Below are 57,671 nucleotides of genomic sequence, written 5' to 3'. Positions count from 1 at the left end.
ATTGTTTACTCCTGCTTTATCAATGAATACGACACTTACGTTAGTTCCGGTATTAGCAAAGATATTGCTTGGCATAGAGACAACGCCTTTTAAGAATTTATTATCTACAAGATATTGCCTAATTTTTAAAGGAATTCCGGATTGAGCGGTTAAAAAACCTGTGGGAACGACAATAGCTCCGCGGCCAGCGTCTCTTATTGAAGCAATTACATGTTGGAAGAAGCACAAATAAATTTCCATAGATTCTTTTTTCTTATTCGGAATCTTAGGAACTCCAGCAAAAAATCTCTTAAACGGATCATTTGTTTTTAGCTGATTCTGATAATCAGAAAAATCAAGTTTAAATGGTGGATTTGAAACCACAAAGTCAAACTGCTTTAGCTTACCGTTTTCATCTTTATGAAAAGGATGAGTCATGGTATTGCCTTTGATGACATGTGTTAATGATTCTGCCATTCCATTTAAAATTAGATTTAACATCAGCATGGTGGATGACTTTTCACTGATATCCTGAGTATATACAGCGCATTTTCTCTCACCTATTGCATGAGCTAACGCAATCAATAATGTGCCGGTTCCTGCAGCCGGATCGTATATCTTCATGCTGCGGTAGTCTTTTCCGTCATCTACAAGTAACCTTGCCATGATGTTTGCAACAGAATGAGGAGTGTAGTACTCGGCATAAGTACCGCCGCCGTTTGAGTTATAGTCTTTTAGCAAATATTCAAAAATGGTTGAAAAGAAGTCATAACCGGCATCAAAAATTGTTTCAAAAGAAAAAGATGAAATGTCATCAATTAAAGACTTACAGAAAGCATTTTTCTTAGTGGCGCCGCCTGATATAAGATCTGAAATAGGATGAATGATAGGAACGCGCGAATCATCTTCATTTACAATGTAGAACACTTCCTGATTTAAGGATGCAATACCTTCCATTGTAGAATCCAGAATTTTTGCAAAGTTATCATCATTTCTTCTTTGAGATACGAAAGGGATCAGATGTTCACGATTTAAAATAACAGTATCTTCCATTAAATCGCAAAGCTCTTCATATTCATCATCAGACATTGCCGATAAAGAATCATAAATATCCTTGCCATCTTCAACAAGTTCAGGCATTTCTTTTTTCGCAGAGTATATGAACTTGTCATTTAAAAATTTGTAAAGGAATATCTGAACAATAACCACGTATTCATTACCGGAATTTCCAAGGCCATTAACACTGGTCGTGCTCTTTAAACGGTCAATCAGATCTTTTGTCTGCTGCTGAATTGATAAAGTTTCTTCCATTTTTATACTCTTTCGTAAACAGAATTTTTGTATTCTTTTTCAATTAAATTTGTTACGTAGCTTCTTAACTCAGAATCAGTGTTTATCTCTTCCTGTCTAAAACGTCTTGTAACATTACTTTTAATTTTTTTGGTAAAAATACCTTCAACAGTAATAATGTCATCATTATCAAGACAGAAGTCATCAACGTCTTCCTTAATATTTAAAAGGATTGTGTCTATTTTTTGCTGATTCTTTGTAAAAGCAAACCAAGACGCTTTTGAATCATGTGCTCTTTCAAGATTTTGAGCTTTTTCTTTCATTCTCTTTTCAATACGCACGTATTTTTTATCTCCTTTGTATTTGGCTGCAAGAATATTGTCTTCTTCATTTTTACGCCTGATTTTATTAAGGATATCGTTGATAACCTTAACTCTATCGTGCATATTGAGTTTATGCCTTGTTTCAGGATCATTTAAATTAGCCATACCATGCTTTGCAACTTCATCTAAAAAAGCCTGTCGCAATGATATGTATTCAGGATCTTGAGGATCCGCACTGGATAATAACTGAGAACGGGCATATTCTACGGACTGTTTATACTGTTCTGCAAGCTCAAGTAACTGAGGTTCACCATTTTTTTCAAAATTAAAGGTTAAATCCTCAAGTGCAATATTAAGCATTTCCCTTGCAGAGCCTGCCTCTTCACCATGCTTCATGTAATTAACACTGGCAATACGAAGTTTGGTGGCTTTTATAAAGCTCTTGATCTCAGCAAAATTACATTTTTCTTCAAATAAATTTCTGATCTCATCTACATCAGAGCCTTGGGTTAAAAGCATATTATGAACTGACAAGATAACATTCAGAGCATTGTTTAGCTTATTTAACAAGACAGTATCATCTATCATGTTTAGCTGTTTTGAATAGCTTGTTGCACTCTGTAAGTTATATGGTTCTAAAGCCTCTACCGCCTGCGCAATCTGTTCTTGCGCTTCATCTTCAGTTACAAACAGTTTATTGCTATTATCTAGAAATTCTTTACCATTCTGATCTTCAAGTTCATGTTGGTATTGACCATTTGTCTTTTCATATTCTTCTTCAATATCAGCAAAATCTACAACATAACCGTACTTTTGATCTTTGTACGGTCTGTTAACTCTTGTTAAGGTCTGCAATAGATTATGAGCACGCACATTTCTGTTTAGATACAGCTTTTTAAGTCTTGGAGCATCAAAACCGGTTTGCAGCATTTGGTATACAATTAAAAAATCAACAAGACCTTCTTTATAAAGTTCAATCCATGCTTTTCTAGTGTCTTTTCCATCAACATCACAAAGAATCAACGCAGCTCGATAACGACCTTTCTCCGGCAAACATTTCTTTGCCTCAATAACCTCAGGCCCTACGCTTTCGATAAATTTTTCACCATCTTCAAAGGTTGTTTCAACTTCATCGCGATCAGTATATTTTTCTAAAAAGATCTGATACATGGTCTTTGCCTGCTCTTTACTATTGCAAACAATCATTCCACCTAAAGACTGATCTTCTTGAGCTGCTCTGAATTTTTTTAAATCCTCTACAATATAATCAAGCAAAGGCTCTACATAGTTTTTATGTGCATAAATATCTTTTATCTTTACAAATCTAGGATTAATTTGAAAATCAGCGATGGTCTTCTTCATCACTCCGCTGAAGTTCGAATCAATTTTTTCTCGAAGCAATCTTAACGTATAACCGTCAGAAATAGATTCATTGTAATAGTAGGTATGAATGTAGTCTCCAAATATATCTTTTGTGTTGATGTCACGCTGAATGATAGGCGTTCCTGTAAGTGCAATCATTACAGCGTTTTCATCACTGGAAATAAGATTTTTAAGGAAAGAACCTTTAGGGTTATAGTTACGATGCGCTTCGTCAATAAAGTAAATTCTTTTTACTTGCAGATTGTAGGCAGATTTAGACAACACTCGTGAATCATCAGAAAATTTCTGAATATTGACCACTGTTATTTCAAGTTTCCCTTCTTGATTTTGTGTGGCAAACGGACTAGATATGATTTTCTTAAAATCATCCTTATCCTGCACTGGTACAACTTTAAGTCCTCGGGCTGTGAATTCCATTTGAGCTTGATCCATTAAATCAAGTCTATCTACAATAAAGAAAAACTGAGGAATAACTCCTTGCTTGTGGTAATAATCGGTAAGGTACTTTACATTGTAATAAGCAAGAGCTGTCTTGCCGCTTCCCTGAGTATGCCAAATAATTCCTTTCTGACCGCCTTTATCCAGCATTTTCTCAATTGCTTTGGTTGCAAACAACTGAGGATAACGCATGATATGTTTCTGATTTCCAAAACTGTAATCAGCATAGGCAATACCGTATTTTAAAAGAAAATGGAATCTGTCAAAAGAAAACAGACTTTTACACATTCTTTTTGTCGGTGTTTTAGCGTTTTTACAGTTTTCCTTATACTCAGAAAGATTGATGTACTGAGGAACATTGTTGTCCTTTAACATCAGCTCCTCAGATATTTTTAAAACTTCATGAGGATAAAGTTTTATTGGAAATGAATCCTGATTATCTTCTCTAAAGGTCGAGTATTTTGTATCACGTTTGCCGATAGTTGCGTAATAAGCTCCTTGCTCAGGCGGCCTGTTCTCTTCAGCGTACTCCATGTCATTGCTAAAGACCATAATTTGGGTAATATTTAAATATCTCCTGAATGCGCTGGTCTTAAAACGAACTTTCATTCTTTCTGTTTCAGCTTGAATGCCTTTAGAGTTATTTTCTTTTTTAACTTCAATAAAAGCTAAAGGTAAGCCATTTATAAAGAGTGTGATATCAGGTCTAAAATTATCTGAATCCTTATTTCCGCATGTTAGTTCTGTTGCAAGCTGAAACGTATTGTTAACTCTAAAATTTTCCGGACTTGATAGATCAATAACTCTTTCATCTGGATTTAACAGAATCTCGTTATAGAACTGTTTTCCTAGATCTTTATTATTTAAAGATGTCTGGATCTTGCTTAACAGACTGTCAAAGTCAGGTTCGCTTTTGGTTGGATTTAATTTGAGATAGGCTTTCTTTAATCGTTCAACAAGAATATTTGTTAACGGATCTATAAGGGTTTTCTCAAGAGTTGCGCCTTTATAAGATACGCCTTTAAATGAAATGTATTCATACCCCATTTCCATGAGATACTTGATAGTAGGAAACTTTACTCTGCTGTCTTCGTTGAAAACAACCATAAATATCTCCTGTAATTATGCTAATTAAATCTGTTTTTCTTGAGTTTGCCTCAAGGCAAGATCTTTAATATCTAAATTTTTTATAAAGAAATTTATACTAATATTTATCACTCTGCAAATGTAAGACTCTTATCACAGCATCGAGATTACACTGAGTGACGGCTCTTACAATACCTGCATATATACAACCTGTCAGAAAATCAGTTGTAGTAAATAAAATGGGATTAAAAATAAATCCGTTCTCTAATATAGAGTATCAGTAAATTTCATGATTGTGTTTTAGCATGGGAATAATCAGAAGCGCAAATTGATTATTATCAGCACAGATGTAAAGAAGTGAAAGATCTCTTTATGCAAAAGAAAATCCTGCCTGACAAATAGCTCTGATAAGAAGCAATCTTTTCTTTACGCCAATTTCCTTACAAATAAGACTGCAGAGATCCTATCCTTAATAACAACTAGCCTACTCCTTGATATCTTCGCTTATAACATTGTCATCAAAAAAGCAGACATCTGCCTTATTGTTTAGGACAACATCATATATGCCAATATTGCCTATCAGACTTATGATCATCGCAAGTACCTCAAGGATACTTTAGCCTTGCTTAAATCGCACGGTAGCGATCTGTTTAAAGAAATCTGAAGATGATTTTACCGAGACTGTAAATTTTAAAATCCGGAATTACAGAAAAGGAAGTGTTAATTTTGATAGTTCTCTGTGCTGGAGCTCAATCGCATTTTGGTGCTAAAAATCATTGTTATTTTTTAATGGTTTTTGTTAATAAATTTATTAACAAGTATAAAAATTATACTATGATTTATATCATAAAAGAAGTTAAGATTGATATTATGAATGAAAAATTTCAGTTTTTAATATATAACTCTGCTGATGAAAAATTTTCGATTAATTCAGTAATTAAAGATGAAAGTATCTGGTTAATGCAAAAATCAATGGCAGAGTTATTCGATGTGGATGTCCCTGCGATATCTAAACATTTATCTAACATATACTCTGAAGGTGAATTACAAAAAGATGCAACTATTTCCAAAATGGAAATAGTTCAGAACGTCAAGTAAAGAGAGAACAAAATTTCTATAATTTGGATGCAATTATTTCTGTAGGTTACCGTATTAATTCACGTAGAGCCACACAATTTCGAATCTGGGCAACCGGCATTTTGAAAGAATACATGATTAAAGGTTTTGCTATGGATGATGAGCGGCTCAAACAAGGTAAAACCGCTCTCGGTAAAGATTACTTCAGAGAGTTACTGGAACGGGTTCGCTCAATTCGTGCCAGTGAACGACATATCTGGCAACAGATTACCGACATTTATGCAGAATGCAGTATTGATTATGATAGAACTCACCTACCACGCGTGAGTTTTATGCCATGATACAAAATCGTTTTCATTACGCCATTACTGGACAAACAGCAGCTCAAATTATCTACACGAAAGCTGATCATAGTAAAGAAAACATGGGGCTGACAACATGGAAGAATGCTCCTGACGAACGTCATTTTAAAATCAGATGTACTAATAGCTAAGAACTATTTGAATGAAAAACAAATCAGACACTTAGAGCGAACTGTAACCGGGTATTTTGGATTTGATTGAACGTGAAAACACTTTTACGATGAAGGAATTTGCCGCCAGTATCAACGCGTTTCTTGAGTTTCGCAAGTATGATATTTTGCAAGATAAAGGAAAAAGCATTAGCTGAATATACAGAATTCAACAAAACTCAGAAGATCACCTCTGACTTTGATAAAGAGGTAAACCGCATGTTGAAAGCTAATAATTAGTTTTAAATTGCGGTTTTTATGTTATTACAAGACTACATCGCCTATCCTGCTATCTTTACACAAGATAAAAACGGGATTTATGACGTTATCATTAAATATAAAAACGGAGAATGGCATACTTGCGGCAAAAATTATGATGAAGCCTATAAAATGGCTCAAGATCTAATCACAGATATGGCTTTTTTCCAATATTCAGATGTTTTGGAAATGCCGCAAAGTGCCAATATTAATAAAAATGAAACACCGATATACATCGGCTTTGATAATGCCTTAAAAATTATGTTGCGTAATGCTATGGTGCAATCCAAAACCAAACAGATAGTATTGGCTAAACGCCTTAAAATTTCGCCTCCGGCTTTAGCTCAACATATGAAATTCGGAAAAGCTTCAAAACTTGAAATATTAGCAAAAGCTTTTGAAGAGTTAGGATGTCCATTACAAATTTCTTGTATTGCAAGATAGTTTATATAAGAAGACTCTAATCTCTGCAATAATTCTTGTCTGAAATATTTTTCTATATTAGGTGTTTTTGGCTATTGATATATTGTCGAACAATATATTTCGGAACAACCATGTATGGTAAAACGGAATAAGAACGCTGCTAGAAAACTTTAAATTTCAAGAAGATAACAACTTACATTGCAGATGGTGCTCCATGTTGAACTCGAATCAACGACCCCCACCGTGTGAAGATGGTGCTCTAACCAACTGAGCTAATGGAGCATTGAGGTGCAAATATTATTACACTAATTTTTTATTTTGCAATATAAAAAGGCAATTCTTTTTAGGAATAAGACGATGGCATCTGAATTGTAATTCATTATCGCATCAATATTACTTTAAAGCATATGAAAATATACTGTTTAGATATTTTACTCATGGCATTGATTCAATTATCATACAGAACATTGACAATGATTAAAAAGAAAACAAACAAAAATGAGTGTCCTTTATATTCAATCTTTTGTACTAATTGCTTATGCAATTTGCTCCCTGCTTATTCCGTTAAAAATTTCCTCTAAAGGCAAATTTTTCGTTCTGCTTGCTATTCTTGTATGCGGCTTGAAGTATGTTATATACGGATTGACCGGCGGAATTTTAGAACCAAAGTTGCCTCCCTATGCCGTTGTTGTTCTTGAATCACTGTTTGCATCTTTGCTGTTATGCGTGGTAATGCTGATTGCAAAAGACATTATTTCTTTAATTCTCTTTGTCTTACGTAAAGCCGATATCCTGTCATGGCGTATTCCTCAAAACAAAGTTGCTGTTGCAGTAAGTTTTATTGCTCTTTCCTTTGGTTTTTACGGAACATTTACTCAATTTGTTACCCCTAAAGAGCAAGCTGTTGAAGTAAAAATTAAAAACTTACCTCAGGAATTTGACGGATTTAGAATAGTACAGCTTACCGATATTCATGTCGGTCCCATCCTGAAAAAAGATTACGTACAGAGAATCGTTGAAAAAACCAATCATCTACATCCTGATCTTGTAGTTATAACCGGTGATTTCGTTGACGGCAGCGTAGCCAATTTGGCAGGTGAATTTGAACCGTTAACTGATTTACATGCAAATTACGGTATCTACGCTGTAACAGGAAATCATGAATATTATTCCGGTGCTGCCCAGTGGATTGCCGCTTTGTCACAGCTTAACATCAAATTTTTAAACAACGAAAATGATATCATAACAAAAGGCGAAGCAAAGCTTGCCATAGCAGGGATCCCTGATCCTCGTGCGGAAAATTTCGGCTTTGCAAAGCCCGATTATAAAAAAGCTCTATCCGGACTTCCGAATATCCCTGTAATTATGCTGGCTCATGAGCCTGCTGTTGCCAATGAACACCCTAAAGTCGATCTGCTTTTAAGCGGACATACCCACGGCGGTACCATGTTTTTCCTTAAACCGCTTATCGCCGAATTTAACGGCGGATTCGTAAGCGGAAAATATCAGCTGGGAGATCTGACTTTATATGTCAGCAACGGCAGCGGCATTTGGTCAGGATTTTCTTGCAGGGTTGGAGTTGATTCGGAAATAACCGTTTTTACGTTAAAAAAGTAAGTTGAAATAATTGTTTTAATTATTTTTGCCTTAAAAAGATCCATTTTTTTAACTGTATTTACAAATTAAAAAATTTTTCATATTGTATTTATAACGTTTTTACGGAGAATTTTATGTTAAAGCAAATATCACAGCGTTCTTCATGGTGGCTCCTCGCATAACTGCGGGGATGTGATATTTTTTAACAAAAAACCCGCAGATCTGGCGGGTTTATTCATTTTTAAAGCCCGCACATTTTGATATTTACGGAGCTTAAAAATGAAAGAAATTCTGCTTTACGGAAAATACAGCGATAAACCCCATCTTTTTTATCGCAACCATGTGTTAAACACCAATACTTTACTGCTTGAATCGGCAGAAATCGTTGATAAAAGCGGAACTAAAAGCATTATCGGTGCATCATGTGCTCTTAAAATCATATGTAACGATTTGAATGTCACGATTCAAGCGATAAATGACAACGGCAAAGCTCTAATCCTGCCGCTTGCTCAAAAACTTAATACCAAATCGTTTGATGAAACAAAAATAAATCTTTCTTATACGAGACCGCCTAAAAATATTGACGAAGAGACTCGCCTGAAATTCCCTTCTCCCCTTGACGCTCTGCGTGCGGTACAGAACACTTTAAAAGAATTTAAAGACATAACCTTTGCAGGAGTTATCGCTTTTGATTTTATCAATAACTTTGAAGATATAGCCGATGTTCCGCAAGGCCTAAATTCTTGTCCTAATCTGGTTTTTAACCTTTATGACATATCCGTAGTTTTTGATCATATCCATAAAAATGCTGTAGTTCACGGATACGCTTTTAGTGAAAAAAATAAAAACGAATGTCTGATTAAAGCTTATAAGTTAAAGGAAAATTTGGATGCTTTTAATGCAGAATTAAATTTAAAGCATCCTAAGGTCGATACATTAAACTGCAACGTCAATATAAGCGATAAAGAATTTAGTGACTTGGTTGTCAAAATTAAAAATCACATCATAAAGGGCGATGCATTCCAAGTCGTTCCGTCCAGAGTTTTTTCACTGCCGTGCCGTGATCCGTTTTTAAGCTACGCCTACTTAAAAGAAGATAATCCTTCACCTTATATGTACTTTATCCAAGATGATAAGTTCACTCTAATCGGGGCATCTCCTGAATTTTCCTTACGTTACGATAAAGACAGCAATGAAGTTTCAATATCACCGATCGCCGGTACAAGACCGCGAGGAATTGACGCAAACGATAAAATCGATCCTGACTTAGATGCAAGAATCGAGCTCGAACTTAGAATGGATAAAAAAGAGATTTCCGAACATGTCATGCTGGTTGATTTGGCACGCAACGATTTGGCACGCATAGCAAAACCTGGAACTCGTCGTGTTGAAAATCTACTTCATGTAGACAGATACCAAAGCGTCATGCATCTTGTAAGTGACGTAAAAGCCGAGCTTAAAGAAGATCTGGACGCCCTTCATGCCTATCAGGCATCAATGAACATGGGAACATTATCCGGAGCTCCCAAAATCATGGCACATAAAATCATTTATAAATACGAAGGCGTAAAACGAGGCTCATATGGCGGAGTGGTTGCCCGTCTTGAAACAGGAGGATCATTTGATTCCTGCATTGCAATTCGCAGTGCTTTTATAAAAGACGGTACTGCATATATCCAATCCGGATGCGGTGTTGTATTTGATTCCGATCCTGAAGCAGAAGCAATGGAAACGTTTAACAAAGCCCGTTCGGTTATAAGAGCCGTATCAAAAGCTAATAAGGAGATTTAATCATGCCGGCAAACATTAAAATCATTTTTATCGATAATTTTGATTCCTTTTCTTATAACCTTGTTGACGAGCTGAAAATTTTAGGTGCTGAGGTTATTGTTTATCGCAATGATGCTGATCCTGAATTTATATTAAAAAAAGCGGAGAAATTTAAACAAGATGGCCTTAACGTAATCGGTGTCCTTTCACCGGGACCGTCAAGTCCTAGAGACGCTAACAATTTAATGGCAATAATCGAAAAATTAAAAGGACAGATTCCGCTATTGGGAATTTGTCTGGGGCATCAAGCACTAGGGCTGTCTCTTGGCGGAAAAGTAACCCAAGCGTCATATATTGCTCACGGTAAAGCATCTAAGATCGTTCATGATGGAATGTACTGCTTTAAAGGTTTGCCCAACCCTTTAAGAGCTGCACGCTATCACTCTCTTATCGTTACCGATTTGCCTGAGAACGTAAAAATTATCGCCAGTTATGACAATATGGTAATGGCTCTCTATGAAGAAAAAATGCGTCTTTTAGGATTACAGTTTCATCCTGAATCTATTTTAACCACCTACGGACGCAAAATTTTGCTAAATGCAATAAACCTTTTATGTTAACTTGTGCTTTTGCCTTTAACAGATTGAGTTAAAGGCAATTGCCAATCCGCCAAGTGATGTTTCCTTATATTTTTGATTCATATCTTTGCCGGTTGCATACATGGTGCTTATCACTTGATCAAGGCTTACCCGAGGCTGGCTTAATCGCGACATTGATATACGAGCTGCCGATATTGCCTGCAAAGCACCAAAAGCATTACGCTCAATACAGGGGATCTGAACCAAACCGTCTACAGGATCACAAGTTAATCCCAGGTGATGTTCCATCGATACCTCTGCTGCCGAACAGGCTACCGAAGCTTCTGCTCCTAAGACAGTTGCCATAGCACCTGCTGCCATGGAGCTTGCCGCCCCTATTTCCGCCTGGCAACCGGCTTCAGCTCCGCTTATTGAGGCATTCTTTTTATAAAAAGATCCGATAAGCATCGCGCTTAACAGAAACTCAACGACTTTATCATCATTAAAACCGATTGCATGATTTTTCAGATAAAGCATAACAGCAGGCACCACAGCGCATGCTCCGTTTGTCGGAGCCGTTACAACTTTTGCTCCGGCTGCATTTTCTTCAGCAATGCAAAAAGCATACAAAGAAACGTAATCAATGATGCCTAAAGGATCGGCTGTAATCGTCAGTCTTTGATAGAGTTCTTTACCGCGGCGTTTTAAATGCAATGCTCCTGGTAAATAGTCGCTTTTACAATGTGATCCGTTATAGTAAACCTGCTGCATGGTTTCCCATATTTCAAGACAATAATCCTTTATATATTTTTCATCATGAAACTGTTTTTCAAACTCAAGGGATAATTTTGCCAAATTCCAACCATGCTCTTTACAAAGATTAAGTGCCTGCTCAGTATTGCTTATAGGCATAAAATCTTTTTTATCAATGATAAGCGGATCGGTGTCCTGTTCTTTTTTATAAAAATCAGCTTCTACTTTTATAAATCCGCCGCCTACCGAGTAATAAGTTTCTTCTGCTAAAACATCACCTTTTTCATCTAATGCTTTAATAGTCAGGGCATTTTCATGCAAAGGAAGAAATTCTGATGAGAAAACAAGATCTTCTTTGTAATTAAAATCTATATCCTTTATACCGCATAATTTAATTTTGCGTTCATTTATAACCCTGTCAATTATTTCTTCCTGTAATTTGGCATCAAGATCTTTTGGAGAAATTCCGCATAATCCCCAAATAACGGCCTTATCGGAAAGATGTCCGATTCCGGTTAATGATAAAGAGCCAAAAAGAGTTATCTTTATTTTTGCCGTTTTATCTAAAACATCATGTATTTTTTTACAAAACATATTGCCTGCAAAAAGCGGACCTAAGGTATGCGAAGAAGAAGGACCGATGCCGATTTTAAAAATAGAAAGATTGCTTTGCACGATTTTTTCCTTAATACCAAATTGGCAAAAAGTTTAGCAGAAAATACAAAATTAAGACTCAAATTTCTCTACATAACCGACAAAATCATATATTAATCAACAAAAAACTTGCCCTCGATCATGCCTTTATCATAAGACTTTGGCTTTATAAAAATATACTTGTAAAATTCTATTAGTTGCAAAAATCGCAGCTTTCCTTGGATTTTAATAAAAGGAGATTTTTTATGTTTGATTGGATTGATGAAGGTAAACTTTTTATTTCAAATCCTGATGCAGACGGAAATGAAACCTACTTTTACGTTAAGGAGCTGCGTTTTTATAATAAATCAATAATGATGATTGGAGCAGAGGCTCCAACTCTTGAAGAGCTTTGCGACAATCTTTATGAAGATTACTATGTAGGCGTTCCCTTGCATGAAAATGATGATGACGATTATTTTGAAATCATTGATGAGGACGGCTATATAAACCGCTTTGAAGCAGACAATGAATTGAAGCTTGAGTTTGAAGAAGGAAAAATCTACGGATGCCCCGATTCTGAACTTAGTGAAGAAATGTTCTGCAAAATTTTAAGTATTTCTCCGTTTAGAGGCAAATATGCGGTTATTTATGTAATCGGCCGCTCTTTATCCGAAATAAAATACGCAGAAGATCATCAAGATTATGAAAATGATGTTCTTGAAGATCTTTCCGTTTTGCCTTGGGAGTATCGTGATTACGACGGAGAGATGCTTTATGGAGACTTTCTCTCTTTCTGCCAATATGCACCTGAAGATATTGACTTTGATGATGATTACGAAGATGAAAATGAAGTCAATTACAGCGACTACTATGTAGATGAAAACGATCTTGAACCCCAAGAAGAAGGTCGTGACGCTGAAGACTCAAACAATAACTATGATGAAAAGGGAACTAAACAGGAGAATGAAAACAGAGAAGATCCGAATAGAATCCCTATTCGCTGATTAAAAAATTACCTTGCTCCCAAGCTGACAAAATATCGGCTCTATTAATTGTTGATAATTAACTATTTGTTTTAAGCGGACTATTTTATTTTCATAAAAGTCCGCTTGGTTTTATTTACTTAAACACAGACGTAAAACTTTTTAAACGATTATTAAAAAATATCAGCATTTTGCTCTTCACAAATTAAAGCTTGATGATAATAAATTTAGAAAAAGTGTTTATACAATACTGCTTGAAACCGGTTTCAGTGAGCTAAATACATGCAGACAAACAGTAAGAAGACTTTCATCTGCAGAACAATTAAAGAACATGTAACCGCAAGCAATAGTAGGAGCGGTAATCTGTAAATTCATTTCTATTATCATCCCCATCCATAGAGTTATAGGATTCAGCGGTACACTTAACGGATATTCAAACAAAATACTAAGAAAACAGAACTTTTAAGACATGAAAATGTCTGAATTTGTCTTGTAATTAACTTTAATGCCTGTTTACTTAACAAATTGCACCAAAAACGCCATAGTATTAACCTCTTTATAATCAAAAGGTTATCTGTTTTTTATTTATCCTATAAAAAAATTTATAAAAAATTCTTTCTTTTAATGTTTATTTGTATTACCTTTAAGAAAAACATTTTTGAGGAATTTTTAAATGAAGTTTTTAAATCGTTCAAACAAGTGGTGGCGCCTCGCAATATAGCGGGGTCTTTGTGTTTGAGCAAAAAACTTCATATAAGAACCCGCAGTAAGCGGGTTTTTTTATGGTCTGGAGCCCGCTTGAAACAAGAGGGCAAGACCTAAACCTCGAGCCCTCTTAATAAGATCAGAAATAAAAAAATTTTAAGAGGGATATAAAAATGTTAAATCAGTTTAATAAACTCTATCAAGGCAACTCATTAAGCGAAACTGAAAGTCGTGACGTTTTTGCGGAAATCTTCAAAGGCAGACTTAACGAAGCCCAATTAAGCTCACTTGTTACCGCTCTAAAAATTAAAGGTGAAAATCAAGACGAAATAGCCGGTGCTGCTCTTGCCATGCTTGATGCTGCTGAAAAATTTCCTCGTCCGCAAATTAAAATCGGTGAAATTGTCGGAACCGGCGGCGATTGCCTTAATACCATAAACATTTCAACGTTAAGTGCTATTATCGCTTCCTGCTTAGGGCTTTACATAGCAAAACACGGCAACCGTGCCGTTTCATCTAAAACCGGTGCCTCCGACTTGTTAAAAGCCTTAGGATATAACTTAAATTTATCCCCTGATTTAAGTGCTTCCCTTTTGTTAAAAGAAGGTTTTGCCTTTATGTTTGCGCAAACTTATCATAAAGCAATGAAATTTGCTGCGCCGGTACGTCAAAGCCTTCAAACCAGAACTATTTTCAATCTATTAGGACCGCTGACCAACCCAGCACATCCTGATTACGAACTTTTAGGTGTTTATGATAAAGAACTATTACCATTAATGGCCAAAACTTTATATAAAACCGGAATAAAAAGAGCTTTATGCGTAAACGGCAACGGAATGGATGAAATAGCTCCTTTCGGAATTACTCATTATGCCGAACTTAAAGAAGACGGTACAGTGATTACCGGTTTTATGACCAAAGAAACTTTCGGAATAACCGATGAATATACCCAAGAAGATCTAAAAGGCGGAAGTCCTGAAGATAATGCAACTATTGCATTAAACATTCTTCAAGGTAAAGGAACCGCCGCACAAAATGCAGCCATTGCCGTAAACACATCTGCACTGCTGTATCTTGCTAACCGTGTAAGTTCTTTTAAAGAGGGCTATGATATGGCACTTGCGGCAATTAAATCCGGAATCGGTATTAAGAAGCTTTACAGCTTACGCTCTTATAACGAGGAAAAATAAGATGTTGCAGGCACAAAAATTAAGCGCCGCTGCTCTTAAATACAGCGGTCTTAATATAGAAAGTCTTGATAATACCGTCTTAGCCACGATTATCAACAAAAAGGTAGAAAATATCACTGCAATTAAAGATTATAACCATTCTTTAACCAGTGAATCATTTATTGAGCGCAAACCGCACGAATTTAAGCGCGCCCTCCAAGGTAATAAGCGCCACTTTATTTTAGAGTGTAAAAAATCTTCACCAAGTCTTGGAGATTTTTGTCCCGATTTTAATCTTGAAAAAATCGTATCCTGCTATAACGATCGTGCTGATGAGATATCGGTTCTTACGGAAGAATTTTTCTTTAAAGGATCATTTGAATATTTAAAGCAAGTCCGTAAACTTACTGAAAAACCAATTTTATGCAAAGATTTTATTATTGCCAAAGAGCAGATAGAAATTGCAAAAAAGATCGGAGCCGATGCTGTTCTTTTAATGTTAAGCGTCCTGACCTTTGATAAGTTTTTAGAATTATATAATTTTGCCAAAGAATTAAATCTTGATGTCCTTACCGAAGTGGCTAACGAAGCCGAAGCGAAATTTGCCGTTGAACATCATATAGATATTATCGGAATCAATAACCGTAATTTGCACACTTTAACCATAGACTTAAATAACGCCAAAAAGCTTTACCCCTTATTTCCAAAAGATACTGTTGTAATCAGCGAATCCGGTATTAAAACCCATCGGGATATAGTCAACATGCTGCCTATTAAAAACTTTTTAATAGGATCTGCCCTATGCTCTGAAATAGATATAGAGCTTAAAGCAAATTCACTTCTATACGGCTTTAACAAACTTTGCGGTTTAACGGATAAAGCCGGAATTGAAACGGCAATAAACAATAAATTTTCTCTTGCCGGCTTAATTTTTGCTCCACAATCACCTCGCTGCATCAATTTGGATCGAGCTGCAAAATTGGCTTTAAATCCGATATATAAAAGTAAAATCAACTTTTGTGGAGTATTTAAGGATGCCGATCTCGACACTGTTGTCGAAATTGTTACTAAACTTTGCCTCAAATTTGTGCAATTGCACGGAAAAGAAAGTCCCGAGTATATAAAGACTTTGCACGAAAAATGTCCAAAGCTTACAATCATTAAAGCTTTAGGTATGAGTGAAAGCTTAAACAATGAGGATTATCTGCTGTTTAAGGAATACGTGGCAAAAGCTGATCTTCTTCTTTTAGACAGTAAAAATCCCGGAAGCGGTAAAGAATTTGATAAAAGTCTTATTCCTGATTTTATCAATAAAGATAAAACTATTATTTCAGGCGGAATCGGACCTTCAAATATAGCTTCAATACTTACTCTTAATTTTTGCGGAATCGACTGTAATTCCTGCTTGGAATCGGCACCGGGGAAAAAAGATCCTGAATTAACCCGCAAACTTTTTGACAGAATTAATGAAATCAAGGAGTAACAAATGTCTCGTCTAGATCCTTTTTTCGGTAAATTCGGTGGTATGTACGTACCTGAAGTGTTAATTCCTGCTTTAGATGAACTCGAAGAGGCTTTCGTTACGGCAAGAAAAGATCCTGAATTTATAAATGAGCTAAACAATCTTCTTAAAAATTATGCCGGCCGCCCTACTGCTCTTACTCTTTGTAAAAATTTAACGCGCGGAACTAAAACCAAGCTGTACCTTAAACGCGAAGATTTACTGCACGGCGGAGCTCATAAAACCAATCAGGTCCTAGGGCAGGCGCTTTTGGCCAAAAGAATGGGAAAAACTCGTATTATCGCCGAAACCGGAGCCGGTCAGCACGGTGTCGCAACGGCTTTAATTTGTGCCTTAATGGGCTTTAAGTGCACCATTTATATGGGTGTCGTTGATGCCAAGCGTCAAAAACCCAATGTTTTCAGAATGCGCCTTATGGGAGCTGAAGTAAAAGAAGTAAAATCAGGATCCGGTACTTTAAAAGATGCTTGTAATGAGGCCCTGCGCGATTATGCCGCAAATTTCGAGCATACTCATTACATGATAGGAACCGCTGCAGGTCCGCATCCTTTTCCGACAATAGTTAGAGAATTTCAAAAGATAATCGGCATTGAAACACGCAAGCAAATCCGCGAATTTGAGGGAAGAGATCCTGATGCTGTTTTTGCTTGTGTCGGCGGCGGATCAAATGCTATCGGCATGTTTACAGATTTTCTTGATACGGATGTTCCTCTTTATGGCGTAGAACCGGCCGGTAAAGGACTTGATACCGATTTCCACGGTGCAACTTTAGAAAAAGGATCCGAAGGCATATTTTTCGGAGCTTATTCATATAATCTGCAAAATGAGGACGGACAAATAAATGAATCATACACAGTTTCTGCAGGTCTTGATTTTCCGTCAGTCGGTCCGCAGCATGCTTATTTAAAAGATATCGGCCGCGTAAACTATGTTTCCGTTACGGATGAAGAGGCTCTTGAAGCTTTTTCTCTTTTAAGCCGCCACGAAGGAATTATTCCTGCTCTTGAATCATCTCATGCTTTAGCTTATGCCATTAAAATGATTCGAAAATACCCTGACAAAGAACAGCTTTTTGTCGTAAATCTCTCAGGACGCGGCGATAAAGACATTTTCAGCGTTAATGATATTCTTGAACAAAAAGGCTGTATCGATGAGCACGGCAATATCATCATCGAAAAAATCGCCGGCAACAAAGATTTATTATAAGGAGAGCAAAATGACCGATCGTTTTACAGAGTGCTTTAAACGTTTAAAACAAGCAGATGAAGGGGCTTTTGTTCCTTTTGTAACTTTATGTGATCCTAATTTTGATATCTCCTTTGATATTTTAAAAACCCTGGTTAATGCAGGAGCTGACGGACTGGAGCTGGGCATCCCTTTTTCTGATCCCTGCGCTGACGGCGTTACTATTCAACTTGCGGATAAACGCGCATTATCAAGCGGAGCCTCTCTTGATAAATGCTTTAAGCTTATATCAAAAATCAGAGCAGAGTATAGCAAGCTGCCGATCTCAATTTTATGTTATTCAAATATTGCTATTGTTCGCGGTCTGGAAAAATTCTACCGTGATGCTGCAAATGCAGGAGTTGATGCCGTTCTTCTTGCCGACATCCCGGTCGAAATGGTCAATAAACAGCATAACTTTTTAAAAGCCGCAAATGATGCCGATATTGATTTAATTTTAATAGCTCCGCCTAACGCTTCTGACGCTGTATTAAAGAAAATAGCAGAGCTATCCCAAGGATATACTTACGCATTATCACGCTACGGTATTACAGGAACAGATAATGCTTTAGGAAAACCTAAAGAGATGCTTAGAAAATTAAAAGAAGACAATGCAGCTCCTGCTCTTTTAGGTTTCGGCATTTCGACTCCGGATCATGTTAAGGAAGCTCTGGAGGCCGGAGCCGACGGAGCAATTGCAGGATCAGCAGTTGTCAAAATTATTGAAAATAATCTTCACGATAAAGGCAAAATGCTTTCAGAAATAGAAAGCTATGTCAAAGCAATGAAAGCTGCAACTAAAAAATAATTTTTTAAAAACCGTATTTTTACTTTATGCCTGATTTTTTCAGGCATTTTTTTATTAAATCATCAGATCTATTTTGGTAGATTTTCCAATAAAGAATAAGTTTTTGTAAAAAACAAAATATTTATCTTCTTTTTCTTTTATCTTCCATACAACGTATGTTTTTATCATAATCTTCCATTGATTTAATTATTTTTAAATGCAAACGTTTGCATAAAAATTAATTTATCAAAACGTGATAAACATCATGTTTTTAAATTTAAATATACTTAAAAATTACTAGCAACGAACAAATAGATCTGATGTCTTGAGACAAGGATTCTTTATGAAGATTGTATTTTATGGTGTTCACTCATACGATATTGAGTTTTTTACCAGAGCCAATAAGAATTTTGGATTTGAATGTGTTTTTCAACGTGCACACTTAAATATACACACCACTGCCCTTGCTCAAGGAGCTGAGATCGTATGTCTTTTCGTAAATGACTTTGCCGATAGAAAAGTTATTGAAGAATTTTCCCGTATCGGCGTTAAACTTATAGCTTTGCGCTGCGCCGGTTTTAATAATGTTGATTTAAATGCAGCAGCACAATACGGCATAAAGGTCGTACGCGTCCCGGCTTATTCACCTTATGCAGTAGCTGAACATGCATGTGCCCTTATCCTAACATTAAATCGTAAAATTCATCGCGCCTATCTTCGTACCAAAGACGGAAACTTTTCTTTGCACGGCTTGATGGGATTTGATATGCACGGCAAGACTGCCGGTATCATCGGTACCGGAAAAGTAGCTAAGAAATTAATTAAAATACTTCAGGGATTTGATATTGATGTCTTAGCTTATGACCTATATCCCGATCTGGAGTACGCTAAAAACAACCATTTTCGCTATACTGATTTGAATGAAATTTTTGAAAAATCAGATATTATTTCCTTGCATTGTCCTCTTACTGAAGATACCACCTATATCATCAATGAAAGTTCAATAGCTAAAATGAAACCGGGAGTAATGCTCATTAATACCGGTCGTGGAAAGCTTATTGACTCTGAGGCTCTTATTGAGGGATTAAAACAACATAAGATCGGAGCTGCCGGTCTTGATGTATACGAAGAAGAAGCCAACTACTTCTACGACGACAATTCCGACAATATAATCGATGATGATAAACTGGCAAGGTTATTGTCATTTAATAACGTCGTAATCACTTCACACCAGGCATTCTTTACGCATGAAGCGGTAAGCAATATTGCAGAGCGTACTTTAGAGAACGTTAAGGAATTCATTGAAGGAAAGCCGTTAAGCTGTGAGGTAAAAAATATTTAAGGTTTTTCATGTGCCCTCTGACATCGACATTTGCGATGTCTTCTTTTGACGTAGTCATAGTCATTGCTCCTTAAGTAATTAAGGAGCTTTTTTTTATAAAAATCTATAAAACTATACCGTTTTTATCATTAGAATTTTTGCAATATTTTGCTTTATTAATTCACTTTTTTAGTGCAAATGCGTTATTTTATGGCATAATCTCGCGACCTTAAATATTTTTCATGCACACTATGACCAAACTAAGCCTAAAAGACATAATTTTGCTCGGCATGACTAATTTTGCTTTATATGTCGGTGCCGGAAATATTATTTTCCCTCCTTTTATCGGTTTGCAGGCAGGAGATCATGTATTGCCGGCTGCAATAGGTTTCATCCTAACCGGTGTCGGTCTTCCTGTTATCGCCGCTATAGCATTAGCTCGCGTAGGCGGAGTTCTGCAGTATATTACAATTCCTATAGGTATAAAGCTCGGTCTTATCATGACGGTTTTATGTTACCTATGCATCGGTCCTCTCTATGCCATTCCTCGTACTGCTACTGTAGCCTATGAACTTGCAATAACTCCCTTTACTCATACACTCTCCTACCTTCCTATTTATTCGGTAATTTATTTCGCTATATCTTTTTTGTTCGCTTTATATCCTGCAAAAATTCTTGATACCGTCGGCAAAATTCTGTCTCCGATCAAGATCTCTGCCTTACTTATATTGTGTCTAACGGCTTGGTTCATTAAAGCAGGAGTAAGTGAAATACCTAATGGTCCATATGTAAATGAACCCTTCTCTCAAGGAGTCATAAACGGTTATTTAACACTTGACACTTTAGCCTCGCTTGCTTTTGGCATCGTGATTGTCGATGCAATCCGTTCAAGAGGTATAAACGATCGTAAAAAAATAACTCATTATGCAATTATCTCCGGCTCTATAGCCGGACTAGGCTTGCTTTTCATTTATATATGCTTGTTCAAGCTCGGTAATGAGTCTTTTAATATCGCGAACGGATCTACAAACGGAGCGGAAGTCCTTGCAGCTTACGTTAATATGACTTTCGGTATTGCCGGCAACATATTTTTGGGTGTTCTGATTATCGTTGCATGCCTTGTCACAGCTATCGGATTAACCTGTGCCTGTTCAAGCTATTTTTCAAAAATCACCAAAATAAAATATCGCACCTACGTTATCGCTATTTCACTTTTCGGGACACTTATTTCCAATCTTGGATTAACTCACCTAATTAAGGTATCAATACCTTTTTTAATTACTATTTATCCGATGTTTATTGTGCTTGTTCTTGCAAGTTTTTTTACAAGCTTCTTTAATAATGCCGCACGCGTTATTGCTCCTCCGGCTCTATTATCCTTGGCTTTCGGTCTGGTTGACGGCTGCAACAGTGCAGGTTTTCATATCATCCCGGAAGCGCTCATTAAAATTCTTCCTTTATACGATTCGAATTTAGCATGGCTTCTGCCTTCCTTTACCGTATTCGTAATCTGTTTTATTTTGGATAAATTTTCTGCAATTAATAAAAAATCTAAAACTTTATCAACAACAATTAAAAAATAATCTTCAACTACTGATATCTTCGGCAGCTTATATGCTGCCGAATTACAACATCATATATAAACAGCTCTTATTAGCATCCCTTTCCATAATTAAACAGGCCCTCTCTCTACAATAATCGCAAGCTTTATGCTGCCATTTACCAAGACCTGCACGACAACCTATATTATTAGCAAGACCTACAAGATGTTTCGGGCAACTTTTATATCGGCATTTGCCGCATATTTGTATTTTTCATGTTTTTTTAGTTGTCTTTACTTTATACAACTGCACTTAGTCCGGTTTGATTCATATGTTTACATTAGCAAATATTCCGCCCTACAGTTCAAGCTTATAAAAGAAAAAATTAACCGACAAGGCATGACAAAAAAACCGTACAGCAACACAAGATTTTAATAAATCATTTACAGTAAGCCCACAAAAAGATTTTGCGGGCTAAAAATACAGCTATCAAAGAATATTGATAAAAATAGTAAGAATCGTAGCGTTTACAAAGTCAATAAATAAAGCACCGACAATCGGGACAACGAAGAAAGCTTTAGGCGACGGACCGTTGGCTCCGGTAAAGGTCTCCATATTAGCCATAGCGTTCGGAGTGGCTCCCAAACCGAAACCGCAATGACCTGTTGCAATAACGGCAGCATCATAATCCTTACCCATAATTCTGAAAGTTACGAAGTAAGCAAAAAGAGCCATGACCAAAGTCTGAATCAACAAAATTGTAATCAAAGGAATAGCCAACGTGGCAAGCTCCCACAAATTCATAGTCATAAGAGCAATTGCCAAGAAAAACTGCAGAGAAATACCTCCGATAACATTGATAGAGTGCAGCGGCATTTCAAGATTCTTTTTATCCATCACATTGCGCACTAAAGCCGCAACCATCATCGGTCCCAAATATGCAGGCAAAACGATATTCAAATAGTTTAAGCCAAGAATGATGAAATAGCCGATACCCATACACACAATAATAAATGTGGTTGCGGAAAAGAGCAGATACTCGTTGATGTTTTTTTGCTCCTTAGTAAGCTTACCCTCCACCATCTCTGCATTATCGGTAGTTTTCTTGGTACGAAATGATTTTAAATCGTAATGAGCTAATAGTGCTTTTCCGACAGGACCGCCTATCATGCAGCCGGCTATCAATCCGAAAGTAGCGGCGGCAACAGAAACAGTCAGTCCTGCATCAAGCCCGGCTTTAATAAGTTCAGGACCGAAAGCTGCAGCCGTTCCGTGTCCGCCGGTCAAAGCAATAGAACCTGCGGCAAGGCCCATAAGCGGATTTAAATCGAACATGTAACTTAAAGAAATACCGACGCAGTTTTGAATCAAAATTAAAACGATGCAGGCACAAAGAAATATCATTACACTGATGCCGCCTTTAACCAGCATCCTGAATGACGCTGAAAAACCGATTGTAGTAAAGAAGGCAAGCATTAATAAATTTTTTAACTGACTGTCAAAGGTAAATTGAAATAATTCAAGCTCATGACCGAACAAAGTGAAAAAAGAAAAAACTATTCCGCCGATAACCGGAGCCGGAATAAAAAACCTTTTCAAAAGCGGTATCTGATTCTTTATCCATCTGCCAAGAAGCAGCAAAGCTACTGCTATTGCGAGGGTTTCCTGCATTCCGAACTCATAAGTAAACATAATAACCCCCAAATTTTCACTCAGCATTAATTAAAGAAAACTTTACACAAACAAAATAACCCTAAAACTATACAGCATTAAGGATAAAATTTAAAGGTATAGTGCTTATTCACGACGTGTTTTATATTTTTTCATTATTGCAATAATACGGCCTAATAGCTTAATTTATGAGCGCTAAACAAAACATCACTTTGCTGCACTGTTTTTCATTAAATCACGGATCTCAGTTAAAAGCTCAATCTGAGGATCAGGTTTAGCCGCTGCCGCAGCTTCATCCTTAGCTTTAGCTTCATCTTCTTGAGCAATAAACCGTTTTTGAATGTTAATAATAACTTTCATAGCAATGAAAATCGACAAAGCAATTAACAGGAAATCAAAAACGGTTTGAATAAAAGCCCCATAATTTAATATTACTGCTTCTTGAGTTTCAGTCTTATCCCGTAATGTAATAGCCAAATCTTTAAAGTCAACGGATCCGACGATTACACCTAATATCGGCATAATAACATCAGCGACTAAAGATGAAACAATTTTGGAAAAAGCCGTACCGACTACGACACCTATCGCCATATCGATAACGTTACCGCGCATTGCAAATTTCTTAAATTCCTGTAAAAAGGAAGTTCCTGCATTTTTTAAATCTTTCATTTTTTAACCTTGAAAACTTTGTGCAAAAAACTCAACTTAAACAAGACGATAACATCATGCTCAAACGTTCAATGTGTTGATGTTATAATGTTTTAAACTAAAAATTTCTTACAAAACAATAAAATATCATTTTAATCACATGTGCGTATCCTACCGTATTTTTACGATTTATATCGATTTTTTGCACTTAGTTTTAAAATTTGCGCTGCAGAAGCATCGTAGTATTGATTTAACATATCCATTTGTTTTTTAACTTCATCTTCGCTTTGAACATTTATATACCAACATTTACGGGCAGGATCAAAACGATAATTTAAAGCTTTAAGCTTATCTTTAATATCAAAAGGCGAACCTACGGCATAAATCTTGTATTCATGACGCAATGCGCTGTTAATAAGCATCTCAAAGGCTTCAGGCTCAATATGCATAAGCCATAAAAGCGCAAGACAGTCATCATAGGCACGGTGCGCATCGTAAAACCAACCGCGAACCTGGCACAAAAACTCAAGTTTTCGTCCGTTATCTCCTAAAGCATCCCAATTTACTCCGGACAAAGAGCAAGCCCAAGATAAATCACTTAATGTAGGAAATCTTCTATCAAAAAAAGGACGATCGAATTTAGCATTATGAGCAACAACTAAAGGACGACCGGCAAGAATTTGCGAAACCGAATCATTGTCAAAGCGATGTCCTGCTACCATTTCATCTGTAATATGAGTCAGCTGCTGAATTTCCAAAGGAATTTTTTTTCCGGGATCTTCAAACTCATCATAAATTCTATCAATGGACAGCATGAGTTTGCGATCAAATGAGTAAGTAACCCTAACCATGCCAAGTTCAATAATTTTTTCTTGGTTACAGTCCATACCGGTAGTTTCAGTATCTAAAAAGACTACATGATGGACGCGTTCACCTTCTTGAGGCTCATTAAGTTTAATCGGCAATTTAGTATTGATGCCGTCTACAGTTAGGGGAATTCTTTCAAGCAATCTGAAATCCTCAGGGTGCTTTTGAATTTCATCAAGACGCTCTAAAGGAAAAACAGAGTTTAAATTACTCATAAAATCGTCCGCCTTAATTAAATGTTTTTTATATGGTAAAGCTAAAAAACTCTTTACCAAAGTCATTATGACTAAATATTTAAAATTTTAGAGTAGAATACCGATATTTTAACTTCAAGGTAATAAAGTATATGAAACTATCAGCTTCTTCAATGCAGGATTTTTTAGGTATTTCTTTTACTAAAATTACCGAAAAAGAATTAATCGCAACAATGCCTGTCACAGAAAGGACAAGCCAAGTTCACGGATTCTTAAACGGCGGCGCTTCACTTGCTTTATGCGAAATATGTGCCGGAACCTTATCTTTACATATTTTAAAAAACACCGATAAAACCGCTTTGGGAGTACAAGTTTCAGCCAATCATTTAAGAACCGCCAATCTAGGAGAGACCGTTACTTGCAGAGTTTTGCCGGTAAAAATAGGCAACTCTCTTCATGTTTTTGATGCTTTGGTTTTAAATGCATGTGATGAAATTCTTTGTAAAGCAAGCGTGACAAACATGGTAGTAACGCTGAAAAAATAATACGGATACTTTATGCTTTTTCCATTAAACGACATTAACATTTTTACTCATTCGATACGAATTTTATTATCTTCAAATGAGGATTTTGTTATCTTCCGGAATATGCAAGATAACAAAATTCATTTTTTATCTATTCAAAAAAACAATAATTCTAAAGAAACTTTTGTTATCGCCCCGTTTAATCCTGACGACAAACCTTTATATCTTAATGTTTGTATGCATACCCAAGGAGATATTAAACACATTTGCAACTTCATTCATAAAAATTACTCTCACTTAAATTTTGAAAAAACATTAAATGAACAAACAAACAACAAAGAACCCTTGTCACAAGAAAAAATCAATTCTTTTTGTAAAACAGCAAATGAAAAAGCTTATAAAGATTACTGCAGTGCATTTTCAAAATTCAAACAAGAATTAGTTAAAGAAAACTTTGCCAAATTAGTTTTATCAAGACCCTATTTTTGCCCTTTAAAAAAAGATTTAAGTCATAGTTTTCTAGATCTGTGCAAAACTTATCCAAATGCGTTTTGTTATATGGCAAAAGTAGGATCAAAAGGTATCTTCATGGGAGCAAGTCCCGAGATCCTTGCCTCTGTTGCCGACAATGAACTAAAGACTATGTCTCTTGCCGGAACCATGGCTAAAAGCTTAAATAATCACTACGAGTGGTCGTCAAAAAATATTAAAGAACAGCAATTGGTTACAGATTTTATTATTTCAAGAATTAAACCCTATGCCAAAAGCATATCTGCAGCAGGACCCGTAACCCATGATGCAGGTCCGGTGGTACACCTGCTCACCCAAATAACGGCAGTTTTAAATGACGGGATCGACAAACACTCTGCGGCAGCAAGTCTTCACCCAACACCTGCAGTATGCGGTTTACCTAAAAATGCGGCACTAAAATTCATTGTGAAAAATGAAGGTTACAAAAGAAATTATTATTCCGGATATATAGGACTAATTTCTCCGAATAATCTGCATCTGTTTGTCAATTTAAGATGCATGTTTTTTAATGGACAATTTGCTGTTTTATATGCAGGAGGCGGATTACTTAAAAGCTCGGATCTTGAAGATGAATGGCAGGAAACAGAAAACAAACTTAAAACCTTAAGAGATCTTATTTAATGTTTACAGACAAAAAAAATGTTTTAGAACTTATTTCTTTACTTAAGGCGCACAGTATCGAACATGCGGTACTTTGTCCCGGATCCAGAGATATCCCGATTGTACAGGGAATTTCTCAATTTTCAGATATTTCCTGTTACTCCATAACGGACGAAAGATCTGCCGGTTTTTTTGCTCTCGGAATAATTCTGTCCTTAAAAAAACCTTGTGCCGTCATTGTTACTTCAGGATCTGCTCTTTTGAACCTGCATCCGGCTGTAGCAGAAGCTTTTTATCGCCAATTACCGCTTTTAATCATATCTGCAGACAGGAGCGCAGCCTGGATTGGACAGATGGACGGACAAACCGTCCATCAAACTGACGTTTTTCATTCTCTTGTTAAATATTCGGGGACACTAAATGAAATAAAAGATGATACGGACAAATGGATGTGCAACCGCGTATGTAATGAAGCCCTACTTGCACTTACCGAAAGACCTTTTGCCCCTGTTCATTTAAACGTGCCGATTGGCGATCCGTTTTTCAGCTTTAAAGAAAACTGTCTGCCTGCGGTCAGAGTAATAAATAGATTATTATTAAGTGATCTCGATAAAGTCATTTTCAAACATCGCAAAATCATGTTAGTGCTGGGACAAAACGATATAGACTACCGTTTAAGTGAAAGCGAAAAAGAAGCTCTTGCACAACGATTTACCGTCTATTGTGAACATATAGGAAATGCGCACTGTGCAAAATTTATTTATGCTGGTGACGGAATATTTCAGTCAATAACGAATCACAACACAAATTTGCATCCCGATCTTGTAATCAGTCTCGGCGGGCACATCGTTTCAAAACAACTAAAGCAATTTATCAGAAAAATCGAATGCACTCATATTGCCATCAATGATGACGGTAAAATCTATGACGTTTTTACGCAGCTGCGCTATGTAATCAAAGCTTCTTTTCAAGATGCAATAAATTATTTATGCCGAATAGATAATATTAAAAACGATTTACATGCAAGCAAATTCGCTTTTAGCTTAGATCCTAAGAAAACTGTTATTCCCTACAGTCAGATAGGAATTACTAAATCGGTTTTAACCAAGCTTGATTTCCCGTGCTGCTTACATTTGGCAAACAGTTCGACTGTACGTTATGCATCATATTTTAAATTGCCGCCATTTATAAGCGTCTACTCAAACCGAGGTGTTAACGGCATTGAGGGCTCTCTGTCTGCTGCCGTTGGTGCAGCTTGCGCCATACCTGATTTACTGCACTTTATACTAATCGGAGATTTATCATTTTTCTATGATATGAACGCTTTATGGAATGTACAGCTTAAACAAAATTTACGCATAATTTTATTCAATAATTCAGGCGGTGAAATTTTTGCTGCGCTTCCCGGACTTACACTTGATGAAAGATCCAGCAAATTCGTTACCGCAGAACATCAGGCTAAAGGACGATTATGGGCTCAAGAATGCGGTTTTAAAACTTATGAAGTAACAGATAATGACGGATTTCTTAAAATCTTTGATGAATTTATCCGTAATGATAACACCAACAAATTTATGGAAGTGATTACCGATAAAACAAAAGATATTGATGCTTTAAAAATATTCAAAGCCCAATTAAAACTAAAAGCCAATTTGGATTAAGAGAGGAAATATATATGCGCACTTGGCAGACTATAAAAGAATATTCGGATATCCTTTTTGATTTTTATGATGGTATAGGCAAAATCACCATTAACCGTCCGCGATATCGTAATGCTTTTACCCCTACTACGGTCATGCAGCTTATTGATGCTTTTAATATTTGCCGTGAACGCGGCGACATCAGAGTCGTCATTTTAACCGGAGCAGGTGATAAAGCCTTTTGTTCAGGCGGAGACATGCACGTAAAAGGTCGCGGAGGATATATTGATGAAAACGGGGTGCCAAGACTTAATATTCTTGACGTTCAAAAACAAATTCGTACTATTCCAAAACCTGTAATAGCCATGGTAAACGGTTATGCAATCGGCGGAGGACATGTTCTTCATGTCGTTTGCGATCTGTCAATTGCTTCAGAAAATGCCATTTTCGGACAAACCGGACCTAAAGTAGGATCATTTGACGCCGGTTTCGGTTCTTCATATCTGGCCCGTGTTGTAGGTCAGAAAAAAGCTCGTGAAATTTGGTTTTTGTGTCGTCAATATTCTGCAAAAGAAGCTTTGGATATGGGACTTGTAAACAAAGTAGTCCCTTTGAATGAGCTTGAAAATGAAACCGTTTTATGGGCTAAAACAATGATGGAACATAGCCCTTTGGCTCTTAGAATGATAAAAGCCGGACTTAATGCAGAGCTCGACGGACAAACCGGAATTCAGGAACTTGCGGGTGATGCCACTATGCTCTATTACATGACCGATGAAGCGCAAGAAGGCGGCAAAGCATTTTTAGAAAAAAGAAAACCTGAATTTAATCTTAAACCGCGCTGCCCTTAATCAAGGAAAAAATATGACAAAAGAATTTAAGCTTTACCGTAAAAAACTTCATTTCAAGTTTAAAGCCGGAACTTCCCGCGGATATTACACTACCCGTGATTGTTATTTTCTTACCATAGAAAAAAACGGGATCATAACGGCGATAGGTGAATGTTCTCCGCTTCCCGGTCTTAGTGCCGAATATACGGATAAACAAAGCTTTGAATCAAAACTTGAAGCTTTCGTTGCCAGAGCAAACTACGATAAAAACTTCAGTTTATCTACTCTTAAACATGAATCTTCCATCTTATTTGCCTTTGAAAGTGTTTTGCTGCATGAAGATCGAAAATCACTTCTGCTTTTTAATAACGGATTTACACAAGGTAAAGTTCCTATAAAAATCAACGGCCTCATCTGGATGGGCGATTACGAAACGATGCGTCAGCGAATTATTTCCAAAGTAAACAGCGGCTTTAAATGTATCAAAGTAAAAATCGGAGCCATTGATTTTATAAAAGAGCTTGAACTTTTAAAATTGATAAGAAGTGAATTTTCAGATAAAGATTTAACTTTAAGAGTCGATGCCAACGGAGCTTTTTCCCCTGAAAATGCTCTAAATAAGCTTGAAGCTCTTGCAAAATATGATATTCACTCAATAGAACAACCGATAAAAGCCGGGCAATATGAGAGTCTTTCACAAATCTGCAAAAACAGTCCTATTCCGATTGCTCTTGACGAAGAGCTTATCGGTGTTAATGACAGAGCTGAAAAAGAATTTTTGCTTGAACATATAAACCCTGATTTTATCGTCTTAAAACCGACCTTGCACGGCGGACTAAAAAGTACCATCGAATGGATAAAGCTGGCTCAAAATCATAATATCGGCTATTGGATAACCTCAGCACTTGAATCATCCATAGGCCTTAACGTGCTGGCGCAGTTCACCGGAAGTTTGAATCTGAAAGGATATCAAGGCTTAGGTACCGGACAACTGTTTACCGACAATCTTGATTTTAAAGCATTATGTCTTAATGGAGAAAATTTATCTTTTAACGGCACTGCTTTAAATAAAGTTGATATTGAAGGTTTTTTGTCATGATTTACTTAAATGGCAGAAGTTATCCTGAAAATTTAGCGCAAGAAGCAAAATTAGCTGCCACTATCGCAATTACAGACAAAGAAGATAGCTTTTTATATCAAACGGCAAAATTTATTGAGGAGTTTTATAACAATAAAGATTATGTTGAAGTACTAACCTCAGGTTCTACCGGCAAACCTAAAGAAATACGGGCAGAAAAAAGAAAAATGCTTGCAAGCGCAGCTATGACTGTAACCTTTTTAAATTTAAAAAAAGGGGATAGCGCACTGCTATGTATGCCGCTTGAGCATATAGCCGGCAAAATGGTAGTAGTAAGATCCTTATACCAGAAATTAAATCTTATAGTCAGAAAACCTTGCGCCAATCCATTTGCAGATGCTCCGCTTAATTTAAATTTTGCAGCTATTACACCGATGCAGGCTTTTTGCGCATTAAGCGAAGAAAAAAGTACTAAGATTCTGGCAAGCTGCCAAAAAATCATAATCGGAGGCGGATTTATCGATCAAGAGCTTCATACCAAACTATGTAATCTTCCCTGCGAAATTTATCACAGCTACGGAATGACTGAAACACTATCGCATATTGCCTTAAAGCGTATAAGTACGGAAAATAAAGCGTTTAAACCGCTTCCCGGAGTTAGTGTCAGTCTGTCAGAGCGCAAAACTTTAATTATCAAAGCTCCTAAAATTTGTTCTGAAACTCTAGAAACAAACGATATTGCTCAAATTAATGAAAGCGGCTTTATCATTAAAGGACGAATCGACAACATTATTAATTCCGGAGGAATTAAGTTAATTCCTGAAGAAATTGAGGAAAAATTAAGTGCTGTAATAAAAACGCCTATTGCCGTAACAGCACGAAAAAGTCTTAAATTCGGAGAGGAAGCTATTTTAATCAGTGAAAAACCGCTTGATGAAAAACTAATAAATAACGCCTATTTAACTCTTAACAAATATGAAAAACCCAAAGCAATAATAGTAAGTAAAATTCCGCTTACAGCAACTCAAAAAATTGACCGCTTTAAATTAAAAGCTATGTTTTATTAGTTTTTAATATCTTTAAATATCAAAATTAAGTGCCGTATAAACCTCACACAATAAATACGGCACATTTTTAAATATATATCGATATATTTTTATACTAAACTTGCAAATATCTTAATAAAAATCAATTAATTAAATTAAATATTTAATAATAAATATCTAATATATAATTATAAATTAGTTAAGATATCTTCTTTGTTTAAACGAGATTTCGGGCGTTTTAATATCAAATTAGAATCATTAGAATCACGATAGCCAAGACAAACAATACAATGACAAGTCAAACCTTTGTCTTTAAGGCCTAAAAGCTCATCAGCTTTCTTACTATCAAAGCCTTCAACCGCCGTAGAGTCTATTCCCATGGAAGCTGCCGCATAAAGTATAGTAGCTAAAGCGATATAGCATTGCTTACCACTCCAAGCCGCCATATCTTTTTCACTATCTGCATGTAAATTGGTAAAGTATCTGCGACTTTTATCCTGTGCTTTCTTTACCTCAGGATCTGAAAGTCTGCCATCTTGCTCTTCCTTCACCAGCACCTTTTCAAAATGTTCATCATTAACAACGGTTTTACCGCAAATAACAATCACATGGGAGCAATTATCAAAACGCGGAAAATTAAAATCTAAAATGCAATCACGAATTTTTGCCTTGCTTTTTTCATCCCCAGCCACATAAAAATGCCAAGGCTGACAGTTCACGGAGCTGGGAGCAAGTCTTACGCACTCTAAAATCTTATCAATATCCTGCTGCAAAATTTTTTTAGACGAATCATAATATTTTGTTGTATAGCGCTTTTGCATTAACTCTAAAAAATCCATATAAGTCTCCTTACTTTCAAGAAAAGTTAATCTTTTTTCATTCTTATGCAAAACAATAAATAAAAAAAGCCCTGCTCTTTAAGACCTAATTAAAATCTATTAAATTCATATAAATAACTGTTTATTAAATATGAGATTATTCTTTCTCTTCCCTAAATAAAAAAACGAGTTTTACAATTAAGTATCAGTTTTAATCGAACAGCTATGCGCACCAAAATAGAGCGTCATGCTTCGTTTTTACCAAATGCTGTTAAAGTTATAATCGTGATTCTTAAAATAAAATTATAATTTATTGATTACATTTACTTTTTTAAACAAATTAAGAGGACTGGAAGATGCATATTTATAATGATATTTTCGAGCTTATAGGCAAAACCCCTCTTTTAAATCTTAAAAAATTTAAAGAAGAATTCAATCTTAATACTACTGTTTTAGCAAAACTTGAAATGTATAATCCAGGAGGCTCCATTAAAGATAGAGCCGCCTATCAAATAATAAAAGACGCTCTTAAAAATAATCTTATTAATGCTGACACGATAATAGTTGAGCCTACATCCGGCAATACAGGTATAGGTCTTGCTTTAATAGCCTCAGTCTTAAAAATGAAATTAATTTTGACCCTGCCTGAGACCATGAGTATTGAACGAAGATCTATGCTTAAGGCCTTCGGAGCGGAAATTATTTTGACCCCCGGAAAAGAAGGCATGTCTGGAGCAATAAAAGCGGCAAAAGAATATGTGTTAAAACATAAAAATGCATATATGCCGCTGCAATTTGATAATCCTTCAAATGCTAAAGCCCACTATCTCACCACCGGCCCTGAAATCTGGGAGGATTCTGACGGTAAACTTGATTTTCTTATCGCAACAGTAGGAACAGGCGGAACCTTAAGCGGTACTGCAAAATATCTAAAAGAAAAAAATCCTCATATAAAAGTAATAGCTGTTGAACCGGCATCAAGTCCCGTCTTATCAGGCGGCAAAGCCGGACCGCATGGAATTCAAGGAATAGGAGCAGGCTTTATTCCTTCCATACTGGATCTTAGCCTTATTGATGATGTAATAACCGTTAAAGATGAAGAAGCCTATGCAATGGGTGCTCAAATTTGTCGTCTTGAAGGAGTTTTCTGCGGCATTTCATCAGGGGCGGCATTATGTGCTGCACGTAAACTTGGGCAAGATCCTAAAAATCAGGGTAAAATAAGCGCCGTAATTATTCCAGACTCCGGAGATCGGTATCTGTCTACACCGATGTTCAAATAAGGTTTTTATTAAAATGAATATACTAAGACGCAATCGAATTGAAGATTCAGCGCGCAATATAATCGGTAAAATTCCGGGAAAAAGACGCGCTGCAACAGCAATATTCTATGTCGGAGCAGTCATCCTCGGCATAGCAAGCGGCTTTTCAGAAAGTGTATTTTTACATGATCTGATGGACTTTATTGCAACCGTATTCACCAGATTGTTCAGCTTTATCGCTGTACCGATTATTGCTCTGGCGTTAATCACTACTTTAGCCAAACTTGGAAAAGGATCTGAAAGCGGAAAGATTTTCGTTCATACCATTTTCTACACTTTGCTTACTACCATTATTTCAGCCTTGGTTGCAGCAAGCTTGTTTTTAACTTTAAAACCGGAAAATGTTCCCTCAGAAATGTCAGGAGCTGTAGATCCGAATAAAATTGTTAACGCCTCCTACTTTGATCATATATTAAATGTTATTCCTAATAATCTGCTTCAGCCTTTCGTGTCCGGAAATGTTTTATCAGTACTTTTGATAGCAGCAGCTTTCGGTATTGCTATTGCAGTTATGCCAAAAGATGCCAAACGCGATGCCGTCGTGAACTTTATTGAAGGTCTGCAAAACATTCTCTTCATTCTCATCCGTTGGCTCATCGTGATCTTGCCTATAGGTATTATGGGTTTTACGGCAAAATTAATTGCAGAGCTTGAAGGCGGAATAATGTTAGGCGGTCTTGCAACTTATTTTGCCGTAGTTGTCGGATCAAACCTTATTCAAATGTTCATCATATTGCCGCTGATTCTGTTTATCCGCGGTTTAAACCCGTTAAAAGTAGCTCGTGGAATGTTGCCGGCAATAGCCGTAGCTATTTTTTCTAAATCCTCCGCCGGAACCCTGCCTGTTACTATGGCCTCAGCCGAAGATAATTTGGGAGTAAATCCTAAAGTTTCCAGATTCGTACTGCCTATTTGCACTACAATCAATATGAACGGCTGCGCAGCTTTTATTTTGGTTACTTCCCTGTATCTGATTCAAAATACGGGAGTTGAGATTACTCCTATAACCATTATTTCATGGATATTTATTGCTACGATCGCTGCTATCGGTAATGCCGGCGTTCCTATGGGATGCTATTTCCTGACCATTTCGCTGCTTTCTTCGATGAATGTGCCTGTTTTGCTGATGGGTGTGATTTTACCTGTTTATGCCATTATTGATATGCTTGAAACAGGAGTTAACGTGTGGTCAGATGCCTCAGTCTGCAATATAGTCAATAAAGAACTAAAAGATAAAATTTAAATTATAAAATCCTCCGCCCCTGTCTAAATAACAGGGGCTTATTTTTTTATCTTATGTAGTATTTAACAAAATTAAATACTTTGTATCTTTGTGATCACTTTATATTTACACGGTAAAAAACTATAAAAAATTTTATTTAGTGTTTTGTAAATTAAATCCCGAGGAAAATAAATGAGTAAAAAAGAACTAATAAAACGCTACTCTCTATTTCTTTTTTCAGTGTTAATAAACGGTTTCGGAATTGCAGTGATCACTTTTGCTAATGTTGGAACAACCCCCATATCAAGCTCCAACTACGTACTGTCTCTACATTGCGGACTGACTCTCGGACAATTAACTTTCATTTTTAATGTATTACTTATCATTGCTCAATATTTACTTTTAAATAAACAAGAACGAAAACAGCAAATCTATAACATCATAATGCAAGTTCCTATTACGGTTCCTTTTTGTCTGGCTATCGATCTTGGTATGTTTATACTAAGAAATTTCTTACCGGAAGAGTTTGCTTACCCCTTTCATCTGGCACTACTTATAACCGGAACATGTGTTTTAGCTTTCGGCATTACTTTAGCGGTTATTGCCGACGTTTCTATGGTCTCTGGAGAATATTTCGTAAAAATAGTAGCTCAAAAAACTAATAAAGAATTTGGTGTAATAAAAACCATTTTTGATGTTTCACTTGTCATACTAGCTGTATGTTTATCTCTTATTTTTACCGGATTTACCCAAATTGAAGGAGTAAGAGAAGGAACTCTTATTGGGGCATTATGCGTAGGTCCGCTGGTTAGAGTCTTTTTACCGAGAATGAAATGGATATCTGTATATCTTATTGATAAAAAAGATAACAAGCAAACTTCAGAAATCCAAACTCACACTTTTTGTAATGTGATTACCATTGCTCGAGAATACGGATGCGGCGGACGAGTTATAGGTAAAATGGTTGCAGAAAAATTGGGTTATGAGTTTTATGATACTAATCTTATTGAGCTTATTGCTAAAGAATCAGGACTTAGTAAACAAACCGTAAGTAAAAATGAAGGTCTTGACAGTGCCTTGCTGTATGAAATGATTATGCAGGACTACTCTGTCCCGCTTAACAAATCAATATCATCACAAGATATGTTATTCGTTGCAAGTGCTAAAGTTATTCGCAATATTGCAAGCAAACATAATTGTGTTATTGTCGGGCGTTGTGCTGATTACATTTTAAAAGACAATCCGCATTGTTATAACGTATTCCTATTTGCCGATATCAAAAAGAAACTTGAATTTTGCCTTAAACAATACAAAGAAGCTCACGATGTGGCTCTTGATAAAATGTCACAATTTGACAAAAAACGCTCTGAGCACTATCTCCATTACACCGGAAAAAATATAGAAGATCCTCATAACTACCAAATGTGTATTGATGTAGGCAATCTTGGCCTTGATAAATCATGTGAATTAATCTGTTCTCTTGCCAAAAGCAGATTTGATGCCGAAAAATCTAAATAAAATTATTTTAATAAGCATAAAATCTTTTTCATGCTGATGCTTTTTTAAACTTCAGCAAAAATTTATCCATACGGCTGTGACAGATAAAATTAATAGTAATTTTTTTACGTCTTCAGTTAGCGTATTTTTCCTTTATCTGACACAGCCTCATAAAGTTACTCATAATTTTGTCATTTTGCCAAGAAAATCTCTAATTGTTTTCAAATCAGCTCCCGCTTTTTTCATGGACAAAAAATAATCAGACGATTACAACTATGATGATGCAATTACTGTCGTCAATCAAAATTAAAACCGCATCCGCCATAATCAGGTGAAAATTCACTGTGTATTTAATAAATCACGTTTACCCTGCAACGATACCGATATAGAAAGTAAAAACACAAAATAGTGATTTAAATTAGAAAATTAAAACTAAACAGTTATTTATATAATGAACGAAATCTCTAATTTGCTTAAATATGTGATTATCAAATAATTAATTATTGTGTCACTTTCTATGTTAGAAAGTGCCCTTATCCTAAATTTAATATTTAATATCAAATAATTACATCTATCTCCATTCATTGCTAAACTAGCTTAAAATGTAATTCTTTTATTGTTGCAATCATGTAAATGATGTTTTTTATAAAAAATACTTGCGTTTTATAAAAAATCATCTATAATACGTCCCCGTTGAGTCGGTGATTAGCGTAGCCTGGTAGCGCACTATCTTAGGGAGGTAGTGGTCGCGGGTTCAAATCCCGCATCACCGACCATCTTAACTGTTCTTACTGTCCTTCCTTAAATTTTTCCTTATTTTTTCGTTTAAAATTCTCTTAAGAATCATACTGTTTTGGTGTGTTTGCTTGTTCTTGCAAACCTTTCCTAGCACACATTGAGCAAAAAATTCAATACTCCTTTTATATATCGGTAAAGGCATATTTTTCTTAAAAGTAACATTATCTTATCTTTGTGCTATAAAGGCATGAAACATTGGTTCATTATATAAAGATCTACAATATCGATATAAATTTACCTTATTTTTTGATAAAAGCATATAATAAGCTAGGTTTTAAATTATTTTATAAGTAAAATTTATAAAAAAGTGCATCAATTTAAGTTTTCATATATTTTCGATATTTAATTAAAATAAATTCTATTTAACACAGGCAGTTTAAATGTTGCTTAAAGCCCTAGAAATTCTTGGAATCAAACAGCGACGTATAACCCCACGACATCACATCCGAGTAGCAAGAATCGGATATTTTCTTGCCGGTTTTTCAATTGCCTGTTGGGCGCCTCTTATTCCTTATGTACAAGTAATACTTAATTTGTCTACTGCAGATGTTACCAAACTTGTGTTTTGCATGGGAGCAGGCTCTATATGCGGCATGATACTTGCAGGATTTCTTACACAAAAAGTCGGCAGCAAAATAACTTATGCTCTCTCATCATTAGGAACATCATTAACCTTAGTAATTTTGTCATTTATACCAAGTTTTCATATAGTTTTTATTACCCTTTTATTTTTTGGTATCAGTGTCGGCTGTCTTGAAGTCGGCATCAATATCTATGGAGCTTTTCTAGAGCGGCGATATAAATTGCGTTTAATGTCGCCTTTGCATGCTTATTATTCTCTTGGAGAAGTCTTAGGATCTGCTTTAATTATTATTCTTTTATCTTTAAATTTACCTCCTCATTTTGCTATAACAAGTCTTATTGCAATCTTGTACTTAACAGCTGTTTATTACGTACCTTGCACCTTAAATATTAAAGATAATAAAAATTGCATTCAGAACAAAAATAAAAAAATCACCTTACCCTGCTATCCTGTTACATACCTTGCTTTAATTACCGCTTTAATTTTCATTGTCGGAGGAGCAATGGTTGATTGGTCAGGTCTATACGTTTCAATAGAGGGAAATATTAGCCTTAAATATGCAGCCTTCGGCTACACGCTTGTTTCATTATGTATGCTGATATGTCGTATTTACGGTTCTAAAATAATCTTCAGTTTCGGTCCGTTTAAAACAGCCTTCTACGGTGCTGTTATGTGCTCTGTAGGACTTTTTATCGTAGTTCTCTTTCCAAATTTAATCATGATGTTTATAGGTTTTTGCTGTATTGGACTTGGCATGTCAAATATCACGCCATTAAGCCTCTCTACTGCTGCTAAACAAAATAAAATGCCTATAGTTTCCGCAGTAAGTTTTATCTCTGTTTCAGGATATACGGCATTGCTTTTAGGTCCCGCTTTATTAGGAACAATTGCACAACTCTTTACATTAAAAGGAACTTTTATATTTTTAGGCTTAATAACAGTAATAACCTGTCTTCTAATATTTTTAATTCGTAAAGAGTATGAAAATTGACTTTCTTTTTTAAATACGAAATTTTGCCGCATTTCTCTTATGATAAATTCTTATAATTTCATATCAGCATTAACCAGGATCTGAGATATATAAGCATCACAAATGCTTGACTTTATCTTAATTTTTAGCTAATTTGCAAACGCCTTTTGTCGGCATTTTTCTTTCCTATAAATGAGGTTCCCATGTCGGATAAACCTAATACTTCAGGCTTTTTAGATCGCTACTTCGGTCTTACAGCCAAAAATACCTCAGTACGTACTGAAGTTATCGCCGGTCTAACAACCTTCGTTGCTATGGCGTACATTATATTCGTTAACCCCTCAATTCTCGAAGCAGCTAAAATTCCTCACGAAGCTGCGGTTGCCGCAACCATTTGGACTGCGGGAATCTGTACTTTAGTGATGGGTCTTTTTGCCAATCTTCCAGTTGCCGTAGCTCCCGGTATGGGACTTAATGCCTTTTTCTCTTTCTATGTTTGCGGAACTTTAGGCTTGCCTTGGCAAACTGCTCTGGGAGCCGTTTTCGTTTCCGGTATAGTATTTTTAATTTTGACAATTACCAAATTACGTCAGCACATTATTGATTCAGTACCTATGAGCTTAAAATGCGCTGTTGTAGTCGGTATCGGCATGTTTATTGCTTTCGTCGGTTTACAAGGATCAGGTATCGTTGTTGCCAATGAAGCAACTAAAGTTACTTTAGGAAGCTTACGCGAACCGTCCGTTCTTCTATCCGCATTAGGTATTTTAATTATAGGTTTGCTTCTTGCTTTAAAAATTCAAGGTGCAATGCTTATCGGTATCCTGTCAATAACCATCATCGGTATGTGTTTGGGTATTACTCCGGCCCCAACCTCCATTGATTCGGTAATAAGTCTTGATCTTCCGGCTTTTACTGAAACATTTATGGAAATGGATTTAATGGGAGCTGTTCATTACGGTCTTGTATCGGTCATTTTTACTTTTACCGTAGTTGAACTTTTTGATAATATCGGAACCTTAATTGGTGTTTCCCGCTCTGCAGGATTAATGGACAAGGACGGAAAAATCGAAAATATCGACCGTGCCCTTTTAACAGATTCATGCGGAACAATGTTCTCAGCAATTATGGGAACATGTACCGTTACCTCTTATGTTGAAAGTACCGCTGGAACTAATGCCGGCGGCAGAACCGGTCTTACAGCAGTTGTAGTAGGCATATGCTTCATTCTTGCAATTGTTTTTGCGCCGCTTGCCGGTCTTGTTCCCGGATTTGCAACCGCACCTGCTCTTATTATTGTAGGTGCAATGATGATGAAGAATGTTCTGCATGTAAACTTTAATGATTACTCAGACTCAATTCCGGCATTCCTTACCATCGTCATGATGCCTCTTAGCTATTCAATTGCCAACGGCTTCGGATTCGGCTTTACAAGTTTCTGCTTGCTTAAATGCCTTACCGGCAAACATAAAGAAATCACCCCTGTAATGTGGGTTGTCACAATCGTCTTTATGATTAGTTTTGCACTGCATTGATTTGAAAATAGGCTGCCGGTAAGGGCAGCCTAAATTTTTACTTTACGAATTCAAATGCAACTCTTTGACCATGATCCGGAATATAAATTATTCCACAGCGCTTAAAGTTAAATTTAGTTAACAAATTCTGCATCGGTACATTATTTTCATGTGTATCAATACGAAGATGCTCGTACTTTTCTTCTAAAAATTTAATAATAAAACTGCCAATTTTCCCTTTTCTGACTGTTGCAATGCGATGAACTGCTTTATAAGGCTTATCAGACAACCATGCACCTTCAATGTAGTCATAAGCCGGTTCATAATCAAATAAAGCAAAAGTTCCGATCGGGATATCGTCATCATTTACACAGACAAAAGCTCTCTTACTCTTAATATCTTGAGCTACATCCCGGGATGTAGGATAATTTTGATTCCACTGATGAGGATTTCCGTTCAAACGCATAAAATCACGCGCAGAATTAAAAATAGCATCAACAAAAACTAAATCTTTCTCGACAGTTTCTCTTATACGCATTTACTTTTTGTCATCCGATTTAAGCTGCGGCCAAAATTTTGCCAAAGGTTTAGCCTCTTTTAAAGCATCAATATTAATATCACATTCAGAAACCTTGTCTTTTTCATCATTTAGTAATCCTGCAGCAAAAAATAAACGCAATCCGTTTTTAGTAATAATGAAATTATGAGGACTCAATTCTGTAGCTGCTATAACCACAGGCAGTAAATAACTATCATATTTTTCAAATTTCTGTTGTACGGCGCGAGCACATAACATCGCCGCAGTTTCACTATCCTCAAATAAGTCATCAAATCTTAAAGATTTTTTCTTTTCAATATCGTAATTAAAAGTTTCAATAGAAAACTCATTTTGAGCTTTTGGCGTATCTGTTTTAAAAAAAGAATATAAAGTTGCTACCGGAATATTTTTACTTAAATGCATGAAAAGTACTATATATTGAAATGAACGCGATCTGTCGATACTGGTAAAATCCGGAGAATTAAAATCTATTGACTGATTGAATCTTATAACCATCTCACGTTCAAATCGTCTTGAGTACGAGTCGATAAGAAAATCACAGACAGGTGATAAGCGACTGTCTTTACATAAAGGATCCTTTTTTATATAACTTGTAGTGTAGGAGCGCTCAATAGTGACAACATCAGGATCGCCTGCTTTAAAAGCAAAAGGCGAATTTTCAACAGCAACAGCGCAGTTAACAGCTAAAGATAAGCCGATAAAAAAAAATAAACTACGAAATTTTCGCATATGAATCAATCCTGACAGACAAGATATGGCAAATACAGCTTTTTTAACCTATCAAGCGAAAAACCGGCATTTGCCGGACTTGTTGAAGGCAGATGGATAATTTCTGCTTTACAATTATGATTATAGGTTAAAAATAAATTTTTGGCTTTATTACCATTAGTAATCACGCGTTTAATTTTAGGGTAAAGTAAAAGCAGGTGATTGATATCATTAGGTTTTACTGCTTTTATATTGCTATCTAAACTTCCTTCTCTTTCACAACTTTCAATAACATCAAAAAAAGCCAAATGAAATTTCAATGCTGCACTTTTTCTTTCCTCAATAGTTTTTAGTTCATCAACTCCTGCAAGCTCAGCGATAATTTTCCACATGCGATTTTGCGGATGAGCGTAATAAAATCCGTCTTTTATAGAAGCAATAGATGGCATAGAGCCTAAAATCAAAATTTCAGATTCTTGGCTTATAAAAGGTTTTAATCCTGAGATCCTCATAATCTTATGCTTTTAAACAATCTGATACATAGACAATTTCATGCCCTGAATCGCTAACTAGTCTCTCTAAATCTAAAAGAGCGATATCGATACTATATGCATTATCAAGGGGATGACAATTTACTATAGGATATTGTCTAAGTTCTACCGGTTCAATATATTTAAAACGCTTTTGAGAATCATTTAAAAGAGCCAAAGGACTAACCATTCCGGGTAATACTCCCAAAGGGTTTAAATCTTGATTAACACCAAAAGACAGACGCGTAGAATTAATTTTCATTGCCAAATTTTTTAAATCGGCATTTTTATTTAAAGGAAGAGTAAACAGAAAAAGATCGTGTTGCTTATTTGTAAGCACCAAACTTTTTAAAACCTCACCTGCTGTTTCAGGCATGTTGGAAAGATCTGCTTTAGAGAAAACTCTGGCATGCTGATAAAGAGTAAAACTAACTCCTTGAGTTTCTAAAAATTTTAATAACGAGTCTTTATTAAGCATTTTTATCCGGCATAGATAAACATTTGAAAATAAGTGCTCCTAAAACAAAAATTGCGTTAATAAAAGCACAAAGAAGATAAATACGTAAAGCTATAAAAGCAAAAGACCAATCAAAATAATCTTGATTTAATACCATTGCCTGCACTGCATTTAACTTAAAAACGGCAAAAGAACGTTCTACAACTATAAACACACAAACACAGGCAGCATATAAAACAATAAAACCTGGTAAATTTAGTAATAAAGCTTTTAATGCCGTTTTAACCGGATTTGAATCTTTATTAATTAAAGAATATGCGCTTAAGCTAAGAAACGATATCAACATTAAAACAACAAGAGCACAAACAGCAAAAAGAAAAGTTACCGAACGTGCATAATCAGCTTGAGCTCCGGTACCTATTTGCAAGGTATTTAAATTTTGTGCTTGTGAAATATAAAGATCAGTCAAGTAATCCAGTTTAAAAAACACAAAGTTAAACAACAAAAACAAGCATATAAAATATAGCGCTTCAAAGAAAAGAAAACTGCCTATATGCCTGCTTATAAAAAATCTCAAAGAAAAATCTTGTTTAACTTTAACGCAATGAGATTTAAAAATTAAAAAAGCCCACAGCATTGGGGCTAATAATGCACACGGCAGAGAAAATATAAAAATAAAAGGACTTATAGTAAAAGCGCTCAAATCTTTGGCACTGCCAGTAAGTCCTTTTAATATTGCATATAACATACCGCCTGTTCCCACGGAAACAGGCGGCTTATTTAAAGTTGTATCAGACATTCATTCCGGAAGCTAAAACAGCAATAATAATCATTACCTGCGGTGACAAAATACGCAGGAACATAGTTGCCGGATAAACAGTTGCATAACCTAAAGAAGAAGCTTCAGGATTTGAATGCAGTCCGTTGGCAAAAGCAAGTGCAGGAGGGTCTGTATAAGTACCAGCCAACATGCCGCTTAGAACCAAGTAATTAACCTTAGAAATCTTATAAGCAAGAATACCTACAACGATAAGCGGAACAAAAGTTACCAAAGTACCCCAGCACATCCAAGAGAAACCCGGTCCTTGAGTCAAGGTCTGCCAGAATCCGGACGCACCAGCATTAATACCTACAATAGAAAGGAACAAGGTAATACCGATTTCACGCAAAGCGGACAAGCCTGCGGTAGGAATATCCCAGTGCAAAGTGTTAAACGTCCATGTAGCACCGAAGCGTGACAACAGGATGGCCATAACAAGAGGACCGCCGGCCAAGCCTAATTTCATCGGTGTAGGAACGCCTGACACAGGGATTGGGATATTTCCCAAAAGGATACCTAAAATCAAACCGATAAAAATAGGAAGCATGGCAACTTTATGCAATTCAGCATTTGAGTTACCGACAACTGCTGCCGCTTCCTTAATGTTCTTTTCCTCACCGATTACGTTTAACACGTCACCAAACTGCAATTTCATGTCCGGTGTAGGAACAAACTGCACGCCTGAACGGATGAGTCGAGAAGTTACCAACTGGAATCTGCTGTCAAGATGTAAAGATCCTAAAGGTTTTCCGTATACATGACGATTCGTAACTGCAAGTCGCTGTACGGTGATCTTAGTACCGCGGGTGGTTAAGGTTTCAGCAGAAGCCTTACCTATAAGCTTAGCGCTATTACCGATATTTGAAGGGATACCGACTAAATGTAATGTATCTCCTTCCTGAAGAATAAGGTCATGATGAGGAACTAAGAGCTCCTGTTCGCGTTTTACACGTGAAATAACCACTAATCCTTCTTTAACACCAGGAAGATCAATAATCTTTTTACCGCAGAACTCTTTATTCAAAAGCTTAACGTTAATAGTGGTAACACTGGGAGTGCCTGCAGTCTTGCTCTTGAAATATTCATCAGCAGCTTCATCAATATTGATGCGGAAGATAAGGCGGATAATGATAATGGTGGCCAAAATACCGCAAACACCGAAAGGATAAGCCATAGCGTATGCTGAAGGCACCAGAAGCTCATTAAATCCGGTAGCTAAAGGATCATATCCTTTATCTGCAAGGGCCACAGACATATCTCGAATCATCTGAGAGGCGGCACCTAATGCAGGAGTGTTAGTAACGGCACCGGAGTAAACACCGACCATGGCGTCGATAGAAAGGATTCCGGCAAAATGCAAGCATAAAGCAATCGAACAGTTCAGGAAAATAATAAGAACAGCCCAACCTACAAGTTTAGCGCCCATGCTGCGCAATGATGAAAAGAAGCTAGGACCTACTTGAACGCCGATTGCGTATACGAATAAGATAAGGCCGAACTCCTGGACATAACTTAAAATATGACCTTCACTAGTCAGACCTTCTGCTGTTCTTACAGTCAAACCGAAAAGTTCATGTGAGAAATGTCCGACAAAAATTCCGGAGAATAAAACACCGCCGATACCTAAGCCGATGCCGCGATATCGCACGGAACCGAGCAATATACCGAACACTGCAGCGACGGAAATTGCTAAAGTTAAAAATGCGATTGTAGACATAAAGAATCCTTTTATCTCACCTGATGGCAGGCAACAAATCGTAAAAATTTTAGCAGATCTGCTCTTTAAGTGCACTGTAAATCATGTGTTAAAGTATAAAAAAGGTTAAAAATGTTTAATCTGACTCAGATTTTCAAACAATAAACTACATTTTTCTAAAAATAATTAATTTTTATATACAAATATAAAATCTATACGAATCTTTTATATTTAGAACAGATCAAATAATAATTTGATATTTTCCAACGCTCAAAAAAGGAACACATATTTTAAAAATAAGTAGATATTCATAAAAGTTTGCTATATATCACGATAATTTTACTGTGAAATTTCATAATAATGGCATATAGTTTCAGCAGTCTTGCAAGTCAAGACGTGAGATTATTTATTATCTCCAAAATTTTATACTTCAGATTAATAATTTTCTAACTATAAGGCATATAAACAATGACGAACATGAGTGTAGCAAAGGCGTTTGCTCTAAACTTTATGGGAACGGCGCCTGTTTGGTATAAACTATTTATTGTAGCTTGTCTAATAATTAATCCAATAGTAGCAATTTTCATTTCTCCTATGCTTGCAGGATGGATGCTTGTAGCCGAGTTTATTTTTACTTTAGCTATGGCTCTTAAATGCTATCCGCTGCAGCCAGGCGGCTTAATTACAATTGAAGCATGCTTCTACGGTTTATGCGATATGGCTCATGTAAAAGACGAAATCGCTGTTAACCTTGAAGTCATTCTTCTTTTGATGTTCATGGTTGCAGGTATTCATTTTGTTCGAGACCTGCTTCTTTTTATTTTTACCAAATTGCTGGTAAAAGTCCGCTCTCACAAACTGCTTATTTTTATTTTCTGCTTCATGGGAGCATTTCTTGCCGCCTTCCTTGACGCTTTAACTGTTGTTGCGGTTGTAATTGCCATCTGCATGGGCATGTATGCTCTTTACCATCAGACTATCTGTGGAGATGCTGCAACTTCAAGGCTTTCAGACGATCGCTTTGTTCCAAAACTTTATCAAAAGGATTTGGAAGAGTTCAGAGCATTTTTAAGAGGTATTTTGATGCAGGCTGCTTGCGGTACCGCAATCGGCGGCGTCTGCACTTTAGTAGGTCAGCCTCAAAACTTGCTTGTAGGCGGTGTTGCCGGATGGAGCTTTGGCGAGTTTGCTTTACGTGCTGCCCCTGTCTCGGTGCCTATCATTATTTTCGGTTTTGCCACATGCTACATCATTGAGCGTTTCAAAGTATTCGGTTTCGGTCATGAAATGCCCGAAAGCGTTTATAAAATTCTCGTAGAACAAGATAAACGCACAATGGAAAACATGACGACGCGTGACATCCTGCGTCTTACCGTTCAGCTCATATGCTGTGTATGGCTTATTACCGCTTTGGCAACGCACCTTGCGGCTGTAGGTCTCATCGGTTTATCAATTATTATTCTTGCAACTACTTTCTGCGGAATTACCACAGAAGAAGAGCTCGGCAAAGCCTTCGTAGAATCAATGCCTTTCTGCTCTTTATTGTGCGTATTCTTTACCGTAGTTACCATTATTTCACAGCAGCACCTCTTCACTCCGCTTATTGAGTGGGTATTGTCAACTCCGCAGAGCGCCCAATTGCCAATCTTCTATATGGCAAACGGCATCCTCTCTTCCGTAAGTGATAATGTTTTCGTTGCCACCATCTATATTGAGCAAGTCCATACCGCAATGTTGAACGGCATCATTTCCGGTGAACACTTTGACCATTTGGCAATTGCCATTAACACCGGTACCAATCTGCCGTCTGTTGCAACACCTAACGGTCAAGCTGCTTTCTTGTTCCTTTTAACCTCTGCCATTTCTCCGCTGATTCGTTTATCATATGTAAGAATGATGTGGATGGCTTTGCCTTACACTATTGTCCTTACATTAGTAGGTCTTCTTGCTTCATGGTTCCTGCTTCCTGATGCAACACAGTACATGATTGACCTCGGTTGGTTAACCTCGGGAGATATCAATCATGCAGCTGAAATAGCAGCAGCCATGGCCGGAGGAGCTAAATAACAGAGATTGAATCTTAATTGATAAAACTTATAAGATATTTTGCGCAGGGCCGGCTTTTTTGGGCCCTGCTTGTTATTTTGGGTGTCACTCTTGAAGGATGCGGTTTGTATTTTCAGTACGGACTTAAACTTGAACCGTGCGTAAACTGCGTATATGAACGAGCTCTATACCTAACATTCATAGCCGCCGGAATTATCGCTTTGATAAATCCTAAAAACAGGCTATGGCGCCTTTTAGGTGAACTTACTTTCTTTGTCGGATCCCTTTTCGGCGTAATGATTGCTTTCAGCCACTTAGCTGACTACACAAACAACGGATTCGGTGCAAGCTGTAAATTACGCGCCGATTTTCCAAGTTTTTTTAAATTAGACGAATGGCTCCCCTGGATGTTTAAGCCAACAGGAGCATGCGTTGAACTTGACTGGTCGCTCCTTGGTTTTAATATGCCGCAATGGATTTTATTTTCTTTTCTTTGCGGTGCTGTCGCAGCGCTTGTTTTTATCATCACAGAGCCTTTTGCACGCCGTGAAGAAAGATTGCGCTTTTACTGAGTGTTACAAAGGCCGCATGATTTTTTCTATCTTGTATGAAGAAATCTCGGCCGGTTCAATAGTCGCTTCGCTCAATTTTACGTTAAATAGTTCTTCAAAATTTCTTGAAGTTATAGCTGCAAGATCGCGGGCTTTTATTCCTTTGATATCAGCTGCACATTCAAGCGTATAGCGAACAAAAGCTGGTTCATTTTCTATCCCCCTTACCGGTACCGGCGCTAAATACGGACAATCAGTCTCAACCAGCATTCGATCAAGAGGGACATAACGTAAAACTTCGCGTACGTTTTCACCTGCCTTAAATGTAGCTATACCTGAAAAAGAAATATAAAATCCCAAATCCAAACACTCTCTTGCCATTGAAACCTCATCACAAAAACAATGCATTACCCCACCTACATCTCTGGCATTTTCACTTCTCATTAAAGAAACGGTATCAATATGGGCATCTCGCGCATGAATGATTAGAGGAAGTTTTACTTCATTAGCAATTGCAATCTGGCGGGCGAATGACTCCAACTGTTCTTTTCGTGATTCCGGAGCGTAGTGGTAATCTAATCCTGTTTCCCCGACACCAACGACATCGTTGTCTTTAAGGCAATCAATCAGCTCACCATCTGTCCAATTTTTTGCCTCATCAAGATTTAAAGGATGAACACCGCAAGCTTTATAAACCTCAGGGAAAGAGGACGTAAGTTCTTTCATTTCTTTATATTCTTTCGGTGTGCATGCAACACATAAAAAATGTGAAACGCCACATGCATGTGCACGGCAGATAGCTTCTGCCACATTTTTTGGTCCTTTCCCCGAGTAAGACAATGAAGCCAAATGACAATGAGAATCTACTAAAAAAGTCATAATTTATACTTTGTAATAAATGTTGATATTGATATTAACGATCTTTTAAATCACTTTCAGCAACTGATGGTTCTATATACCGTGAACGCATCCAAGCAAAAGCAAACAAATCTTCAAGGCCAGAAAAAGCTCGATTGGCTAAATTGAATTTAGACACTCCGTGTTTTCGCTCCTGATGTCTAACCGGTACAGTGTACACGCGATTTCCCGTCATTTTTACTAAAGCCGGAAGAAAGCGATGCATTCCGGAAAATAAAGGTAAACGATTTAGTAAGTTCGTTCGACCTATCTTTAAAGGACAATTCGTGTCGGAAATACCGTCATGTGTTACTAAATTTCTAATCTTATTAGCTAATTTGGATTGAATTTTTTTTGAAACAGAGTCATGCCGCTTTACTCTTATTCCACATATAAGCTCTCCTTGATAACGATTTTTTAATAAAAGCTCAAAATCATCAGGAAAAGTCTGCAAATCTGCATCCATATAACCGACCCAATCGGATTTTACTTCAGAAAAACCGGCTTTAAGAGCTCCGGTAAGTCCCGATCTTTTTTCTAAAGAAATATAATAAAAATCAGTTGCAGACAAACAAAATTGCTTTATAAGATTGAGAGAATTATCTGAAGATCCGTCATTTACGAAAAGAAAGCACACTTTAACGCTAGCTTTTTGTTTATATGCAATTAAAGCGTCAAAGAGATCATGCAAAGATTCCTGTTCATTGTAAACTGGAATCACAACGCTAAGCTCATAGTCAGCTGTTTGATTCATTGCTCCAGTGCTCTGATGTTATAATGTTTTACGAACTAATATTTTATGAATTTTAGTCCAAAATCTTTAAAATGTGATCGCCATTCAAAAAATTTAAGGAGCTTATATGGCTGAAGAAACAATTTTCACAAAAATCATTAACGGAACTATTCCCTCTAAAATTATTTATCATGATGAATTGGTTTCAGCTTTTGCCGATATCAACCCTAAAGCAGAGCATCACATCTTAATCGTGACTAACAAACCTATTCCATCAGTTGCAGAAGTAACTAAAGACGACGAACCGGCTCTTGGCAGACTTTTTACCGTTGCCCGTAAAATTGCTGAAGATTTGAACGTAAATGAAAGCGGATACCGTTTAATTGTCAATGTCGGCAAAGACGGAGGACAAGAAGTTCCTCACATCCATATGCATCTTCTTGCAGGCGGTAAACTCGGCGGTTTAGGCTTTCCTGATAAAAAATAAGAGACTTTTATGAAAAATAAGCGTTATATAGCATATTGCTTGCTGGTATCGTTTCTATCGGGATGTTCTGTATTAAGTTCAATCACACCTAACAGAGGCAACGCAACACAAACTTCAATTCCCGATGCTGTTCTTGAAGAACATGACGGCAAAATGCCAAGCGGAGAAAGTTTACCTATATATCCTGAAAAGTTAAAAGACAAACTTGCCGTTTGTATAGATAATATGCAAGGCAAAGCAGAAAGTGCTTTAATAACGCTTATGGATACTGTTTTGCAACGCAATGTTATGGCTCAAAGCAGTGCTGTTTATATATCACCTTATGTTGTAGACGCAAAATACAATGACTGCGTCAACACCATTAATTCAGATCTATATGGGATCTTGGCCCGAAACGGTTATGCTCCTATTAAAGGAGACAACAACATTAGTCAAAACTCTGGCTCAAGCTCTTTAATTCCTACTCTTATAAGACATTGCCGCAGTCAAAATATTCCGTATGTTGTCTTAGGTGCCATTGAGGATATCAGCAAAAAACCTAATGCATCACTTAAGATTATTGACGTAAAAAGCGGAGCAATCCTTTTTAATCAGAATCAAAAATTGAACTAGTGATTACTTTAAACGATATTACTTTAATGCGCGGTTCTAAAGTGCTTATTGAACACACTTCCGCGCAAATCTCAGACGGCCATAAAGTCGGCATTATAGGACGCAACGGCTGTGGTAAATCATCTTTGTTTGCAGCCATATTAGGAGATCTTGCGCCTGAACTCGGCTCTATTGGTGTACCTAAAAATATAAAAATTGCCTACGTGGAACAGCAAACACCAGCTCTTGATATCTCTGCTCTTGATTATGTCATGCAGGGAGACAAGGAGGTTATGCGATTATTTGAAGACAAAAAAATCGCACTTGAGAACGGTAATGGAGAAAAAGCAGCATTAATTGAAGATGAGCTGGGGATTGCCGGAGCCTGGACTTTAAAACCGCGGTCAGAAGAACTTTTACATGGACTTGGTTTTTCCCAAGAAGAAATTTTTCATGCCGTAAAAGAATTCTCCGGCGGATGGCGCATGCGTCTTAATCTTGCTCGGGCACTTATTTTAAATTCTGATTTATTGCTGCTTGATGAGCCGACAAACCACCTTGATCTTGATACCGTGCTCTTTTTAGAAAGCTATCTTAAAAGCTATAAAGGCACAATTTTATGTATATCTCATGATCGGGATTTCTTAGATTGCTTTTGTACTGATATTCTTCATTTCGAAAGTGGAAAAATAGTCATGTACACAGGCAATTATTCTGACTATGAGCGTTTAAGAGCAGAACGAATTAAAGCTGAAAAAGCCTCAAGAAAGAAAGAAGAAGCCATACTGTCTCATATGCAAGCTTTTGTTGATCGTTTTAGATATAAAGCAACCAAAGCAAAGCAGGCTCAAAGCTTAATCAAAGCGATTAACCGAATGCAGCTTACTGCAGTTACGCAGGAAGAATCACCTTTTTCGTTCTCTTTTCCAGAGCCTGAAAGAACTCCTGCAGTTATTGCTTCTTTTGATAAAGTTAATGCCGGATACAATGAACAAGCACCGGTACTTAAAAACATAAATTTAAGTATTCTTTCAGGTGATCGTATTGGCCTTTTAGGCAGAAACGGCCAAGGTAAATCAACCTTGATTAAAACTTTGTGTTCTGCCATTTCTCCGTTAACAGGAACCGTCACTTTAGGCAAAGGAATAAAGATCGGATATTTTGCCCAGCAAGAACTTGAATCTTTAGATCCTAATTTAACTGCGCTAGAGCATTTACAGCGTATTGACCCGAATGCAAGAGAAAAAGATTTACGCTCCTTTTTAGGCTCTTTTGCTTTTTCAGGAGATAAAGCAACTGCAAAAGTAAGCACTATGTCAGGAGGGGAACAAGCGCGGTTAGCACTTTCAATAATAGCATTTGAAAAGCCCAATCTATTGCTTCTTGACGAACCAACAAACCATCTCGATCTTGAAATGCGCGAAGCATTAAGCATTGCTCTTGCCTCATATCCCGGAGCATTGGTTCTGGTTTCGCATGATCGGCATCTGCTTGAAGCTATAGCAGATAAATTGTGGTTGGTAGACAATCATAAAGTTTCAGAATTTTCCGGCGATCTTGATGATTACAAAAACTATCTTGATGAACAGCGCAAACTTTTAAATCATAATGAAAACGCATCTAAAATAAATATTACTTTAAGTAATAAAAGCTTCAAATCAAAAGAAGATAAAAGGAAAGAAGCAAATATTCGTGCCTTACTGCGCCCTTTAAAACAAAAAATTGAAAAAATTGAAAGAGAGTTGGAGCAAATAAAAAATAGAATGGCAGAAATCGAGAGCATTCTTGCAGACAGCTCAATTTATAATGTCGAGCACAAAGCAGAGCTTGAAAACCTGCTAAAAGAAAGAGGAACACTGATTTCCAACCAAGAAGAGCTGGAAGTAAACTACCTTTTAGAGCTTGAAAATCTTGAAAATAAAGAAAAGGAGCTTCACGCATGTTAAGTTATCGCCACGGTTATCATGCCGGCAACCACGCCGATGTTTTAAAACATATGCTTTTATGCCTTACATTACGCTTCTTAAATCAAAAAGATAAACCTTATTCAATTATTGATACTCATTCAGGTGCAGGAATTTATTCGTTAAACTCAGTTTTTGCCCAAAAAAACAAAGAATACCTCACAGGTCTTAATAAAGTTATATCAAATGAAAAACTGCATAAACTTATTCCTGAATATTTTGAAGTTATAAAAAGCATTAATAAAGCCTCCGCTCTTGATTTTTATCCCGGGTCTCCTCTTTTCGAGTGCGCTTTGAGCCGCGCAGAGGATAAACTCACCTTTATTGACCTCCACCCTGCAGAAATTGAAGTGCTGAAAAAGAATTTTAGTCGCGATAATCGGGTTAACATCCAAAAGCGCAACGGTTTTGAAGCACTAAATGCGTTGCTCCCTCCCAATCCGCGCCGCGGACTGTGTGTTATAGATCCTTCTTATGAAGAAAAGAGTGATTACCCTGAACTGGTTAAATATATAAAAATTGCTATTAAAAAATGGAATGTCGGATGCTTTTTAATTTGGTATCCGGTATTAGCCCGCACCATCGATCACTCTAAAAAACTAGTTCAAGATATAAAAAGACTTAACCTGCCTCTTTTACAGGCAGAGTTACAAATAGAAGCTCAAGCTGAAGATATAGGAATGTGCGGCTCCGGAATTTTACTTGTAAACTATCCTTTTGGGATAGAAATAAAAATAGAAGAAATAATGAATGAACTTTATCAAAGCCTTGGAACCGAAGGAGCAAGCGCAAAAGTAAAAATTTTAAACGAAAAAGGCTAGTTAAAAAATATTAAGAGGGAATCTCTTATAGATATTCCCTCTTTCCGACACAACTTTATTTAATTCCAGCCGGTTGCTTCACGCAAACCGTCTGCAATATCCGCTGCAGTAGGAACAACTGTAACTCCGGCCTCACGCAATGCTTTTTGCTTTGCTTGGGCGGTACCTTGTCCACCAGTGATGATAGCGCCTGCATGTCCCATACGCTGTCCTTGGGGAGCGGTTGAACCTGCGATATAAGACACAACTGGCTTAGTCATGTGCTCCTTAATCCACATGGCAGCATCCTGCTCTGCTGTTCCGCCGATTTCACCAACCATTACCACAGCTTCAGTCTGAGGATCTTCCTCAAAGAGCTTTAACATATCGACAAAGTTCGAACCTTGAATAGGATCTCCCCCGATCCCTACACATGTGGACTGTCCAAAACCTGCATCGGTAGTCTGCTTTACAGCCTCATAAGTTAAAGTACCGGATCGTGAAACAATTCCCACCTTTCCCGGCGTATGAATGTATCCAGGCATAATTCCGACTTTACATTCTCCGGGCGTTACAATACCAGGGCAGTTCGGTCCGATTAAACGGGTTTTACCGCTTTCGCGCAAACGAGCTTTAACACGCAGCATATCAAGAACCGGGATGCCTTCAGTAATACAGACTATAAGCTCAATACCTGCATCAATCGCCTCAAAAATCGAATCTGCAGCAAAAGGAGGTGGTACGAAAATCATTGATGTTGTAGCTTGAGTTACTTCAACAGCTTCCCGTACCGTGTTAAACACCGGAAGCCCCAAGTGAGACGAACCGCCGCGTCCAGGAGTAACACCGCCGACCAGCTTGGTACCATAAGCAAGACATTGTTCAGAATGAGCCGTACCTTGAGATCCGGTAATACCCTGGCAAATAACCTTAGTATCTTTATTAACTAAAATACTCATACTTTCTCCTTATAGGAAGCGGCACATTCTACTGCAAGCTCTGCAGCTTGACGTAAATCGTATGCAGGATGAATATTAAGGCCGCTTTCCTTTAAGATCTTTGCTCCGTCTTGTGCATGGTTTCCTTCAAGACGTACAACGACGGGCACATCGGTACCGACTTCGGTAATTGCGCCGCGAATACCTTCTGCAATTAAGTCACAGCGTACAATACCACCGAAAATATTAACTAAAATACATTTAACAGCAGGATCTTCTAAAATAATCTTAAAAGCTTCCATTACACGATCACGTGTTGCCGTACCGCCTACATCCAGGAAATTAGCAGGCGATCCGCCGGAACTTTTAATAATGTCCATAGTACCCATGGCAAGACCTGCGCCATTAACCAAACAGCCGATATTTCCTTCAAGCGGCACATAAGAAAATCCTGAAGCAACGGCTTTAGCGATACGCGGATCTTCCTGACTTGGATCATCCATTTCTAAAAATTCAGGATGACGATAAAGAGCATAAGAGTCTACGTTAATTTTTGCATCAAGACATAATAAAGATCCTTCCTTAGTTACTGCTAAAGGATTAACTTCCACTAAAGACAAATCTTTATCAATAAAAAGCTTGGCAATTCCAACAAAAATCTTGGTAAATTCATTAACCTGCTTACCTTTTAAACCAAGTTTATAGGCTAGAGCGCGCCCCTGATACGGCAGAGGACCCGTTAATTCATCAATAGGAACTTTTAAAATTCTTTCAGGATGAGTTGCTGCAATTTCTTCAACAGACATACCGCCTGACTCTGATGCCATAATAGTCAAATGCGCATTTGTTCTGTCAATAGTTGCACCGATATAAAGCTCACGAACGGCTTCGGTTGCCCGCTCAATTAAAATCTTTGATACCGGCTTTCCATGAGGACCGCTCTGACGGGTTACCAAACGATTTCCAAGCCACTTTGCAGCAAAGGCTTCAGCTTCAGCTGGAGTATTGACTACAACAACTCCGCCGGCTTTTCCTCTGGCACCTGAATGTACTTGACATTTACAGACAAAAGGACCGGGAGATAATTCATATGCGGCTTTACCTATACCGGTTGTTTTAGAGCTAACTTTAAACTCCGGCACTGGCAAACCGTACGAACGAAGTAATTCTTTTGATTGATATTCGTGTAAGTTCATTTTTAAGCCTAAGGCAAAATATCCAACATGTCTTCAGCTTAGCTGAAGAGTTACACCGTTATTGATACTCTTTCTTACTAAAAGAGAAACATTTCTTAAGATAAGCCTTTCCCTTTAGAGTAATAACGGCATAAACAGTCAAATTTTACAAACAACATGCCTATTAAATAACAAAAGCCCGAAAGGGTAAAGCCTTCCGGGCTAAAAATTATTTTAAATTTAGTAAGTTAAGAGTAAAAACAATTAAGGTGCTTCATCAACGCTTTGATTTACAAGCTTAATTGCATCTTCATTGTATGTAATCTCTGTAAGCTCTCTTGCACCCTTATAGAGCGCATTTCGTAACTCCAGGCTATTGGCTTGCACCAATTGTGAGCGTAAAATCTGATTCAGCTCTGCATTTTCATTAGTGGTTGCTGCATTTCCTACTTCTTTTAATATAGCTAAAGTCGGATTGCCCTTATTTGATGCAATAATATACCTATTTTGCCCCTCCTGAGGAATAGCAAACAGAGCCATACCGAAAGCTGGTTCAACATCTGCGCTGCTGCGATTTAATGTTACAGCAGATCTATGAACTACATGAGCCGGAATCTCAGTATTTGAATCATTAATTACTGCTTTAGCAAAAGTATTTAAACAGGCATCAGCTTCTTTATTTGCTTTATCGTTTATAACTGCGTTGACTGCTTCAGCTTTAACCTCATCAAAAGGTTTAAGCATGCTTTCATGAGACTCATAAACATTTAAAACTAAAGCTGCATCGTCACCGATGTTTACAACTGAAGAATTTACGCCCGATGAAATATTCTCTTCTGAGAATGCTGCGTTCTGCACCATTGAAGTATTAAGCGGCCACGGCACTTTGGTTGCACCTAAAGCAACTACGCCGGAATCTGCAACTGTAACTCCTAAAGCATCGGCAGTCACATCAAGAGAGTCAGGATTTTCAAAAGACATATCAGACAAAGTTGTAACGCGTTCATTGAAAAGCTCACGTGCCTTTGCATCTATACAAGCGTTTTTAACTTGATCCTTAATTTCATTTAACTGAGGAATGTGTTCTTTAACAATAGAGTTTAACTGTAAATAGTGAGTGCCGTCAGCATCAACGATTTTATCAGTATGAGATCCGATAGTTTCAAGAGCAAATAACTTATCTGCAAAAATCGGAGCCAAAGAGGCGCGTATTATCTCTCCCATATCTCCGCCGATGTCTTTGGTAGATAAATCATCAGAATATTCTTTTGCCAGATCGGCAAAAGATTTTCCAGCAGCAAAACCGTCATCAATTGATTTAACAATTTTTTCCGCATCAGGATTATCACTGCGAACAATAATATGAGAAAAACCACGGTGTTCAGGTACTTTAAAATCATCCTGGTGTAAAGTTAAATACTCTTCTAACTCATCATCTGTAGGATTAATACCTTTTTTAAGTTCATCTACGGTTAAAAGAATATAGTTGAATTTAACATTAGCAGGAGCCATAAAAGCATCATGATGAGCATCATAATATGCTTTAGCTTCATTATCATCTGCCGAGAATCCTGCCCTTAGAGCGTCAAGATTCAGTTCATACAAATCTATAGTTCTGGTCTGGGTTAAAAGATTCTCAAGAGCACTTATTTCATAAGGTAAAGGATATGAAGCAGTACGAAGTATCGGATCAGATACTGAGGTTGCCATTGCGCTGATACGCATCTGCTCTCCAAAATACTCGGGATTCATCCCCATATTGCGAATAACGGCTAAATATAAATCGTTATCGAATTTTCCATCTTTTTGAAAAGCCGGAGTTGTACGAATTAATTCGCGTACCTGCTCATCACCGATACGGACATTCAGATCATAAACGGCGCTATTAAACGCTACGTTATCAATCATTCCTTCCAAGATCTGTGAACGCAGATTGCTTACATATTGAGGATCTTCAAGCATATCAGCGTAGCGTGCACCGTACATGCGCTGCATTTGCTGGGTTTGTGATGTGTACTGCTGATTCCATTCATTTGCGGTAATTTTATATTCACCGACTTCAACAGGATCAGTATTAAGACGAGGGATCAAATAACCGCCGACACCGGTAAAGATAAAAGAAAGAATAATGATCCAAAACAAGATCTTAAAAATTCGGCCTTGCGCACCTTCGCGCAATTTATCAGTTAGCATGCAAACAACTCCGCAGGTCTTCCTGCACCAAATATGCTTATCTTTTAATGAATTATTTTAAGGCAATATGACATAGCTCATGCTTAGATATGCTCTACCATCCGGCAAATGCTTCTGCCATTGCATGCCTTATTTTTGCTTAATATAGCACATATCAGTCAATGCTTAAAACTTTGAAAGAACTAGAGGGGTCAAATAAAAAATCCACCTTTTAAGGTGGATCTCCAAAATAAAATTAGACTTTCAAAAGTTGAATTTTATCCGTTAACCTTATCCTTAAACGGTTTGCCAGCTTTAAATGCAGGAACCTTTACTGCAGGGATTTTGACTTCTTCCTTGGTGCGAGGATTACGGCCGACACGAGCTGCACGATCGCGAACCAAGAAAGTACCGAAACCTACTAAAGAAATAGAATCTCCCTTTGCCAAGGTATCTTTTACAGTTTCAAGAAAGGCGTTCAGAGCAGCATTAGAGTCTTTTAAAGAAAGGCCTGATTGTTTTGCAATACTGCTTACAAGTTGTGATTTATTCACGATATTCTCCTCAAATTTATTTGATAATAAGAAGAGCTAAAAATCTAGCTCTTCCACCCCTACAGCTCAAATCAACATCTTTAATATATACAAAATTAAAGCCTTTTCTAAAAAAAACATCAAATCAGTGAACTATCTCAATGTTTTTTATAAGTTTTACTCAAAAAAAGATAAAAGTTCATCTTATTTCTTTTTGACATCCTCTCCGATCTAAAGACCGAAGAGCCTTCCGTTAAACAACAACAGAGCTACAGTTGTAAGCTTCGGCGGGCTCTTGCTGCCGACCT

General features: G+C 36.9%; 51 protein-coding genes, 2 tRNA genes and 1 pseudogene (1 of these 54 running past the window's edge). 33 read left to right on the top strand and 21 right to left on the bottom strand.

Features of this window, described 5'->3' with window-relative positions; all coding sequences use genetic code 11:
- Both HMPREF9444_RS03660 and HMPREF9444_RS03655 read right to left on the bottom strand, forming a co-directional pair.
- Positions 1 to 1,290: the 5' portion of an HsdM family class I SAM-dependent methyltransferase gene (locus HMPREF9444_RS03660; protein WP_009143010.1), read on the bottom strand. The gene continues 348 nt to the left of window position 1, outside the view; the window shows 1,290 of its 1,638 coding nt (coding positions 1–1,290); the start codon lies at positions 1,288 to 1,290; the stop codon falls past the left edge of the window.
- Between the two features lie 2 nt (positions 1,291 to 1,292).
- Positions 1,293 to 4,520, bottom strand: a complete 3,228-nt coding sequence (locus HMPREF9444_RS03655; protein WP_009143009.1) for a DEAD/DEAH box helicase family protein — start codon at positions 4,518 to 4,520, stop codon at positions 1,293 to 1,295.
- A gap of 705 nt (positions 4,521 to 5,225) precedes the next feature.
- On the opposite strand from HMPREF9444_RS03655, the gene HMPREF9444_RS11050 reads away from it, so the two are divergent.
- The 4 genes and pseudogenes from HMPREF9444_RS11050 (at position 5,226) to HMPREF9444_RS03645 (ending at position 6,789) form a co-directional block, all read left to right on the top strand.
- On the top strand, positions 5,226 to 5,597 hold the full coding sequence (locus tag HMPREF9444_RS11050; RefSeq protein WP_222859200.1) for a virulence RhuM family protein: 372 nt from the start codon (positions 5,226 to 5,228) through the stop codon (positions 5,595 to 5,597).
- A 23-nt stretch (positions 5,598 to 5,620) separates the two neighbouring features.
- Positions 5,621 to 6,069 (top strand): annotated as a pseudogene (gene rhuM, locus HMPREF9444_RS11365) (RhuM family protein).
- Positions 6,023 to 6,139, top strand: a complete 117-nt coding sequence (rhuM, locus tag HMPREF9444_RS11400) for a RhuM family protein (protein ID WP_198002747.1) — start codon at positions 6,023 to 6,025, stop codon at positions 6,137 to 6,139. The pseudogene rhuM (HMPREF9444_RS11365) and the gene rhuM (HMPREF9444_RS11400) overlap by 47 nt, the downstream one beginning before the upstream one ends.
- 206 nt (positions 6,140 to 6,345) lie before the next feature.
- Positions 6,346 to 6,789: a type II toxin-antitoxin system HicB family antitoxin gene (locus HMPREF9444_RS03645; protein WP_009143004.1), complete on the top strand. Its 444-nt coding sequence runs from the start codon at positions 6,346 to 6,348 to the stop codon at positions 6,787 to 6,789.
- A gap of 184 nt (positions 6,790 to 6,973) precedes the next feature.
- On the opposite strand, the gene HMPREF9444_RS03640 is transcribed toward HMPREF9444_RS03645, so the two are convergent.
- A tRNA-Val gene (locus HMPREF9444_RS03640) sits at positions 6,974 to 7,050 on the bottom strand.
- Positions 7,051 to 7,266: 216 nt separating this feature from the next.
- Here HMPREF9444_RS03640 and HMPREF9444_RS03635 point away from each other — a divergent pair.
- The 3 genes from HMPREF9444_RS03635 to HMPREF9444_RS03625 all read left to right on the top strand — a co-directional run bounded on the left by HMPREF9444_RS03635 (position 7,267) and on the right by HMPREF9444_RS03625 (position 10,754).
- A complete protein-coding gene (locus HMPREF9444_RS03635; protein ID WP_009143003.1) occupies positions 7,267 to 8,385 on the top strand; it encodes a metallophosphoesterase in 1,119 nt (372 codons plus the stop codon).
- 258 nt (positions 8,386 to 8,643) lie between these two features.
- Positions 8,644 to 10,155 (top strand): anthranilate synthase component 1, encoded by a 1,512-nt coding sequence (locus HMPREF9444_RS03630; RefSeq protein WP_009143002.1) that lies wholly within the window; start codon positions 8,644 to 8,646, stop codon positions 10,153 to 10,155.
- A 2-nt stretch (positions 10,156 to 10,157) separates the two neighbouring features.
- Positions 10,158 to 10,754, top strand: coding sequence for an aminodeoxychorismate/anthranilate synthase component II (locus tag HMPREF9444_RS03625; protein ID WP_009143001.1), 597 nt, complete (start codon positions 10,158 to 10,160; stop codon positions 10,752 to 10,754).
- A 15-nt stretch (positions 10,755 to 10,769) separates the two neighbouring features.
- On the opposite strand, the gene HMPREF9444_RS03620 is transcribed toward HMPREF9444_RS03625, so the two are convergent.
- Positions 10,770 to 12,140, bottom strand: coding sequence for an L-serine ammonia-lyase (locus tag HMPREF9444_RS03620; RefSeq protein WP_009143000.1), 1,371 nt, complete (start codon positions 12,138 to 12,140; stop codon positions 10,770 to 10,772).
- Positions 12,141 to 12,364: 224 nt separating this feature from the next.
- Here HMPREF9444_RS03620 and HMPREF9444_RS03615 point away from each other — a divergent pair, with 224 nt between their 5' ends.
- Positions 12,365 to 13,105: a hypothetical protein gene (locus HMPREF9444_RS03615; RefSeq protein WP_009142999.1), complete on the top strand. Its 741-nt coding sequence runs from the start codon at positions 12,365 to 12,367 to the stop codon at positions 13,103 to 13,105.
- A gap of 219 nt (positions 13,106 to 13,324) precedes the next feature.
- On the opposite strand, the gene HMPREF9444_RS11320 is transcribed toward HMPREF9444_RS03615, so the two are convergent.
- Positions 13,325 to 13,459: a hypothetical protein gene (locus tag HMPREF9444_RS11320; RefSeq protein ID WP_009142998.1), complete on the bottom strand. Its 135-nt coding sequence runs from the start codon at positions 13,457 to 13,459 to the stop codon at positions 13,325 to 13,327.
- Between HMPREF9444_RS11320 and HMPREF9444_RS11395 the strand changes: the two genes are divergently transcribed.
- From HMPREF9444_RS11395 to brnQ, 7 genes are all read left to right on the top strand, one after another.
- Positions 13,431 to 13,550 (top strand): MGMT family protein, encoded by a 120-nt coding sequence (locus tag HMPREF9444_RS11395; protein WP_083801114.1) that lies wholly within the window; start codon positions 13,431 to 13,433, stop codon positions 13,548 to 13,550. The genes HMPREF9444_RS11320 and HMPREF9444_RS11395 overlap by 29 nt on opposite strands.
- Positions 13,551 to 13,962: 412 nt before the next feature.
- Positions 13,963 to 14,979 (top strand): anthranilate phosphoribosyltransferase, encoded by a 1,017-nt coding sequence (gene trpD, locus HMPREF9444_RS03610; protein ID WP_009142996.1) that lies wholly within the window; start codon positions 13,963 to 13,965, stop codon positions 14,977 to 14,979.
- A 1-nt stretch (position 14,980) separates the two neighbouring features.
- Complete coding sequence (gene trpCF, locus HMPREF9444_RS03605) at positions 14,981 to 16,441, top strand: bifunctional indole-3-glycerol-phosphate synthase TrpC/phosphoribosylanthranilate isomerase TrpF (protein WP_009142995.1); 1,461 nt, start codon at positions 14,981 to 14,983, stop codon at positions 16,439 to 16,441.
- A gap of 3 nt (positions 16,442 to 16,444) precedes the next feature.
- A complete protein-coding gene (gene trpB, locus HMPREF9444_RS03600) occupies positions 16,445 to 17,686 on the top strand; it encodes a tryptophan synthase subunit beta (RefSeq protein WP_009142994.1) in 1,242 nt (413 codons plus the stop codon).
- 10 nt (positions 17,687 to 17,696) lie between these two features.
- The gene (trpA, locus tag HMPREF9444_RS03595) at positions 17,697 to 18,512 is read left to right on the top strand and encodes a tryptophan synthase subunit alpha (RefSeq protein WP_009142993.1); all 816 of its coding nucleotides are present in this window, start codon (positions 17,697 to 17,699) and stop codon (positions 18,510 to 18,512) included.
- Between the two features lie 322 nt (positions 18,513 to 18,834).
- Complete coding sequence (locus HMPREF9444_RS03590; protein WP_009142992.1) at positions 18,835 to 19,833, top strand: 2-hydroxyacid dehydrogenase; 999 nt, start codon at positions 18,835 to 18,837, stop codon at positions 19,831 to 19,833.
- 230 nt (positions 19,834 to 20,063) lie between these two features.
- Positions 20,064 to 21,395, top strand: a complete 1,332-nt coding sequence (brnQ, locus tag HMPREF9444_RS03585; protein WP_009142991.1) for a branched-chain amino acid transport system II carrier protein — start codon at positions 20,064 to 20,066, stop codon at positions 21,393 to 21,395.
- Positions 21,396 to 21,842: 447 nt separating this feature from the next.
- Here the strand turns inward: brnQ and gltS are convergent, their stop codons facing one another.
- The 3 genes from gltS to HMPREF9444_RS03570 all read right to left on the bottom strand — a co-directional run bounded on the left by gltS (position 21,843) and on the right by HMPREF9444_RS03570 (position 24,754).
- Positions 21,843 to 23,045 carry a sodium/glutamate symporter gene (gene gltS / locus HMPREF9444_RS03580; protein WP_040909169.1) on the bottom strand — a complete coding sequence of 401 codons (1,203 nt, stop codon included), beginning with the start codon at positions 23,043 to 23,045 and terminating at the stop codon, positions 21,843 to 21,845.
- 186 nt (positions 23,046 to 23,231) lie between these two features.
- Positions 23,232 to 23,693: a large-conductance mechanosensitive channel protein MscL gene (gene mscL, locus HMPREF9444_RS03575; protein WP_009142989.1), complete on the bottom strand. Its 462-nt coding sequence runs from the start codon at positions 23,691 to 23,693 to the stop codon at positions 23,232 to 23,234.
- A 161-nt stretch (positions 23,694 to 23,854) separates the two neighbouring features.
- Complete coding sequence (locus tag HMPREF9444_RS03570) at positions 23,855 to 24,754, bottom strand: 3'-5' exonuclease (protein ID WP_040909168.1); 900 nt, start codon at positions 24,752 to 24,754, stop codon at positions 23,855 to 23,857.
- 131 nt (positions 24,755 to 24,885) lie between these two features.
- Between HMPREF9444_RS03570 and HMPREF9444_RS03565 the strand changes: the two genes are divergently transcribed.
- The 6 genes from HMPREF9444_RS03565 (at position 24,886) to HMPREF9444_RS03540 (ending at position 31,003) form a co-directional block, all read left to right on the top strand.
- Positions 24,886 to 25,278: a PaaI family thioesterase gene (locus HMPREF9444_RS03565; protein WP_009142987.1), complete on the top strand. Its 393-nt coding sequence runs from the start codon at positions 24,886 to 24,888 to the stop codon at positions 25,276 to 25,278.
- A 102-nt stretch (positions 25,279 to 25,380) separates the two neighbouring features.
- Complete coding sequence (locus tag HMPREF9444_RS03560) at positions 25,381 to 26,409, top strand: chorismate-binding protein (protein WP_009142986.1); 1,029 nt, start codon at positions 25,381 to 25,383, stop codon at positions 26,407 to 26,409.
- Positions 26,409 to 28,049: a 2-succinyl-5-enolpyruvyl-6-hydroxy-3-cyclohexene-1-carboxylic-acid synthase gene (gene menD, locus HMPREF9444_RS03555; protein WP_009142985.1), complete on the top strand. Its 1,641-nt coding sequence runs from the start codon at positions 26,409 to 26,411 to the stop codon at positions 28,047 to 28,049. Before HMPREF9444_RS03560 ends, menD begins: the two co-directional genes overlap by 1 nt.
- Positions 28,050 to 28,063: 14 nt before the next feature.
- Positions 28,064 to 28,879 (top strand): 1,4-dihydroxy-2-naphthoyl-CoA synthase, encoded by an 816-nt coding sequence (menB, locus tag HMPREF9444_RS03550; protein ID WP_009142984.1) that lies wholly within the window; start codon positions 28,064 to 28,066, stop codon positions 28,877 to 28,879.
- A 13-nt stretch (positions 28,880 to 28,892) separates the two neighbouring features.
- Positions 28,893 to 29,957 (top strand): o-succinylbenzoate synthase, encoded by a 1,065-nt coding sequence (locus HMPREF9444_RS03545; RefSeq protein WP_009142983.1) that lies wholly within the window; start codon positions 28,893 to 28,895, stop codon positions 29,955 to 29,957.
- Complete coding sequence (locus HMPREF9444_RS03540; RefSeq protein WP_009142982.1) at positions 29,954 to 31,003, top strand: AMP-binding protein; 1,050 nt, start codon at positions 29,954 to 29,956, stop codon at positions 31,001 to 31,003. Before HMPREF9444_RS03545 ends, HMPREF9444_RS03540 begins: the two co-directional genes overlap by 4 nt.
- Positions 31,004 to 31,170: 167 nt before the next feature.
- Here HMPREF9444_RS03540 and nfsB read toward each other — a convergent pair whose 3' ends face one another.
- A complete protein-coding gene (nfsB, locus tag HMPREF9444_RS03535; protein ID WP_009142981.1) occupies positions 31,171 to 31,821 on the bottom strand; it encodes an oxygen-insensitive NAD(P)H nitroreductase in 651 nt (216 codons plus the stop codon).
- A gap of 335 nt (positions 31,822 to 32,156) precedes the next feature.
- Between nfsB and cysK the strand changes: the two genes are divergently transcribed.
- The 6 genes from cysK (at position 32,157) to HMPREF9444_RS03505 (ending at position 39,727) form a co-directional block, all read left to right on the top strand.
- Positions 32,157 to 33,083: a cysteine synthase A gene (cysK, locus tag HMPREF9444_RS03530; protein ID WP_009142980.1), complete on the top strand. Its 927-nt coding sequence runs from the start codon at positions 32,157 to 32,159 to the stop codon at positions 33,081 to 33,083.
- Between the two features lie 13 nt (positions 33,084 to 33,096).
- A complete protein-coding gene (locus HMPREF9444_RS03525; RefSeq protein ID WP_009142979.1) occupies positions 33,097 to 34,365 on the top strand; it encodes a dicarboxylate/amino acid:cation symporter in 1,269 nt (422 codons plus the stop codon).
- Between the two features lie 171 nt (positions 34,366 to 34,536).
- Positions 34,537 to 35,862, top strand: a complete 1,326-nt coding sequence (locus tag HMPREF9444_RS03520; protein ID WP_009142978.1) for a cytidylate kinase family protein — start codon at positions 34,537 to 34,539, stop codon at positions 35,860 to 35,862.
- Between the two features lie 678 nt (positions 35,863 to 36,540).
- Positions 36,541 to 36,617: transfer RNA gene (locus tag HMPREF9444_RS03515), tRNA-Pro, on the top strand.
- 402 nt (positions 36,618 to 37,019) lie between these two features.
- Positions 37,020 to 38,213, top strand: coding sequence for an MFS transporter (locus HMPREF9444_RS03510; protein ID WP_009142976.1), 1,194 nt, complete (start codon positions 37,020 to 37,022; stop codon positions 38,211 to 38,213).
- Between the two features lie 182 nt (positions 38,214 to 38,395).
- Complete coding sequence (locus HMPREF9444_RS03505) at positions 38,396 to 39,727, top strand: NCS2 family permease (RefSeq protein WP_009142975.1); 1,332 nt, start codon at positions 38,396 to 38,398, stop codon at positions 39,725 to 39,727.
- Between the two features lie 37 nt (positions 39,728 to 39,764).
- On the opposite strand, the gene HMPREF9444_RS03500 is transcribed toward HMPREF9444_RS03505, so the two are convergent.
- The 6 genes from HMPREF9444_RS03500 to HMPREF9444_RS03475 all read right to left on the bottom strand — a co-directional run bounded on the left by HMPREF9444_RS03500 (position 39,765) and on the right by HMPREF9444_RS03475 (position 44,497).
- Positions 39,765 to 40,244, bottom strand: a complete 480-nt coding sequence (locus HMPREF9444_RS03500; protein ID WP_009142974.1) for a GNAT family N-acetyltransferase — start codon at positions 40,242 to 40,244, stop codon at positions 39,765 to 39,767.
- Complete coding sequence (locus HMPREF9444_RS03495; RefSeq protein WP_009142973.1) at positions 40,245 to 40,994, bottom strand: hypothetical protein; 750 nt, start codon at positions 40,992 to 40,994, stop codon at positions 40,245 to 40,247. It lies immediately after the preceding gene.
- A 5-nt stretch (positions 40,995 to 40,999) separates the two neighbouring features.
- Positions 41,000 to 41,485 (bottom strand): DNA-deoxyinosine glycosylase, encoded by a 486-nt coding sequence (locus HMPREF9444_RS03490; RefSeq protein ID WP_009142972.1) that lies wholly within the window; start codon positions 41,483 to 41,485, stop codon positions 41,000 to 41,002.
- 4 nt (positions 41,486 to 41,489) lie between these two features.
- Positions 41,490 to 41,981, bottom strand: coding sequence for a YbaK/EbsC family protein (locus tag HMPREF9444_RS03485; RefSeq protein ID WP_009142971.1), 492 nt, complete (start codon positions 41,979 to 41,981; stop codon positions 41,490 to 41,492).
- Positions 41,974 to 42,429 carry a hypothetical protein gene (locus tag HMPREF9444_RS10920; protein ID WP_148514349.1) on the bottom strand — a complete coding sequence of 152 codons (456 nt, stop codon included), beginning with the start codon at positions 42,427 to 42,429 and terminating at the stop codon, positions 41,974 to 41,976. The genes HMPREF9444_RS03485 and HMPREF9444_RS10920 overlap by 8 nt, the downstream gene beginning before the upstream one ends.
- Positions 42,430 to 42,751: 322 nt before the next feature.
- Positions 42,752 to 44,497, bottom strand: a complete 1,746-nt coding sequence (locus tag HMPREF9444_RS03475; RefSeq protein WP_009142969.1) for a putative transporter — start codon at positions 44,495 to 44,497, stop codon at positions 42,752 to 42,754.
- 447 nt (positions 44,498 to 44,944) lie between these two features.
- On the opposite strand from HMPREF9444_RS03475, the gene nhaB reads away from it, so the two are divergent.
- Both nhaB and HMPREF9444_RS03465 read left to right on the top strand, forming a co-directional pair.
- Positions 44,945 to 46,543 (top strand): sodium/proton antiporter NhaB, encoded by a 1,599-nt coding sequence (gene nhaB / locus HMPREF9444_RS03470; RefSeq protein WP_009142968.1) that lies wholly within the window; start codon positions 44,945 to 44,947, stop codon positions 46,541 to 46,543.
- A gap of 17 nt (positions 46,544 to 46,560) precedes the next feature.
- Positions 46,561 to 47,094 (top strand): disulfide bond formation protein B, encoded by a 534-nt coding sequence (locus HMPREF9444_RS03465; protein ID WP_009142967.1) that lies wholly within the window; start codon positions 46,561 to 46,563, stop codon positions 47,092 to 47,094.
- A 3-nt stretch (positions 47,095 to 47,097) separates the two neighbouring features.
- Here the strand turns inward: HMPREF9444_RS03465 and HMPREF9444_RS03460 are convergent, their stop codons facing one another.
- Positions 47,098 to 47,952, bottom strand: coding sequence for a TatD family hydrolase (locus HMPREF9444_RS03460; RefSeq protein ID WP_009142966.1), 855 nt, complete (start codon positions 47,950 to 47,952; stop codon positions 47,098 to 47,100).
- 34 nt (positions 47,953 to 47,986) lie between these two features.
- The gene (locus HMPREF9444_RS03455; RefSeq protein ID WP_009142965.1) at positions 47,987 to 48,724 is read right to left on the bottom strand and encodes a glycosyltransferase; all 738 of its coding nucleotides are present in this window, start codon (positions 48,722 to 48,724) and stop codon (positions 47,987 to 47,989) included.
- 106 nt (positions 48,725 to 48,830) lie between these two features.
- Here HMPREF9444_RS03455 and HMPREF9444_RS03450 point away from each other — a divergent pair, with 106 nt between their 5' ends.
- From HMPREF9444_RS03450 to HMPREF9444_RS03435, 4 genes are read left to right on the top strand one after another with little or no spacing between them, the layout of a single operon-like run.
- A complete protein-coding gene (locus HMPREF9444_RS03450; RefSeq protein WP_009142964.1) occupies positions 48,831 to 49,190 on the top strand; it encodes a histidine triad nucleotide-binding protein in 360 nt (119 codons plus the stop codon).
- A 9-nt stretch (positions 49,191 to 49,199) separates the two neighbouring features.
- Positions 49,200 to 49,802 (top strand): hypothetical protein, encoded by a 603-nt coding sequence (locus tag HMPREF9444_RS03445; protein WP_009142963.1) that lies wholly within the window; start codon positions 49,200 to 49,202, stop codon positions 49,800 to 49,802.
- Positions 49,802 to 51,727, top strand: coding sequence for an ATP-binding cassette domain-containing protein (locus tag HMPREF9444_RS03440; protein WP_009142962.1), 1,926 nt, complete (start codon positions 49,802 to 49,804; stop codon positions 51,725 to 51,727). The genes HMPREF9444_RS03445 and HMPREF9444_RS03440 overlap by 1 nt, the downstream gene beginning before the upstream one ends.
- Entirely contained in the window at positions 51,721 to 52,566 is an 846-nt protein-coding gene (locus HMPREF9444_RS03435; protein ID WP_009142961.1) for a 23S rRNA (adenine(2030)-N(6))-methyltransferase RlmJ, read from the top strand. Before HMPREF9444_RS03440 ends, HMPREF9444_RS03435 begins: the two co-directional genes overlap by 7 nt.
- A gap of 59 nt (positions 52,567 to 52,625) precedes the next feature.
- Here the strand turns inward: HMPREF9444_RS03435 and sucD are convergent, their stop codons facing one another.
- The 4 genes from sucD to HMPREF9444_RS03415 all read right to left on the bottom strand — a co-directional run bounded on the left by sucD (position 52,626) and on the right by HMPREF9444_RS03415 (position 57,384).
- Entirely contained in the window at positions 52,626 to 53,504 is an 879-nt protein-coding gene (gene sucD, locus HMPREF9444_RS03430; protein WP_009142960.1) for a succinate--CoA ligase subunit alpha, read from the bottom strand.
- Entirely contained in the window at positions 53,501 to 54,679 is a 1,179-nt protein-coding gene (gene sucC, locus HMPREF9444_RS03425; RefSeq protein ID WP_009142959.1) for an ADP-forming succinate--CoA ligase subunit beta, read from the bottom strand. Before sucC ends, sucD begins: the two co-directional genes overlap by 4 nt.
- A 243-nt stretch (positions 54,680 to 54,922) precedes the next feature.
- Positions 54,923 to 56,851, bottom strand: a complete 1,929-nt coding sequence (locus tag HMPREF9444_RS03420) for a SurA N-terminal domain-containing protein (protein ID WP_009142958.1) — start codon at positions 56,849 to 56,851, stop codon at positions 54,923 to 54,925.
- Positions 56,852 to 57,108: 257 nt separating this feature from the next.
- Positions 57,109 to 57,384, bottom strand: a complete 276-nt coding sequence (locus HMPREF9444_RS03415) for an HU family DNA-binding protein (protein ID WP_009142957.1) — start codon at positions 57,382 to 57,384, stop codon at positions 57,109 to 57,111.
- Between the last annotated feature and the right edge of the window lie 287 nt (positions 57,385 to 57,671).

It is taken from the genome of Succinatimonas hippei YIT 12066, assembly GCF_000188195.1.
GTDB classification, from domain to species: Bacteria; Pseudomonadota; Gammaproteobacteria; order Enterobacterales; family Succinivibrionaceae; genus Succinatimonas; species Succinatimonas hippei.
The sequence above is the reverse complement of the archived record's forward strand: the minus strand, read 5'-3'. Positions and strand labels throughout refer to the sequence as shown.

Excerpts from the sequence above, each read along its gene's own strand:
- HMPREF9444_RS03655 (WP_009143009.1), bottom strand. The coding sequence starts at position 4,520 with ATGGTTGTTTTCAACGAAGACAGCAGAGTAAAGTTTCCTACTATCAAG.
- rhuM (WP_198002747.1), top strand. The coding sequence starts at position 6,023 with ATGCTCCTGACGAACGTCATTTTAAAATCAGATGTACTAATAGCTAAG.
- HMPREF9444_RS03645 (WP_009143004.1), top strand. The coding sequence starts at position 6,346 with ATGTTATTACAAGACTACATCGCCTATCCTGCTATCTTTACACAAGAT.
- HMPREF9444_RS03635 (WP_009143003.1), top strand. The coding sequence starts at position 7,267 with ATGAGTGTCCTTTATATTCAATCTTTTGTACTAATTGCTTATGCAATT.
- HMPREF9444_RS03630 (WP_009143002.1), top strand. The coding sequence starts at position 8,644 with ATGAAAGAAATTCTGCTTTACGGAAAATACAGCGATAAACCCCATCTT.
- HMPREF9444_RS03625 (WP_009143001.1), top strand. The coding sequence starts at position 10,158 with ATGCCGGCAAACATTAAAATCATTTTTATCGATAATTTTGATTCCTTT.
- HMPREF9444_RS03615 (WP_009142999.1), top strand. The coding sequence starts at position 12,365 with ATGTTTGATTGGATTGATGAAGGTAAACTTTTTATTTCAAATCCTGAT.
- HMPREF9444_RS11320 (WP_009142998.1), bottom strand. The coding sequence starts at position 13,459 with ATGAATTTACAGATTACCGCTCCTACTATTGCTTGCGGTTACATGTTC.
- trpD (WP_009142996.1), top strand. The coding sequence starts at position 13,963 with ATGTTAAATCAGTTTAATAAACTCTATCAAGGCAACTCATTAAGCGAA.
- trpCF (WP_009142995.1), top strand. The coding sequence starts at position 14,981 with ATGTTGCAGGCACAAAAATTAAGCGCCGCTGCTCTTAAATACAGCGGT.
- trpB (WP_009142994.1), top strand. The coding sequence starts at position 16,445 with ATGTCTCGTCTAGATCCTTTTTTCGGTAAATTCGGTGGTATGTACGTA.
- trpA (WP_009142993.1), top strand. The coding sequence starts at position 17,697 with ATGACCGATCGTTTTACAGAGTGCTTTAAACGTTTAAAACAAGCAGAT.
- HMPREF9444_RS03590 (WP_009142992.1), top strand. The coding sequence starts at position 18,835 with ATGAAGATTGTATTTTATGGTGTTCACTCATACGATATTGAGTTTTTT.
- brnQ (WP_009142991.1), top strand. The coding sequence starts at position 20,064 with ATGACCAAACTAAGCCTAAAAGACATAATTTTGCTCGGCATGACTAAT.
- gltS (WP_040909169.1), bottom strand. The coding sequence starts at position 23,045 with ATGTTTACTTATGAGTTCGGAATGCAGGAAACCCTCGCAATAGCAGTA.
- mscL (WP_009142989.1), bottom strand. The coding sequence starts at position 23,693 with ATGAAAGATTTAAAAAATGCAGGAACTTCCTTTTTACAGGAATTTAAG.
- HMPREF9444_RS03570 (WP_040909168.1), bottom strand. The coding sequence starts at position 24,754 with ATGAGTAATTTAAACTCTGTTTTTCCTTTAGAGCGTCTTGATGAAATT.
- HMPREF9444_RS03565 (WP_009142987.1), top strand. The coding sequence starts at position 24,886 with ATGAAACTATCAGCTTCTTCAATGCAGGATTTTTTAGGTATTTCTTTT.
- HMPREF9444_RS03560 (WP_009142986.1), top strand. The coding sequence starts at position 25,381 with ATGCAAGATAACAAAATTCATTTTTTATCTATTCAAAAAAACAATAAT.
- menD (WP_009142985.1), top strand. The coding sequence starts at position 26,409 with ATGTTTACAGACAAAAAAAATGTTTTAGAACTTATTTCTTTACTTAAG.
- menB (WP_009142984.1), top strand. The coding sequence starts at position 28,064 with ATGCGCACTTGGCAGACTATAAAAGAATATTCGGATATCCTTTTTGAT.
- HMPREF9444_RS03545 (WP_009142983.1), top strand. The coding sequence starts at position 28,893 with ATGACAAAAGAATTTAAGCTTTACCGTAAAAAACTTCATTTCAAGTTT.
- HMPREF9444_RS03540 (WP_009142982.1), top strand. The coding sequence starts at position 29,954 with ATGATTTACTTAAATGGCAGAAGTTATCCTGAAAATTTAGCGCAAGAA.
- nfsB (WP_009142981.1), bottom strand. The coding sequence starts at position 31,821 with ATGGATTTTTTAGAGTTAATGCAAAAGCGCTATACAACAAAATATTAT.
- cysK (WP_009142980.1), top strand. The coding sequence starts at position 32,157 with ATGCATATTTATAATGATATTTTCGAGCTTATAGGCAAAACCCCTCTT.
- HMPREF9444_RS03525 (WP_009142979.1), top strand. The coding sequence starts at position 33,097 with ATGAATATACTAAGACGCAATCGAATTGAAGATTCAGCGCGCAATATA.
- HMPREF9444_RS03520 (WP_009142978.1), top strand. The coding sequence starts at position 34,537 with ATGAGTAAAAAAGAACTAATAAAACGCTACTCTCTATTTCTTTTTTCA.
- HMPREF9444_RS03510 (WP_009142976.1), top strand. The coding sequence starts at position 37,020 with ATGTTGCTTAAAGCCCTAGAAATTCTTGGAATCAAACAGCGACGTATA.
- HMPREF9444_RS03505 (WP_009142975.1), top strand. The coding sequence starts at position 38,396 with ATGTCGGATAAACCTAATACTTCAGGCTTTTTAGATCGCTACTTCGGT.
- HMPREF9444_RS03500 (WP_009142974.1), bottom strand. The coding sequence starts at position 40,244 with ATGCGTATAAGAGAAACTGTCGAGAAAGATTTAGTTTTTGTTGATGCT.
- HMPREF9444_RS03495 (WP_009142973.1), bottom strand. The coding sequence starts at position 40,994 with ATGCGAAAATTTCGTAGTTTATTTTTTTTTATCGGCTTATCTTTAGCT.
- HMPREF9444_RS03490 (WP_009142972.1), bottom strand. The coding sequence starts at position 41,485 with ATGAGGATCTCAGGATTAAAACCTTTTATAAGCCAAGAATCTGAAATT.
- HMPREF9444_RS03485 (WP_009142971.1), bottom strand. The coding sequence starts at position 41,981 with ATGCTTAATAAAGACTCGTTATTAAAATTTTTAGAAACTCAAGGAGTT.
- HMPREF9444_RS03475 (WP_009142969.1), bottom strand. The coding sequence starts at position 44,497 with ATGTCTACAATCGCATTTTTAACTTTAGCAATTTCCGTCGCTGCAGTG.
- nhaB (WP_009142968.1), top strand. The coding sequence starts at position 44,945 with ATGACGAACATGAGTGTAGCAAAGGCGTTTGCTCTAAACTTTATGGGA.
- HMPREF9444_RS03460 (WP_009142966.1), bottom strand. The coding sequence starts at position 47,952 with ATGACTTTTTTAGTAGATTCTCATTGTCATTTGGCTTCATTGTCTTAC.
- HMPREF9444_RS03455 (WP_009142965.1), bottom strand. The coding sequence starts at position 48,724 with ATGAATCAAACAGCTGACTATGAGCTTAGCGTTGTGATTCCAGTTTAC.
- HMPREF9444_RS03450 (WP_009142964.1), top strand. The coding sequence starts at position 48,831 with ATGGCTGAAGAAACAATTTTCACAAAAATCATTAACGGAACTATTCCC.
- HMPREF9444_RS03445 (WP_009142963.1), top strand. The coding sequence starts at position 49,200 with ATGAAAAATAAGCGTTATATAGCATATTGCTTGCTGGTATCGTTTCTA.
- HMPREF9444_RS03435 (WP_009142961.1), top strand. The coding sequence starts at position 51,721 with ATGTTAAGTTATCGCCACGGTTATCATGCCGGCAACCACGCCGATGTT.
- sucD (WP_009142960.1), bottom strand. The coding sequence starts at position 53,504 with ATGAGTATTTTAGTTAATAAAGATACTAAGGTTATTTGCCAGGGTATT.
- sucC (WP_009142959.1), bottom strand. The coding sequence starts at position 54,679 with ATGAACTTACACGAATATCAATCAAAAGAATTACTTCGTTCGTACGGT.
- HMPREF9444_RS03420 (WP_009142958.1), bottom strand. The coding sequence starts at position 56,851 with ATGCTAACTGATAAATTGCGCGAAGGTGCGCAAGGCCGAATTTTTAAG.